We start from the raw sequence: 57,671 nt of genomic DNA on the forward strand, positions 1-57,671 counted from the left end.
TAAATTTTGATATTCAAAAAGAAAAAATGCTAGTTGAATTAATGGAGCTATATGACAAATAAAATTTATATAGTAGGTACTCCTATTGGAAATATGGAAGATATAACATTAAGAGCATTAAGAATTTTAAAAGAAGTTGATATTATTGCTTGTGAAGATGTTAGAGTAACAAAAAAACTTTTAGACAGATATGATATAACTAATAAAAAATTAGTTACTTATAATAATTTTAATGAAGAAACAACATCAAACTATTTATTGAAGCAATACGAAGAAGGTTTAAATATTGCTTTAGTTTCTGATGCAGGAATGCCTGTTATGTCCGACCCTGGTTTTGAATTAATTAAGAAATGTTACCAACATAATATTAATGTTGAAATTATTCCTGGAGTTAATGCTGCAGTTACAACTTTTGTTATGTCTAACTTAGATAATAATTTTACTTTTAAAGGCTTTATTAAAGATAAGTCACAGCAAAGAATAAATCAACTAAAGTCGTTAGAATTCGGAACTTATATTTTTTATGTTTCGCCTCATAAATTAATCGACACGTTAAAAGACATAAATCAAGTGTTTAATGGAGAAGAAAAATTATTTTTAGCTAAAGAGTTAACTAAAATGCATGAAGAGTTTTTTAGAGGTAATTCAATAGAAATTATTGATATACTAAATAAAAGAGAAGCGATTAAAGGTGAATATACACTTGTATTAAGTTTTAAGAAAAATAAAAAAGAAAAAGTTAACAAATATATTAATCTTAAACAAAAAATCATGCACTAAGCATGATTTTTTTGCATTATTTATTTTCTATAGTCAATTACAGCACGACCGATGAATTCACCTTTTTGTAATTTATCAAAGATGTCAGCAACTTCGTCAAGTTTTACAACTTTAGTAACTTCAGATTTAACCTTACCTTCAGCTGCATATTGTAAAGCTTCTTTTAAATCAAGTCTTGTACCCACAATTGATCCAACCAATTCTCTTTGGAATAACACTGTTCAGAATACAGAAACTTTAACATTGTCTTGACCTGAAGCATCTTTAGAAGGTAACCCAACAAGAACTTGACGTCCACCACGACGTAACATTTCCATACCTTGTTCAGCAGCTTGTGTAGCAACTGATGTATTAATTACAGCATGTGCTCCACCACCTGTCACTTCAATTAATTTCTTAATTCAATCTGGATCTTTTCTTGAGTTGAATGCATATTCAGCACCTGATTTAAGTGCTAATTCGCATTTTTCATCACTAAGATCAATTCCAATTGGACGGTATCCCATTGCTTTAGCATATTGAATTGCTAATTGACCTAATCCTCCAACTCCGATAACTGCCATTCAGTATCCTGGACGAGCTTTAGCTCTTTTGATTGCTTTATATGTTGTTACCCCAGCACAAACAATAGGTGCTCCAGTAATTAAATCTAATTCTTTAGGAACGATTGCAACGTAATCTTCATGTCCGATAGCATATTCACCATATGAACCGTCTTTAGTATATGCTGACATATTTTGGTTAGGACATAATGTTTCTTCACCTTGTAAACAAAATTCACATGCACCACATGCATCGTGTAATCAAGCTAAACATACACGATCACCAACTTTTAAGTGTGTACATCCTTCACCTAATTCTGTAACGATACCAATTCCTTCATGTCCAGGAATTAATGGGTATTTAGGTTCTACTAATCAATCGAAATTAGCAGCATGTAAATCTGTATGACAGATTCCTGATGTTTCCATTTTAATTAATACTTCTTTGTATTTTGGTTTTGGAATTTCTACTTCTTCCACCGCCCAATTTTTAGGTGAGCGAACCACAAAAGCTTTCATTTTTGCCATAATAAAAAACCTCCAAGTTAAGCTTTAATTCTATACATTTAAATTATACTAGTCATTTTTTTAAAATGCTTTTGTATCTAGAAAACAAGCATATAATATGAAAACAATCTCAATAAGAGGATGCTAATTTAGTTAGTTTTAAATTAAAAAATACAGACTCCTTTATAAGAATTTGTATTTTTAATTTTATTTAATTTCCTCAATTACTTTAGATTCTTCCAATCTTTGTTTTGGCGTTTTGGATATTTGATTAAAGTCATTTTTATCTCTATAACCCATCGCCAAACCTAAAACAGGCATATATCCATCAAGTTTAAGAATTTCCTTGTATTGTTTTGCATCAATTCCTTCCATTGGTGTAGAATCAATATTCATTGTTCCTAAAGCAGCTAATATAAATCCCATAGCAAGGTAAACTTGATTTTTATATCATGCTTTTGCAGCATCATCTGAAGTTTTAATCACATTTTCGTAGTAAGGAACCACACCTGGATGCAAGTTTGCATGCATATGATTTTCATAGATTGACAAATCATCTACCCTGCTTAAAACTATTAGATGACTTGCGTTTTTAACACGTTCTGCATTATTCATCGAAACTGTCGATAATTTTTCTTTAAGATCCTGATTAGAAATAATTGTGAATTTTCAAGGTTGTCCATTAATTGAAGATGGCGAAAGTCTTAAAATTTCCTTGATTTTTTTAATATCTTCTTCAGAAATTTTTTTACTTGGATCGTACATCTTAGTTGTATATCTATTTTGTGCAATTTTTAAAAAGTCAAAATCCATATTTAATATCCTTTCTTTAGTAAACTTAAAAACTTGTTATTCTATACATTTTTAAGTTATTTTTTAAACTTTTTGCATTATGTATGCTTTATTATTATATTATTTTTTTTAATTTCAGAAGATAATTAAATAAAAAAATAGCAGACCGTTATATAGAGTGCTACTATTTTGTTTTCATACCAAATGAGACTTGCTTGAATAGTTCTTCACCAAAATTGTGTCTAATTATCTCTAATCCTAAGTCAATTGCAGCTGCAGCACAGCGACCCGTGATTAAATGATTGTTTGAGTTTGTAACAAGATTTTCATTTCTGTTTTTACCTGTTTTTTCTTTCAATTCAATAGGATCACTAAACATAGGGAATGAACTATATGAAATCTCTGGATCAATAATGCCTGTATCATATAATGCATTTGGCCCATCACAGATTGCATAGATATCTTTATCTTGATTTTTAAATTCTCTAATGACATCCAAAGCTCTTTGGTTCGTTCTTAAAGATTTGGCTGCCGGACCACCAGGAACGAAAATAGCATCAAATTCATTGAAATCAACTTTAGTTTGAGCATTAATTTCATAGGTTCCATATTGACTTAATACATGATTTTTATCTGGATTATAGTAAGTAAAAGTTGCTTTCTTGCTTCGCGACAAACAAGATAAAACACCAGTTAATTCGACATCATTAAATCCATCTAATGTAATAACTAATAACTTCATTTAATAAACTAAGCCTTTCTTCTTATAACTTTTCTTCAAACCAATATTAATATAATTAAAAATGGCAATAAATATATTAAAAAGAATGATACTATAAATACTTTTATTCATAATTTATGTTCTTTTGATTTAGCTTCCATAACTGAACTTGTTATTTGGGAATAGTCATCTCCAAGTAAACCTGAAATCTCCAATAGTCTTTTTTTATCAAAAGTAAAGAAAATAAAGTAGATGGCAAGAACTAAACCTAAAAATATTAAACTGAGAATTAGAAATAGTTCAATATTATTGTTATATCAGTTATTTAACATATTTCTAATATTCCACTCGACAGTAATGTTTAGCATATTTATGTCTAAAATAAGATTGTTATTTTTCAAGACAAAATAGTTATACAACAAGAAAGTTATTAAAATAAATAAACCATAAAAAACTTCAATAAATATTACAGCTCATAAAATTCTAACTGAACGAATACTTATGTTTCTATAAGTTGTGTGAAACAATACTTTAGCTGATGAGTCGCCATTAGCATAGCTTTCCCGCATACGAGCTACAGCGGATTTTCAACCCATAAATTCTATTATAGCTTTTGTAGTATAGAAAAGAGAGAAAATTAAAGTTATCCCAAATAAAACGTAGTAACCAGTATAACTAGTAACAAAATTTTGTTGAATGATGTTTTGTTGAGATAATGATAAAAAAGTAATCACTAAAATAGATGTTAATAAAATAATTAATCAGAATGACATTGAAAAAAATTTAAATTTCTTTTCTCTTGTAATTATTCTGTAAGTTCGTGAATTTAATACACCTTCTGGATCTTTTTTAAGGTACGATGTAGATAAAACTTGATTGTTTATACTATTATTTTCAACTATTCTAATATCACTTGTATCTTCAAGAGGTTTTCTATCCATATATTCTCCTTTCTAACTAAATTATATTATTAAATAATTTCCAATATAAAGATTTGTTTCTTACCTTTATTAATAATTGCATATTTACCATCAAATAATTCTGATGAAATCTTGCTGTCTTCATCAACATAGTTAAAGTTTAATTTTAATGATTTGTTTTGAATAAATTCTCTAACTTCTCTTTTAGATTTGAACACTTCATTTTTCATTAATTCTTCAATTAGACTAGTATTATTTTTAACTTTTAATACTTTAAAATGATCAATCATATTTTCAAATTCATTCAAGCTTAATGAAGTTATGTCAAATTTGGGGTTAAAAATGAATTGAGATAAATTATATGATTTTTGCGCTTCATCATAACCATGAATATCTTTAACTACTTCAAAAGCTAAAATTCTTTGAGCATTTTGTAACACTGGATTTTCAAAATGTTTTTTAACAATATCTTTGATCTTGCTGATTTCTAAAGAAGTTAATCAAAGAAGTAATTTTTCAATTTGTGAATCTGGTTGGTTAAATAAGAATTGATATAAATTATATGGAGAGTTCATTTTCTTATCAAGTCATAAACTACCACCACCAGTTGATTTACCAAATTTATTACCATTTTCATCTGTTAATAAATTAAGTGTAATTCCAACAGCGTCCGGATTTTCACATTTTTTACTAATGATTTCTAATCCAGTTGTTATATTACCTCATTGATCAGATCCACCTACTTGAATTTTAGTGTTATGTAACTTATAAAGTTGATAAAAGTCTCATCCTTGAATTAATTGATATGAAAATTCTGTAAAACTAATACCATTTTCTAGTCTTGAAGAAACCACATCTTTAGACAACATATAGTTAATACTGATTAATTTTCCAACTTCTCTTAAGAAGTATAAGATATTCATGTCTTTATAAAAATCATAATTATCAACAACCTCAATATCGAATTTAGAGAGTTGTTTTCTTATTTTTGCTTTATTGTTTTCCAAGGTTTGAGAGTCTAATAAATTTCTTTCAGTGTTTCTACCAGAAGGATCGCCAATCATTCCTGTAGCACCACCGACAACCATAATTGGTGTGAAACCAGCTTGTTTAAATCTTTGAAGAGTTTTTATTTGAATGTAGTTACCTAAATGCAAACTTTGAGCAGTTGGGTCAAAACCAATATAAACTTTAGAACCTTTTTCAAGTGAATTGAACTTTTCTTCACTTGAGATATTTTTTAAAATTCCACGTTCCTTTAATTCTTTTAATATATCCATACTAAAACTTAAATTCCTCTCCTATTTTTAAATTTTTTTCTGTGACGATACCACTTCCATACTCATTTTCTAAACCAAGTGATTTATAACTCAATAACATTCCCGGACTATCAATACCCATAACTTGTCCATCAACAATTTCTGTGCCATCATAAATTATAGAACCTGGCATTATAAAGAATATTTCATCACCTACTTGAACTTCAGTTGAATTAGTTACAATTTTTCTTGTTTTTTCATCACCATGTTCAATTTCAATAACAAACAATTTGTTGCTTTTTGGATGAGATTGTTTGTCTAAAATTTTTGCTTTTACAAACTTTTTAAAATCACGATATTCAAGTTTATTTTCATCTAAAATATGCAATAAACTAGTTAAATGAACTAAATCTAAACCAAAAAAATTACGTTTAATTTTATAGTCTAGAATGTATTTTTCTGCATCTTTTAAAACAACTGAATGAACTCTATTTTTTGAGTCTAAATTTACACAAAAATCAGGTGTATTAAATGACTTTTCTACCTTTAATTCAGTGTCAAAAGTAATTATTGCTTTATTGTTAAAATTTTCACTTAATTTGTGTACTAAAACCATAATATAATTATTATAATTAAATTTAAAATTTATTATAATACTTTTATGGAAAAAATAGCTATTGTAGTAGATTCTTCGTCAGGATTAACAAAAAAACAAGCAGAAGAGAAGGGTTGATTTTTTATTCCATTGCATATTGAAATCAATGATAAATTGTATGATGATGGAATAAATATTAGCAATGAAACATTATTTAATGTTTTTAATGCTGATTCAAAAATGGCAAAAACTTCATCAACAAAACTTGGAGAAGTCGTTGAGTTAGTTGAAAAATTAAATCGAGATTATGACAAAATTTTGGTTTATCCAATTAGTAAGTATCTCTCAGGACAATATCAAAGTATTAAAATACTTGAAGCAGATTATCCTAAATTAAGAGTTGTTGAATCAAAAAATATTGCAGCACCAACAGTTCTTGATTTAATTGCTTTTGAACAAAACATCAAAAATGGAATGAGTTTCGAAGAAGCCTATAATCAATTTGGTATTAATAATAATTCAATTTCATTGATGCCTAAATATAACGATTTTTTAGTCAAAGGTGGAAGATTATCCCCTGCTGCTGCAACATTAGCAAGACTATTAAAAATAGTCCCAATTATTAGTTTCTCAGATGGTCAATTGCTTAAAGAAGGCAAAGGAAGAGTTTTCTCTAAAACTGTTTTTAATGTAATTGAGGATAAAGTTAAAAATTATAATGAAAATTGTGAATTGATTTTATTACACTCAAAAAATGAAGAAATTAATGAGTATATAGAATTTGCAAAAAATAAAATAAAAGGCAATATTTTTGTCGGTTCAATTCCTTCAGTTGTCGCTATTCATACAGGACCAGAAGCTGTTGTTGTAATTTTATATCCTAAAAAATTAAATAATGAAATCGTCGGATTAACAAAAATTTAATTAGAATGCAGTCTTATCTGCATTTTATATTTTAAAAAAACACACTATATTTAACAGTGTGTAAAGATTAGAATTTGTGCTTTAATTCTTCCATAATATCAAATAATTTTTGACTTGTTTCACCTTCAAAAAGTGAGTGACCAGCTAAATTGGTATAATGTAATTGTGAATTTTTTAATTTTTTATGTAAATCATATGCTGAAGAAGGACGACAAACCATATCATATCTACCATGAACAATATATGATGGAATATCTTCTATCTTATTTATGTTTTCTAAAATATAGTTATCTGATGGTAAAAATGAGTCATGCACAAAATAATGTGCTTCCAAAGTCGCTATTTCTAAAATGTGCTTATCATCTGAATCAGGTTTTACAGTTTTAATCGTTGAAGTAATTGATTCAAGGTTTGCAAATTTTGTTGCAGCTTGCAAAGCGACATTTTTGTCTGTAGAAGTCATTCTTTTGTAATATGAAGACAATGCATCTTTTCTTTCGTTTTCATTAAGGTGATTCATATAATCTTCAAAATATTCTGGGAAGAATTGTTCAACTCCACTTTGATAAAGTCAATCAATATCGGATTTTCTACATAAGAATATTCCGCGTAATACTAGTGATAAAACTTTTTCAGGATGTCTAATAGCATAAATTAAAGCCAATGTACTTCCTCAAGAACCTCCGAAGAGAATGAATTTTTCTACATTTAACATTCTTGTTAAGTTAGTAATATCATTAACTAGATGGTCTGTTGTATTATTTATCAATGAACGACTTGGTGTGCTCTTTCCACATCCTCTTTGATCAAAAATTATTATTTTATAGTACTTTGGGTCAAAAAATTCTCTATGTTTTTCTGAAGAAGAACCACCTGGACCTCCATGTAAAAATACTACAGGAATTCCATTTTGGTTACCAGAGATTTCATAGTAAATTTTATGCTCAGATTCAGTGTTCATGAATCCGGTTTTATAAGGTATTGTGTTTTTATACATTTTAGTTTTCTCAATCTACTCAAGTTAAGGTGTGATCTGAAATAGATCTAGCTTTTTTTATTATTGTGTCTTCGTTGTTTTTAAATTCAGTAATTATTTTAGCATTTATTGCAGCATAAATATCATATTTAAATTCAAGTTCGGGATTTTCTTGCTCAGTTATAAAGTTTGTAGATTGAGCTTCTTTAATAAAGATTTTATCATATGGTTGTGATCAATAATTTGATACTCCAAGACTTGTTTTGTGTTTTTCATCTGTATCACCATAAACTGATAAATAACCATTGTCAAACATAGGTTTAAAAACTTGCATATTGTTTAGTTTTATATTAGTGTCGCCGGCAAAAAGTAAACTAGAATCATCATCAATAGAGTCAAAATAATTCATAACATGAATTAAACCATATGCTTCAGTTAATTCAAAATTACCTTGTGCTTCACCCTTTATCAATTCTTTTGCATCCTTTGTCTTACTTATATTAACTTCACCACTTTTAGTTTTAGCGCCCGGGCTGTCAAGGTGATTAAATACGACTGTTATATTTTTATTTGTAGTTTTATTAGTAAATTTCATTCCGTAAGGAGTTCTAACATAATGGCGTTTTTCAGTTGGATCACTATAATTTTCAACCTCAGGGTTAAATGAGTCACCAATTTTTCCATTTGTAAATCTAGTAGGTTCAAAAATTGATGATTTATAAATAATACCTATTTGTTCAGATTGAGTAGGCTGACTATTTTCTGTTGCTTCAGAAACTGGTTGAACATAAAATTTATAAGCAGCACTTGGATTAATTTCATTGAGTTTATCTACAATAAAACTAATTGAATCACCTTTATTTAATTTTATTTCAGTTAAACCAACAATATCCATATTAGCATCATTTATAACTGTAGCAATTCCATTAGATTTGTAATTAGCTTCAGTATTTGCGTAATTTAAAACATTTCAGTGACCTATTCTAAATTTGGCATTACTTTTTTCTTTTGGCGATTCTGTGGAAGTTTTAGACTCATTTGTTATTTCATCAAAATTTGTATTAGTCTCAATCCCTGTATCTGAAGTTTTAGAATTTAATTTGAAAGTAAAATTAATTACTTCGCTTGTCTTAACAACTTGATTTTCTTTTATTAAACAGAATTTACCTGTAAAACTTATTGTTTGTTCATTCTCATTAACTTCAAAGTTAAAATATGTTCCACCTTGGTATGTACCTTTTGTTTCAATTTGGTCAATATTAGAAAAGGCAATATATTCACCTTGATCATTTAATAGATTTTTAGATATAAAATCTTTAATTTGATTATTGAATTTTATTGATGAAGTATTACCAATAGTTTTTGTAAATCCAAAGACATCTGTATCTTTATAATATATTCTTCTATATGTCGCGGTCGATCCCTTTTTAAATCTACCAAGTAATTGTTGATAATCTTCTTCACTTAAATTTTTATCAAAAACACTGAAATTACTTTCTTTCATTAATTCTAGTATTTTATTGAACTTATCATCTATACTTTCGTTTTGCTTTTCATCAGTTGCTTCATTAATTACTTCGACATTTTCTTCACTTTTTTCTGTTTGAATTACAAATTTAAATAAATCACTTTGTTTGGTTATTTGACCTGCATTAACTAAAGTGAATTTACCGATAATTTCAAGTGTTTTATTTTCTTTATCTACTTCAAAATTAAAGTATGACCCCCCCTTGTAGGTACCATTTTTTTCAAGTTGATCAACATTTGCAAATGTTATATAGTCATCTTCATCATTATTTCCTAGATTAAACTCAATAAATTCAGAAATTTCTGAGTTAAAACTTAAACTATTTATAGACCCAATAGTTTTAGTAAAACCAAAGGTACCAGTGTCCTTATAGATCATTTTTCTGTAAGTTTCTGTTGTGTTTGTGTCATATCTTTGAACTATTGACTCGAAATCTTCTTTTGTTAATTTTCCTTGAATAACTAAATTTGGTGAATTTTTAGCAAAATTTAATACTTTATCAAATTGCTCTTCTATGTATGAGATTTCGTTGACTTCTTCTTTATCATCTTCTGAATCAACTGTTTCATTAGTATTATTTGTTTCATCTGTTTTATTAACATTGTTTTCAGATTCATTTATTTTTAACACTTTAATTTCATTTACCTGACCAAATATTATTTCTATATTTTCGTCTTTTAATTCATAATTATCTGGAGTAAAAACTTTATAATCGAAAGTTTCTAAACCATATGTAACTTTTTCGATTATCTTAATTATTTGATTTTTTTCGTCAACAAAAACTAGTGAAGTTCTTTTTGTTATAGGATTAATTTTGATTACATTATTGCTTTCTTTTACTATTTCGAAATTTTTAGTACTTATTTTGTTTTCAAGCATAAAAATATGTAATTTTTCTTTGATTATTTCTTCTTTGTTTTCAACTTTATTAATTAAATAGTTTTTATCATTATAAATTATTGTCAAATCTACATAAGTTTTTTTCTTTACTTTAACTATGTTTTCCTTATTTAATTCTAAAGTAAAATCTTCAGAAGCTAATTCTCAGTTTTGTGGGATAAATTGAGAGATATCGTTAAAGTCTAATTCATTTTTAAATAATTTAATACTAAAAAGATCTTTATTTGTTTCAAAATCTCTTAAAGTTAAATATGTGTTTTGATCAACTTTTTTCTCAATAATATAAGTGTTTTCGGATCTTTTGTATACCAAAAAACTTGAATCAATGTTATGTTCAATCTTGAAAGATTCCAAGGTATTTTGGATTTTATCATATGTATTCTGGATGTTAAACTTATAAGAAACATTATTAAAGATAATTTCTAAATCTACTTTGTTAATCTTTTTAAAATATAAAGTAATTTCGTTTTCATTAAAAACGATTTTGTTTGTAGATTCGAAAGATGAATCATTAAAATAATCAGCTAAATTTTTATTATTAAGCTCACCTTTTTCAATTTTTTTGCTGAGGATTATTTCATCATTATCTACATTCTTAAAAATTAAATTAATAGTTGTATCAACTATCTCCTTCGTTTTATTTTCGCCCTCTTCATTTTTCATTTCATTCTCATTGTTAGCACTGAAATTACATGAAGCTGCTAATGAGAAAATACTTAAACTACTTGTTAAAATTACTAATTTACTAATCTTCTTCATAACATAATTAAAAAGGAAAAAATCAGTTATAAAAATAGAAACTTAATAAAGTTTTGTGTGATATTTAAAAGTGAAAAAAATTAAAAAATTCTAGATAAATTTTAGCTTTTTAAAAACATAATAGTGGAAAACGTCCCACATTAACATCTCTAATAAGTGGAACATAAATTTTAAATTTAATATAATAAATAATAACTATGGAGGTTTTATGATAGAAGTTCAAAATTTATCCAAAATTTTTAGTGATAAGAAGTTATTTGAAAATGTAAATATTAAATTTTTAGAAGGTAATACCTATGGAATAATTGGGGCAAATGGAGCTGGTAAAAGTACGTTTTTAAAAATTTTATCAGGAGAAATTGAAGCAAGTGCTGGACAAATCATTATTGAAAAAAACAGAAGAATTTCCGTTCTTTCTCAAAATCATAATGCTTATGATGAAATGGATGTTACTGAAGTTGTTATTACAGGAAATAATGAGCTTTATGAGATTAAAGAACGTAAGGATGCTATTTATAGCAATCCAGAAGCTACAATGGAAGATTATACTTTAGCAGGTGAATTAGAAGAAAAATTCGGAGAGCTTGGAGGATGAACTGCAGAAAATGATGCACAAGAATTGCTTGCAAATCTTTCTATCCCGTCTGAAAAATGACATGTAAAAATGAAGGAATTAACAGCTAACCAAAAAATTAAAGTTTTATTAGCTAAAGCGCTTTTTGGTAATCCTGATATTTTAATTATGGACGAACCAACTAACCACCTTGACCTTAAAAGTATTAAATGACTTGAAAACTTTTTAATTGATTATCCTAATGTTGTTATTGTTGTATCTCATGACTCCGATTTCCTTGATGCAATTTGTACACACATTGTTGATATTGACTATAATGAAGCTAAAATGTATACAGGTAACTATTCATTTTGAAAACAAAGTAGTGAATTAGCTAGAGAGATGTTAAAACAATCTAATGTTAAAAAAGAAGCTCAAATTGAAAAACTTAAAGAATTTATAGCTCGTTTTAGTGCCAATGCATCTAAATCTAAACAAGCTACAAGTAGAAAAAAACTTCTTGACAAAATTACTTTAGATGAAATTAAACCTTCAAATAGAAAATATCCATATATTAAATGAGATATGAATAGAGATCATGGAAAACAAATTCTCAGTGTTGAAAATTTAACATACATTAACGAAAAAGGAGAAACCCTCTTTGAAAATGTTTCGTTCTCATTAAATCCAGGTGAAAAGATGGTTGTTATTGGTGAAGACGACATTGCAAAAACAAGATTATTACAAATTCTTGTTGGTGAGTTGCAACCAACTTCTGGAACAGTAAGTTGAGGTCAAACAATTAAACATAGCTATTTCCCTAATGAAAACAGTAAGTACTTCGAAAATGATGAAACAATTTTAGAATGAATTAGTAAATGACCTATAGAAAATTCAACTCAAGAAACTAAAGATAATAGTGACTCAAGAATGAGAGGTTTCTTAGGAAGAATGCTTTTTTCTAATGATACTGTATTTAAAAAAGTTAAAGTTACTAGTGGAGGAGAAAAAGCAAGATTGATGTTCAGTAGAATGATGCTACTTGAAAGTAATTTTATTATTTTAGATCAACCACTTGATCACCTAGATGCTGAAAGTATTGACTCAGTTATTGAGGGTGTTCAAAGTTACCGTGGTGGTGCAATTTTCACCACTTATAACAGAGCATTCGTTAACCAATGTGCTAATGTAATTTTAGAATTACAAAGTCCACAAAAAAGTTTCTTATTCAGAGGAACTCTTGAAGAATATGATGAAGCTATGGGATATTAGTCATACATGAACATAAGTCACACAATAGTGTGATTTTTTGTTCCACATTTAATTCCATAAATTACGAAATATTTATCAATTATCTTTATTTGATTATTATGTAGAAATGTTTTCACTTAAAAGGTTAAAGATTAAGGTAAAATTTAAATATATCAACAATATTAAGGTGGTTAAATGAAGAAAAACATTTTGTTATATACTTTACTTAGTGAATCAGAAATTACAACTTGGTATGGAGTTGGTATTAACACAAAAATATTTGTAAATAAAAATAATTTAGCAATTATGGAAGTTATTGGATATAATGAAAAAATAAAACTAAATAACACAGATGATTATTATATTTGTAATTATGGTTGAAGTGGTTTTGAAAAAGTGTTCTTAATGTCTCCTATTTTTGGATCTGTTAACTTTTTAAAAATTGATAATTAATAATGAGAAAAGATATTATTGTAAGATTTTGAACGCTGTTTTTCATCCTATTAATTTTTGTTTTTCTTGTAATTCCTTATTTAAATTATTCAACAACCCAAAATAATTTAGGAGATAGAATTATTGAATATAATTTTGCTTTTAATTTTAGCAATAAATCATTTGGACAATTCCTATTAAATATATTCTCAATATTGGAAATTAAGTACATATTTTATGTATGTTTATTATTAATATTCAACGTTAAAAAATTAAAAACAAAATTAAAAATAAGTCTTTTGATTATATTTATTTTCATCTTTTTAGGTACTTTGACTATAGGTATTTTACAAGTATTGTTCAGTAGTTATGCTTTAAATACTATTTTGATGATTGTTTTTTCAGCGATAATATTTATATCAGTTTGTTTATATGCTTTAATAAAAACAACTATGGTCTAAAGATAAATCAAATCTTATTTTGAAAGTAATTGAATTTTATTATGTTTAAGCACAATTCGTAGTCCTGTGTGATTTTTTGTTTCATATTTAATTCCACAAATAATGCTTATTTATAGCTATTTACTCATTTTTCTTTAGTTGAAGATTGGATTTTTATAAAAAACAATATATTAATTTAAAATTTAAATAGTTGTATTAAGCAAGAGTTAAAGTAAGGCAGTTTTCTTTTTTAACGTTTTTTTAATTAGGAGGCTAAAATGAAAGAATTAATAGTTAAAATCAAAAGCATGCAATCTCAAAAAATATATTGAACTATGTCAATTCTTATGATTGAAATTGTTCTGGTTGTTTTTACATTAAATTTAGGTGAAAAAATTATTATTAATTTAGGAATTTCTAAGATTTACATCTTTGTGTTTCTTCTAGTATTTTTCATAGTATTAGGAGCACTTTTATACATTTTATTGTTTAATTATTTTGATAATAAAATAATAAAAATGGTTGATTCCGTAGGTTGAGATGAATTTAATTCATATTTAGCAGATTGTAAACCACATCAATTGCACTATAACAGATACCTAGAGATATTTAATATATTAAAATACAAGAAAAAATACTTAAGTTATCAAAGTTGAATATGGTTTGCGATTGTTGAATTAGTTGCAAGTTTTGCACTAGGAATTCGTTCAATTACACTAGCATTAAGTTATCTAAATAATAATTTAACATATTTTTTTATTATATTAATCGTATCAATTGCTTTAATTTGTTGGTTGTGATTTTTGGTGTTAAAAGTATTTTCATCTAATAAAAAATTAAGAAATATTGGTTCAGTCGCTTTTGATAAATATATTTTGGAATTAAGTGATAAAAATAAAACTGAACTATAATGAACAGAAATTTATTTTTCTGTTTTATTATCAACAAATATGAGTCTCTTAAAGAATTCTGTTGATGAAATTTTATAAAATTAAATAAAGAGGAAAATTATGGGGATTTTTAATGAAATAGTTAAGAAACGAAAGAAAATAATAGATATAACTTTTATACCTTATATAATTGCAGTTCTTTCAATGATACTTTTATCCATACTAAAAAGTAACTCATTTTCTAATTTAGATAGGAATATAAAATGTTTGGTTTATGTTATTACATTTAGTGTTTCTTTAATTCTTTATCTTATTTATTTTTTTCAATATAGAAAAATTAATAACGAGATTTTAGTATTAATTTCTCAAACTAACTTTGCAGAATTTAAAAAATATATGAAGAGTTTGAAATATTCAAAAGAGTTACTAAATCAAAATCTTCAATTATTATCAATTCTTAGAAATGGCAATAAATTCTTAAAAGAAGAATTTTGAACTAGAAGCATGTTAACCATAGTATTACCATGCATTTTATATTCATTTTTATTTATTATGCAATTTGTTATTTTGGAAATGTGGTTAGATTTAGTTTATAGAATAATTTTATTAATAGTAGGTATAATTTCTGGGTTGTATGGACTAATAGTTATTATCAAATTTATATTGTCACACAAAAGAATTAATCGTTTTAATAATCAAAACTTAAAAGACATTGAAATAATTGCTGAAGAAATGGTTCATGAATATAAAGAAGAAAGCAGTGATGAATTAAATGAAGAAGACGCTAGAAAAGAAAAATAGAAATTAGAATAAGAAAGAAAGAGTAAGTAAATTTTTGATGAAGTTAACTAATAAAAGTAAGCTTTTTATTTAACTTATTCAAGTATCTTAATGTAGTAGTCCAATTCTTGCAATAAATATTTTTCAATCATTCTATACACAAAACTTAAGTTTTTTTCAGTATGATATTTATCGAAAGCTTGATAATATTTCATTCTATCTTTATACTTAATATTTATAGGCGGTAGTCCTAATTTCATTAGTTCTAAGTTCATAATCAATCTACCCGTTCTTCCGTTTCCATCTATAAAAGGGCGTATTTCTTCAAATTGAATGTGGAATTTTGATATTTTACCCAAGAAGCTATAGGCACTATTTTTGTAACTTTCAATTAATTTGATCATACTATCTTGAATTAAAATGGGCTCATATGTTTTATTTTTTGCACCTAATATTTGAACAGGATTTTTTTACAAATTCCTCTATCTTCACTACTGTGAGCAAGAACTAAAAAATAAATTTCTTTAATGATTTTTTATTAATTATTAAACCGCTCATAACTAAATCTGCTTCCCTAAGAGTTAACGTGTTTCCTTCAATTGCATTAGAGTTATAAAAAAATTCAACTAAAAATTTCTCATTTAATCTTTGTAGTTAACCTTTTGTTAAAGCTCTTTTCTGTCTTAAAATGTCAAGTTTTTGATTAATTAAGTAAGCTAAATTTAGACCATTATTTTCTCTATTATCCTTTGGTTTATCAGATTCAACTGGTATTTGTTAAGAATTATTTTTCTTAAATGTGCCAAAAATTTTATTTTCTGAACACAATTCTCTGACCCTTCTCTCAGAGATATTTTATTTTTTGCTACTTCTTTTACCCTTATATACTTAATTTTCATAAATAAATTAAATAATCTGCGGAAGTTTATATCATTCGGAATGATATTTTTTAGCTAAAAGGAAGGAATTAAAATAAATATTATGTCCTTGATTTTACTAATTATTATTAACTTTATTTTTTACTTGAATTTCTTATATGTTATAATAAAAATGTTATTTTCAATACTATATTCATATTAAATAATTAAAAAATTATGTAAAGGAAGATTATGAATCATTTAAATATTTTTGCATTAGGTGGTTTAGACGAAAATGGAAAAAACTGCTATATTTTAGAATTCAATGATGAAATTTATATTATTAATTCAGGAGCTAAAATACCAATTAATTCATCAAATGGTGTGGATACATTAATCCCAGATTTTACTTATTTGGAAAAAAACAAGGATAGGATTAAAGGAATCTTTATTTCGGATGTTAAAAACGATAGTTTTAGTGCTTTACCTTGATTAGCAATGAAATTGCCTAAAATTAAAATTTATTCAAGTCCATTCAACAAAATTATGATTTTAGAAAGACTAAGTAAATATTCTATAAATCCTGAAAATGTCGAAGTTATTTCATTTAATAAAGAAGAAAAAGTAGGTAGTTTAACAGTTAAACCAATTATTGTTGCTGGTAGTTTACCAGGTTCAATTGGTTTTGATTTTATCACTCCTGATGGAGATATAATTTTCTTATTTAACTATGTTAAAGGTGATTTGGGAATTTATGGAAATACTAATTTTGATGAAATTAAAACTAATATAAATAATAGAAATGTTATTGCAATAGTTACTGACGCTGGTCGTTCAAATCACAAAGGTTATGCAATTGAAAAAATTAAATTGCCATTAAATTTAATTGAAGATTTCGAAAAAGCACTTCCAAATCAAAGAATAATTGTAGGTGCCTATGATGAAGAAATGGTTTCACTACACCAAATCCTTGATTTAGCTAAAAAACACAATCGTCCAGTAATACCTTACGGAAAAACTTATGGGCAATTACTTTATTTAATCAAACAAGTTAAACCGGATTTAGAATTACCAACAATTCTTGATTATCGTTCATTAAACAAACATGAAAATGCGGTTATTTTAATTACTGGTGCGGTTGAAAGACTTTACAATCGTTTTTTAAGAATTACTGATAATAAAGATGTTTTATTGAAACTCAAAGCAACTGATAAGGTGATTATGATGGCTCCGCCAGTTAATGGACTTGAGTCCTTGCAAGCAGTTTGTTTAGATGAAGTAGCAAGAATTACTCCACAAATTACTGATGCATCTGATAAAGATTATTTTTTCCATAGACCAATTCAAAACGATATTATCGATTTAGTTGAAAAGTTAAATCCAAAATATATAATTCCAGTTCAAGGACTTTACAGACATCTTGTAGATATTTCAAATGCATTAGGTGAATACAAAGGAACTAAAAAAACTAAATCTTTAATATTACAAAATGGAAAGATAGCTCATTTTATTGATGGAGTTTTATTTAGTCAAAATGGAAAAATTAAGAATGTTGGTGATACTATAATCGATGGTTTCGATGTAGGAAATATCTCTAGTGAAGTAATCAATGAAAGAGAATTACTTGGGCGCGATGGATTAATTTTAGTAGTTTTACATTTTAATTCAAAAACTAAAGAAATTAGCAATGATATGAAAATTGAATTTGTTGGTGTTATAGGTAAAGACGAAAAAGTTGAAACAACAAATTATGTAAAAGAAATTATCTATGATGTTGTTGAAAATGAAGTATTTAAAGGTATTAAAGATTTACAAGAGAGACTTAGAAAGGTAATTCGTAAAAAAATATTTAAGTTAACTGATAAGGAACCTTTAATTGCTGTTTCTTTCACTATTTTATAGATTAGAGTAGCTGAGCTACTTTTTTTATTATCAAATAATCTATATTAAATTAAATTTGTTTATAATTTAGACATGATTAAAAATAGACGAAAATTTGAAAACTATTCATATTTAGAAGAAAAAAGAAGAACCAAAATTTCATCCCTTTTTAGGTTATTTAAAAACAGAAAAGTTTTTAATGAACTAGACATCCCTTATGTAGAACAATTAAATGAAAACAATAGAATTCTAACTAAAAAATTAAACCTAAAATGACATATTTTAAGTTTGGTAATCATTTTTTTACTATTTGCCTATGCATTAATAGCTTCGATTGTTGAAGGATGATTTTTCTTGGATATTTATAAATATTCTATAGGTATGTACTTTGGAAATTCTTTTATTATTTTACTAATTTTAAGTGCTACTTGAGTGATAACAAAGTTAGTGTTAAATAGGAAAAGCGAACGCGCTTTTACATTATTTTCACGAATTAGAAAAGTGAATGTCATTACACTTTTAGGAGTTATTAGAAAAATTTTAATTTTATTATTTTTCATCTTAACCCTTGGTGAGCATATAATTATGCATTTTGTTTATAACTGATCTTTTGACTTTAATATTGGTTCAGTTAATTTATTCAAGCATGGATGATACTATATTTCAGGTTCAAATGTAAATTATCCAAATTCATTAAATAATATCGGAATGTTACTTGACTCCATTTACAACGTTTTTTATTACATTTCTGTTTCAAGTATACTCCCAATTTTTATTTGATTATTTTTGGTTTTATTTTTATTCATTCAAGCTATTCTAGTAGAACCTAAAAAAATATGAAAAGTTTACATGAGTAAAGGTAATTCACTTGAAAGTGTTAAAGAATATATGAATAGTCGTCAAAGTGTTTTTGTTGTTACTAAAGGTGTTCAATTGTATTTTTACACTATGATGATTATTAAAGGATTAATCACTGATAAATTAGATGTAATTAATTTTGCTGAATTAAAAATTAGAGTTATTGAAAAAACTATTGATAGTAAAAAAACTAAAGCAACAATTGATCTTAAAAGTGTAAGAAATAAATTTGTTAACTTGGAAAATGAGAAAAAAACTGACTTAGATCAAATTATCATAAAAGAAAATGAGTTTATTGTTAATCAAACAATTAATGACAAACTTTCTAAACAAACTAAAGAAACTGGCGAAGAACAACAAGTGAATGTTTCAATTAATAAAAAAAATGATCAAGAACGTGTTGCTAATCCTAATCCATTAAATGCCTATGAAACAACTTCTAATGGCACTCAAGAAAATATGTTTGAAGATATTTATGAAGAACCAATAAGTTATAATTCAACTTATGAAGATGCTTATGTTATAAGAGAAAATCAACCTAAAATTAATAATAATGCAAGTAATTCACCTTCTCAAAGTGTTAAAGAAGTTAAATTTGAGAAAGCAATTAAAAATAACACAAATCAAAAACCTAATTTAACTATTGAAGATGAAGATGAATTAGAAAGAGAAAAATTATTTAAAGAACTTGATGAATTTCTTGAATCAGTTGCTCCTAAAGATAAGAGGTAATTATGTTTAAAGAACTAATGTGGAATGAAGCTGAAAGTAAAATTGCAAGTACAAAAGACATTGTGTTTTTTGTTGAATTCACTACAAAATGATGCAATGATTGCAAGGTGATGAAACCTATTGTCGACTCACTTGCCGAACAATATGGTGAAGATACAAATATTCAATTTATTAAAATTGATGCTGAGGATTCTGAACTTTTTAGAAACTACACAAACAAGTTACAAATTCTCAAAGTTCCAACACATATGATTTTCTTAAATAATGAAATTATCAATAAAGGTTATGAATATTGACCAAAAGAGATACTTAATTCTTGAATAGAAAAAGCACTCTCACTCATTGAAAAAGAAAAAATTGATTATTAAAATCTCATCCACAAACTTTTATCACCTGTTTTACGGTGATTTTTTTATTGTCTAATATTCCAATTCATAAATATTTACCTTATTGAAGAAAGTAAACAGATACTTGACCACTCAAAATTGAAAATTAATTTCATATAGATGTTTATCTAAAAAATAAAATATAATATATAAGTATAAATTTAGGAGGAATTATTTTATGAAAAATAAATTAATATTAGGAGTTTCTGGAGCTTTAACAATGACTTCATTCATTGCTTTATCAGCTTCATGTGGTAGCTCTAGTCAAACAGAAAAACCAAAGGAAGACCCAAGCAAAGATCCTAGTAAAGATCCAAGCACAACTCCATCAAATCCAAATGTAGGTGGAAATGGTTCAGTTTTTGATGTGGATTATAATATTAACGATGAGTTTGTTCCTATTGCTAATAAAAACAACTCAGCAGTTGCCGGATATTATGATCAAGATAGTGAAAAAATAAAAATTGGTGTAACTTGATCAAAAGGTAATAACCAATTCAAAATTTTAAAAGCATTAATTGAATATTATAATGCTCATGTAAAATCTGCAAGCGACAAAGAAATTCAACTTGACAATATTGGTTCTGCTTATGGTGAAGGTGGAAAAAAAGTTGACAACTTTTTAACCAGTCATGACGCAACAGGATCATATAACTTAATTTTTAACTATTCACCTAATGCAGCTAAATTAGCTGAAAAAGGTATGTTACTTAACTTTAGAGATAAAGAGGAAGAATTTGATTTAAAGAAAACTTACTTTGATAAAAACTTCACTAAGGTTAGTGATAACGTTGAACACATTCAATATCCTAATGGATTCTGAGTTGTTCCAGGTTTCAAGAGTACAAATACTTTATCAATTAATCAACCTGTTTTAGCTTATATTCTTAAAAATATGGTTGAAAATGGTGCTACAGTGGATAAAGATTTTGAAGAGCTATATAACAAAATTCTTAAAGCTGGTTCTGCTGATGAAAAAGGTGTTGAACAAATATGAGGAACAACTGTATCAAATGTTAAGGACCTTGTTAAAGGTTATGTAATTAAAAGTACAATTTTGACACAATATCAACAAATGTTACATTTCTCAGAAATTGCACAAAAAATGTTCACAAATTCTTCTAAAGCAAACACAGGTCTTCATGTAATGGGGATTGATGATGCAGCGGGAGTTTTCAATCAATCGATGTATTCACATGGTCTAATTACTGATATGAATGAAGATGGACTTCACAAACTTGGTAAAGATAAAGGTGTTACAAAAGTTTTATTTGACAATATTAATAAAAACGATACTACAAAAAGAGCAGCTGAAGAAATTTTCAACTCAATTAAGAGTGCCCTTGAAGCAAATGGTTTAAAACTTTATGGTGATGGTGCTTATGCTTCGAATGACCAAGTTTACCACAAAATGGCTTTCTCAATTGGTTCAAGTGCAGGATACTCACACAACTACAACAATGCTGAAAAACAAATCAACTTCCAAGCTAGCTTAAGTGCAGGAGACATTGAATTAGCTCTTACAAAAAATAATGTTTATAAACTTAATACTAGTGTTTCTGAAGAACATCAAAATAAAGGTGTAAAAACATACATTTCAAAATACAACAATTTAATTTTCAGTTATTCAGCAAGTGTAAATGAAAATGAAGTTGGTGGATATGATTATAAATTTGCATCGCAAGAAGATGAAGAATTATTTGTAAAAAATCAAAAATTAATCGATGCAAACAGAATTCTTTTAATTAGTGATGATAATGCATCAAAAACAGCTGAATTAGAAAAAGTACTTAGAGCTTTAGAAGTTAATGCAAGTAATCAAGTAGCTTATTTAGGAAAAGTTGAAAGTATTAAAACAAAAGGAAGATTCGTTTACTTTATTGGATTTAAGGGTGAATCTACAAATGATGGTGATTTAAAAGCTTCTGAAATTGGAACACTTAATTTATTGGATTCTAAAAATAAATTACTTCAAGTAATTGAAACATCAGGAGAAAAAATCTTAAGTCAATCAGAATTATTAGTTATGTCTACTCCATTGAAATGAAATGATGCTTCATCAAGATCAATTGTTTACACACAAGGTCCATCAATTATCGGAATTCATGGAACTACCGAAGATGACAAACAAACCAAAAAATTCGTTAAATGACTTTTAACTTCAATCGATAAATTCATTTTAGATAATACTAGTGATTTTAGTAAGAGTCTTAAAGATTTCTTTGCTAAAGAACATACAGCGGTTGAATATATTCAATATGTTGCTAACTACTTTATTCCTACAGCTAACTTCACAGAATTACCAGATAATCAATTTGGTACAAACGCCGCTTTAAATGTTTCATTACAAATGTTCAAAAACGCTGCTTTAAATGATGATGTGTTTATTTTTGAAGAACCAGGAGCAACATTATCAGATAAATTTAGATCTCAAATTGTTTCGCAATTCAAAACTGTTCAAAATAAAATTGAACAAGGTAAATCGAATGAAATTGACTTTGTTAACGATTTCGTAAATCAATTAAATCCTGAAAAATAACATTTTAATAAAAATATAATTTCTTATGTATAGGAAATTGTATTTTTATAAAGAAAGAAAACAAATGTTTAAGAAAAAATACAAACTATTGTCTTCATTTATTAGTGTACCATTGGTAGTTTCTACAATTACATTATCTGCTTCATGCGATGGTTCAAAAAAAGATGAGAATCCTATTGATACTAAACCAAGCAATCCTGAAACAAACGATAATTTAATAAAACCATTTAAACTTGTTTTAAATACAGATGAAAGTGGAACGCTTGGGATGTTTAAAGATGAGAACAATAGAACAATTTCAAGAATAGATATACAAAATTTAATTGAGAAAAAACTAAAAGACATTGTTAACAATCATGTTGCAAATGTTAAAAGCAACAAAATATTTAATTCATGAAGTGAATTTGACTTTGAAAATAAATTAGGTTATTCGCTAAAAGAAATGTGGCCAGATTTAAAAATTGAGTTTGTTGGTGATGAACTTAAATTAGATGAACCTGGGCAATTATATTTGAATATTGTTAGTGAAATAAGTTACCCCGATACTGATACTGTAATTAAATCATTCGACAAAAACACTTCTTCCTTAAAAGACATTAAACAAACATTAAGATTTCAAATTGTTTTTAGAAGTGGTTCTAAAATAGTAGTTATTAGAAACACAGACTTTCTTATTGATCTAGTGCAAGAGAAGTCGTTTAAGTCTATTGCTGAAGTTGAGAATTCAGCTTTAGGACAAGAAAAATTCAGACCAGTTAATATTGATTGAAATAGTGAAATTTATAAACCATTAGTTATGAGAGGAAAAATTGTTTCTATTTCTGATGGTGATACAGCAACAATTAAACTTACTGAAGTGCCAACTAAATTCGAAGAAACTTATTCTGTAGGTTCGGAATATAAAGTTAGAATAGCATCAATAGATACACCTGAAAAAGCTGTTGGTTCTGGTTCAAGTTCAGTGAAATCAAAACCATTTGAATATACTTTTGCCGAATGATCAACAAAGTTTGCTGAAGAGAATTTAATGGGTCAAGATGTAGTGTTTTGATCTAATGGTGAAGAAGATGCTTATAAAAGACTAGTTGGAGACTTCTTTATAAACAAAAAAGATGACCCAAATGGTAATTATCAATATTCTTATTCAGCTGAAATTGTAAGAGCAGGATTGACATTACCTTATGATACAAAATCAGAGAATTTTCGTTCAACATATCAAAGTGATAAAACAGCATATAAAACCAAAATTTATCCAATAATAGCCGAAGCTGCTGAAGAGGCATTTATAAACCAAAATGGTTTCTATAAGTTTGTAAGTAATCCATTTGGAATACAAAAAACTATATACAGAAATAAAGAAAATTCAGGTTGAGATTTATTTTTCCGTCGTTCAGTGTTCACTAACCGTGGAGATTTATTTGAAATCCAACCCAAAATGCCATTTAGTATCTTAGATTGAATTAAAGAATTAGAAAATAACAAGGAAAAATAGTAATGGAAAAACAAAAAAATATTAAAAATAAGTACTCAATGTCTTTATTAACTGAAGAACAAATTAAAATTATTGAAAAACTTTCTGAAGATTCTGATAATAGAGATCAAGGGGAAATTCCTGCAATCGAACTTAAAAACTTATACATAGATTTTGGTGAAACATTGGCCGTTGATGATGTTAGTTTTAAGATTCCAGAAGGAAAATTAGTTACACTTCTTGGGCCATCAGGTTCTGGTAAGTCTACTACATTAAATGCTATAGCTGGACTTCTTACACCAACATCAGGTAAAATTTTATTCAGAGGAAAAGATGTTACTAGCTTTTCACCACAAAAAAGAAAACTTGGTTTTGTGTTCCAAAACTACGCACTTTATCCACATATGTCTGTTTATGCAAATATAGCATTCCCTCTTAAAAATGACTCTGCTTGAAAAAGCAATGTAGTTTTCAAAAAGAATTTAGCAAAAAATAAAATATTAGAAATCTATCTTAGAAAATTAGGGGCAACTAGCGAAGAAATTCAAGAACTTCACACAGCACATAAATGAACAAAAACTATTTCTGAAGAACTTACTTTTAGATTAAATAATATTAATGCTAAATTATCAAGCGAATTAGAAGTAGCACAAAGTAGATATAAATTAGTTTCTGTTCACGAAAATTCAGAATTATCAAAACTTGCAAAAGATATTCTTAAAAATCAATCATTAACTAAAAAAGAGACAAAACAAAAAATTAAGTTAGTTAAAGAAAAATTCAAGGAAAATAAAAACTCAGGATTAGTTCAATCTAATTTAACACATTCTGAAGTATTACAAAATCTTGATAAAAAATTATTAAAATTTAATCCATCAAAAAATATTGATGAAATCAAAAAACAAATCGAAGATGTTCAATCAGCTATTTTATCTTTAACATCGGTTGAATTTGATAATTTATTACTTTCTGAAAGAATTAAAGTAATTAAAGCAGAAGGTAAACTTATTTCACTTGTAATGAAATATAAATACCAAATTAATTCTTTAAAAATTAGAGAAAAATACAAAGAAGAAAAAATAGTTGAGAAAAACAATTATGAAAAAGCAAGAGTTGATTATAAATTGGCTTATGCTGAAAATGAAGAGTTAAAAACATTAAAATCTTACGATAAAACATTAGCAAAATTAGTAAGAAATAACTATAATCACGTTAAGAAAACTTTATTAGCTAAGTATCCAACATTGGATAAAGTTATGAAAGAAGATGCTTCTCAAGGTCGCCAAATGTTAGACACAAATGAAAAAGAAGCTATCAAGGAATATACAAAAGACATTGTGTCTATTCGCCAAGCAATTCATAATGAAGTTATGGAAGTTGCAAAACGTGTTGAAATAATTCCTATCCTTCAAAAGAAACCTACCCGTTTATCAGGTGGTCAACAACAACGTGTATCAATTGCACGTGCTATTGTTAAAAAACCTCAAATATTATTAATGGATGAGCCTCTTTCAAACTTAGATGCCAAATTACGTATTTCTACCCGCCAATGAATTCGTGAAATTCAGCAATCTCTTGGAATTACAACTGTTTTTGTTACACATGACCAAGAAGAAGCTATGAGTATTAGCGATATAGTTATCTGTATGTCTATGGCTAGAGTTCAACAAATGGGTTCACCAATGGAACTTTATAATAGACCTAAAAACCAGTTCGTCGCTAGATTTTTAGGGATGCCTGAAATGGGTCTATTCCCTGCTAAATATGAAAAAGGTGAAATTTATATCGATAAAACAGTTATATCAAATATCGATATTAAAGATAAAGAAAGTGCACAACTTAACATAGGTGTACGTTCAGAAGATTTTGAAATAGTTAAAACAAAATCTAGAGCTGACTTTACAGGTATAGTAAAAGTTGTTGAAAACTTTGGAAAAGAAAGTAAATTAATTGTTGACGTTCCAAATATCGGTAAAATTAATTTCTTACTTGATAATAGAATGCACTATGAATTAGGACAAGATATTTACTTTAATCTTCCAAAAGATAGACTTCACATTTTTGATGCAATAACTGAAGAGAGATTACAATATGAAGTTAAAAAGTAATTCTTCTTATGCAAAAATTGGTGAAAAATTTAAACCCTTATTTAACTGATCACTCAGAAAACAATCAGTTTCAAAATCAAATGTATCAACAACAGTTTTAGACAAAAGAACTCCATTTTACGTTCCTTTTGTTCTATTATTACCTGCTTTAATATTAATTTTCATGTTCACTATTGTTCCAATGATTTATAACATCATAAACTCATTTTCTGATAGTGTTACATTAAAATTCACACTTAAAAACTATATTCAAACTTTTTCATCATTAGAATATGCTATAGGTTTTAGAAACTCATTTATTTATGGAATTTTAGTTTTACCATTTGTTTTGATGATTTCATTAGTCATTTCGTCAGTTATAGCTAAACTTTATAGAAAATGAGCAAGAGGATTCTGACAAACAGTATTCTTTATGCCATATATTACTAATGGTGTTGCCATCTCACTTACATTTATTCAAGTTTTTGAACAAAAAGGTGTTTTAAACCAAATTATAGGTACTGACATCGCTTGATTAAAAGAAGGTTCACCAGATGGTTTTCATGCAGTTATTGCATTAATAATTAACGGAGTATGAAGTGGATTAGCATTTAATATTCTTATTTTTACTACAGCTATGCTTTCAGTAGATAAAAATTTATACCACTCAGCTTCAATTGATGGTACTGGAGGAGTGAAACAATTCTTCTCAATTACTTTACCATCGATCAAATCTACGATTAACTTTTTAATAACACTGGGAATAATTGGTGGAATTAAAGTTTTCCCACTTGCATTATTTGAGAATAAACCTACTGATGCTACAGCTAATGGTGCGTCAACATTGATGTTATACATCTATCAAAAAACCCAAGAAGGAAACCTATATATTTCTGGAGCATCAAGTATAGCATTATTTATTATTGGAGTTACATTCTCATCAATCATACGTGGTGGATTCTTTGCGGCACAAACTACATTAAATTACTTAGGAGAAAGAAATGTTTGAGTTAAAGTTGAAATGACAAAACATACTAATAAAGAGACGCTTAAGAAGAAATAAAGAAAAAGTAAGCGGTCAAGTTAGAGAAAGCTCGTTATTTAATGTCGCATCTATTTCACTCCTTAAATTATTACTTTTATGTTTATTCGGTGTAATAATTTTATTCCCATTCTTCTTAATGATTTCATTTTCATTTTTCTCATGAAATGAAGCATTAAATCTAAAAAATGACTTTAGAATTTTACCTTCATTTAATGATTCATACTTCATGATAGATGGGAAAGACGTACCATTAACTTGAAGTGAAGGTATTAGATTTAACTATATGACTGCTATAAAAAATGAAGGTTATTGAACAGCAGTCTCAATAACAGGGTTAAATGTTTTACTTTCAGTTGTACTTAAAGTATTTATCACAATTCTAATGGGATATGCTTTTTCTCTTAGAAACTGAAGAGGTAAAGAATTTGTTTGATTCTGTGCTTTAGCACTTCTAGTTTTACCTGAAGTAGCTCTTCTTTCTGGTCAATACAAGGTTGTTCGTGACACTCGTATGAACGAAACCACAGTAGGATTTTTATTCACAATCGCCTTACCATTCGTAGCTTCAATATTCAATGCAACTATGTACAAAAATGCTTTTGAATCAATTCCAGGTAGAATTAAAGAAGTTGCTTTGGTTGATGGAGCTGTTGGTGCTAAATATTTATTTAAGATTGCCATCCCTATGGTAACACCTACAACTTGAACTATTGTTATTCTTACAGCTATTGCTTCATGAAATACATATTTATGAGCTTCTATTGTAGTGTTTGGAGATAGTGATAATCTTAAAGTTGTTTCAGTTTGATTATTCAAAGCTGGTCTTGTTTATAATGGCGATGAACCAATGACACTTCAATCTATTAAAATGGCAGGAGCAATTCTCGTTAACATTCCTATGTTTATTGCATACTTTGTATTTAGAAAAAGAATTATGAATGCCGTTTCTAGACAAGGTTCAACAATTAAAGGATAATTTATGAAAAATTATAAAGTTAAAATCGTTATCTGAAGTGTTGTATTATTAGTTTCTATCATCGCTATTATTCTTTTATCAATTAATATTCATCAATTAAAGGAAACAATGGATTTATTCAACGTTGTTGAATTAGATTCTCAAATTCAAAGTACATATAAACTTATTAGAGCATATAGTATAGGAGGGTTAGCATTTGCATTGATTCTATTTGTATTATCGAGTGTAATTACATACGCTGGTTTCAAATCGTGAAGATATGTTGAAATGTTTGGATAAAATGAAAAGAAAAATTAACAAACTTTGACTTTTATTGGGTGCAGTATCAGTTGCGTCAACACCAATTATAGCTAGCTCTTGTATATATGAAAATCACCCTTCAGTAGTTTTTGCTAAGAACTTTATCAAATCAAATTACTGAAAAGATAATGCTAAGAATATTGAAAATAAAATTTCTGAAGAACTTTCAAACACTGAAATTAGAAAGTTCTATGATGAAATAATGGCAAACATTAAGTTGCAATCTACTTTTTCAAGTTACGATATTTTTACACCAAATAGCATTATTACTATTAATGTTACCGGAAGAGATGAACAAGAAATTAATGCTTTATTAAAATCTATGGATTCGGTAGTACGAGCTGTACTTGAAGAAACACCATTTTATGCATTATATTTGATGAATAAAAACTCAATATTAAAAAGAGAAAATAACAAAATAACCTTTGATTATAAATCGAGTGAAGCAGTATTCAATTATATTCAAGCTTCTGATTTTGTTCACTTACTAGATCTATATAAATCACAATCAGACAAAAGTATTGAAAATGTATATAAAAATGTAGTTTTTGATTACATTAAAAATAAACCATTCAATTTCGATAAGTATAGTCCATACTATAATGAATACAAGAATAATATGTCGATAACTCACTCAATAGTTGCAGGATTAGGACCAGTATATGTTCTTAATAATACTGACAAAGTTGGAAGAGAATCTGATGAAACTAAAGTTTTTGCCGAAAAACTTTCTAATGATGATGAATTATCAGAAGAATTTATGAATTCGCCAGTTGAATTTGTTGAGGATCATCCAGATTTACTTTACTACGATTCATATCATGGTGAAATCGAAAGAACAAGTGAAGGTATATATCTTCATGGTGTTGCTGCATCTGAACGTATGATCAAAGAAACACTAATTGAAATAGAAGAATTAACTGATCTTGCACTTAAGTATAGAGAATTAAAATCCGAAAATAGGTTAGAAGAAGCAAACAAAGCTAAAGAGGAAATGTTAAATTATATTAATAACAGTCAATATTTAAAACAATCTTACGAAAAACAAGTTGAATATGTTAAAGATAAAAAATCAAAAACAATTTCTAATATTTATCATTATGTTGAATTTTATGCACTTTCATTGTTCTTATTAGGTTATAAAAATATAGAACTTATTTCATTAGAATGACCCGAAGGAACTGAATATAGTGAATTTAATAAAACAAATTTAAGATATTTTGTTATCAAAATCAAAGATTCTAAAGGTCAAATAAAATACCTTGATCCATATAGAGATTATATGAATTACTCTCAAAACAAAGAATATAATTTTGGACAAGTGTATGATAATATTCCTCAAGGATTCACGATTTCAAGTGAGTTTAAATAAAAAATAAAAATACAAGTACTTTATATTGCTTGTATTTTTATTTTCTTTAAAAAGATACCTAATGTGGTAGAATTAATAAGCACAAAAAAGTTTTTATGGTATAATTGCATAGCAATGGCACCATAGCCAAACGGCCAAGGCATGAGTCTGCAAAACTTTGATTACGGGTTCGAATCCCGTTGGTGCCTCCAGTGCGCTCGTAGCTCAACTGGACAGAGTGTTAGGTTACGGCCCTAAAGGTTGCGGGTTCGACTCCTGCCGGGCGCGCCATATAATTTTTATTACCGATCTCTCCGTTTTTGGAGATTTTTTTTTATTTAAAAATGCCATATTAGGCATTTCTAACTGCAAAGTTAATAAACTTAGTTTTTTTATTATAAGTTTTTTTCTTGTTATTTTTTTGATACATCTTATTATTAAGATTTATAGTCTTATTTTTAATAATAGGCGTTAAATAATTTTTAATATTTAGCATTACTTTGTCGTTTTCAGCTATTTTAAGGTAATATTTGATAATATCATCACTAAAGAAATATTGAAAATTATTGTACATCTTAATAACATTAGATAACTCATCTAAAATTTTATTTTTTAATACGTCTGGGTATTTCATAATTTTACCATTAGTATTAAATTCATCTCTATCAACAATTTTTAATTCTTTTTGTGGATAACATTTAACATCTAAATCATAATCTATGAATTTGATTGTATCATCTTCAAAAATAGGTGTTGATGCCAAATTAATATATCTATAAAATCCATTCTTTTTAATTAGAACTAAACAATTGAAATTTTGTTTTTTAGGCATAAATCATATAACAGGCTCTTTATAAACTCAACCCGCCCCATTTAATTCTGTAACTTTAGTTTTATATAATATTAAAACTATGTGTTTTTCGTTGTTATAAATGATCTTAGCTTGATTCCATTGTCTATACAAAAGGCCGTTAAACTTATATGCTTGTACTTTAAGAATAGTTCCTATTCTTAAATCATTTATTTTTACATGCATTTTAACATCCTTTAATAATTAAAGATTCTTACTCTCTCAGCTGAATCTTTATCATCTAAATTAGTTTTATTTTTTACTATTATATAACTATTTTTTTCATTTAAATCATAAACTTCACTAACAACATCTCTATTTTTAGGTAAGGTTATTATATCTTCAACAATTTCATCTTGTTGAAATTCTCCATCATTATTTTTATCTAATCAGTAACGTATTACTGAAGAATCCTTAATTTTAGTGCTATCAATAAATTCTTTAGTAATGTATGATTTGAATTCTTCTATATAACCAACGTCACTAGGATTTAGGTTAAAGTTTTTAACTTTATTTTTTCTATTAAATATTGAACCAGTATACCCTTGAAATCTAAATATTTCGTGTGTATCAAATTCAGCTAAAATATATGGATTAGATAAATCATTTGATTCAAAAACAAAACCTTTATATTCTGAATTAGCAGGTAAATAGCCAATCAATTTTATTTTCATTGTGTCAATAGGTTCAATTGCTACCGTTTCATCATTTGGACTAATTTTACTTGCATTATTTTTTTGAATATTAACTATTTGAGAAATTGTTTTACCATATCCCATTGTTTCTAAAAGTAGTTTATAAAATTCTTTAGCTTTATTTGTGTCAGTTTGTAGATAGTTTTCATAAATTAATGAGATGTTTTTATTTGTGTTAAATAAATTATTTGCTGCTAATTTAACAACTGGATTTAATAGTGTTTTAGAATAATCTACATATAGTGAATTTGGAATAAAATCATTATAATAAGCTCTATTTTGATATGTTAGTGATTCTAACCCATATCAACTACTTCTATAAACTAAGTTTTTATATGTGGTAGAATCTTTGACTGGGCTTTCTTCATATGGTAAATAATAAGGGATAAAGAAAGCTTTAGTTAACTCTCTAGGAATTAACTCGTCAATAGAATAATAATATTTAATTGATTCAGTTTTAATGTCAAAAATATACGAATCATCATTTTTACCAATTTGTGAAATAAAATAATTTTTATTTGGATAATTTTCATTGGAGTTTTCATTAGCAATTTTTCAAAGATCATTTAAACTTAAGTTCGCAAATAAACTGTAATTGTTATTAACTTCGGGGTATTTTTTTGTTGAGTTATAACCTAGTTGTTCTTTAAAATTATCTACAAAATAACTATTTCAAGTTGAAGTTAAACTGCCTTCATCACTTTTTGTGGTGATTAGTGTTGTGTTTTTATTTAGATCAATATTGCTAGAATTTATACCAACTTCAGCATAAGTTTTAGCTCAGTAATGAAGGTATTCGTGAAAAATTGTTGGAATGATATTTTGTACTTTAGTCTCAATATCATAACCATTTTCAGCTAAAAAATCAGCATTAATATAAATAGTATTTACATTTGAAATAAATAGTCCTCTAACAGAATCATCGACAATATCATAGTCATTAATATGAATTGCATTTAAATTGAATACCTCGGGACCAAAAGGTATTTTATTTTTAAATTCTCTTGCTAGATATTTTAATCCTTCATCACCAAGTAAAAATCTTGGACCTTTATCATCTTCATAGTAACAAAAATCAATAAATTTAATTTTTGTATATGGGTCAATATATTCAATTACTTTCTTACCTTTGATTTGTTTATCATATTTAAATTCAGTATGATTTACTTTTTCATCACTTTTATTAAAAAGTAAATATTCATTATTATAGTTAGCATTTTCTTTAGAATTATTATCAAAAATTGGCTCAGTTATTAATTTTGAGTCAATGCTATAATCATCAGATTTATTTTTGTTTATTGCTATATATGACTTTTTTTTATTTGTTATTTGTTCAGTGAATTCTTTAGCTATTCCAAAACTTATCAATATTCCAGAAATACCTAATAAGGTACCTATTAAAGTTCATAAAATAATTTTTTTACTTTTTTTCATGAAAATATTATAAACTCATTTTTATATTTAGTCCATCTAATAAAAGGTATATTTTTTAATTAAATGAAAAAGTTATATAAAATATGGAAAAACATGAAAATATTGAATTTTTGCTCTAATTGATTTAAAATTTAAATGTAAAGATATTTATTCGGAGGTTTTATGTATAAATACAAAGCAGTTTTAGTTTCATCAAGAGAAAAAGTAGCGGAAGCCAATACATTAATGGAACTTGAAGGTCAAATAAAATCTTTTAGAAGAGGACAAAAGAGAGGTGAACACACTAGAGCAAACGAAAAAATTGAAATAATTCACACTGAAAGAAATAATTTAGAAGGTAAAAGAAATTCTAAGGAAGAATTACTAAAAGTTGTTTAAAATATATTAAGTAGCCTTTGCTACTTTTATTGTACAATTAATTCTATGAGAATTAGAAATAATCCTAAAGCACCAAGCACTTTGGAAAATAGTGATTTTGTAGTTAAAAGTTTTCCATTTATACTAAAAGAAAATGACGTCTTAGAAATTGGAGCAGGTAAAGGTGAAATGATTTGCAAACTTGCATCATTAAATCCAGAAATTCGCTATATTGCATTTGAAAAATTTGAAACAATAGCTGCAATTATTGTTAAAAGAATAAATGAACTTCAACTTAAGAATCTTTTTGTTATTTGCAAAGATGCAGCTACAATTAATGAATTAATTAAAGGTAAAACAAATAATATTTGATTAACTTTTAGTGATCCATGACCTAAAAAAAGACACGCTAAGAGAAGATTAACTAATAGGGAATTTTTAAAACAATATCAAGAATTGTTGACCGACGAAGGAATATTAAAGTTCAAAACAGATAATGATAAATTATTTGAATATTCGATTGAAGAATTAAATGAACAAAAATGAAATATCATTAACATTACTAATGATTTACACAATTCTAAATTTAATAGTAATAACATAAGAACCGGATATGAACAAAAATTTGCTTTACTAGGTAAAAATATAAATTATTTAGAAGCTAAAAAACCTCAATAATCAAACTGTTAAAAGCAGTTTTTTATTTTAAATTTTACTTTTGTGTCTTATTTACCTAGTTGGAAAAAACAAGTAAAATGATAAAATTTAATATATTATATATATTAAATAATTTAAGGCGGTTTTATGGCTGAAAAAGAAAAAAATAATTTATTAGAAAAAGAACAAGAAGTTAAAGAAAAAGAACTTGAATTCATCACTGATGATGATTTTGAAGATGAAGAACAATCTATTGTTTTTAAGAAAAAACCAAAAATTATTAAAGAAGAAGAGGAAGAAGAAATTCCTCAAAATGACGAGAATTATGTTATCCAATCTCAAATAATAGATGAAAGTGTTGAAGGACTTCAACCAAGAGAACTTGATACCGAAATCAAAACATCTTTCTTAGAATATGCGATGAGTGTTATTGTTTCTAGAGCCCTTCCTGATGCTAGAGATGGATTAAAACCGGTTCATAGACGTATTTTATATGATATGTCTGAATTAGGTATCACACATAGTACACAACACCGTAAAAGTGCCAGAATTGTTGGGGATGTACTTGGAAAATACCACCCCCATGGCGATACATCAGTTTATGAAGCTATGGTAAGATTAGCTCAGGACTTTAGTATGAGATACCCACTTGTTGATGGACATGGTAACTTTGGTTCTATTGATGGTGACGGTGCGGCTGCAATGCGTTATACTGAAGCTAGATTAAGTAAAGTTGCTTCGTTAATGTTGGATGGAATAAAAAAAGATACTGTAGATTTCATGGATAACTATGATGCTACAGAAAAAGAACCAACAGTTTTACCATCTAAGTTTCCTAACCTTTTAGTTAGTGGAGTTTCAGGTATTGCAGTTGGTTTAGCTACAGAAATTCCACCACACAACTTAACTGAAACAATTAACGCAACTATTGCTCTTGCTAAAAACCCAGAATTAAACACTCTTGAATTAATGGAATATATTAAAGGACCAGATTTTCCTACTGGAGCAACTATTTTGGATATTGATGCAATCTATACAGCATATGACACTGGCCGTGGTTCAATTCCTATGAGAAGTAATTGCGAAATTGAAGAGTTCGCCAGCGGTAAGTCAAGAATTGTTGTTACAGAAATTCCTTACGGAATTAGAAAAACCACAATTATTGAAAAAATCGCTAAACTTCATAAAGAAAATGTAATTCAAGGTATTAGTGAAATTAGAGATGAATCTAATAGAGAAGGTATTAGATTAATTATTGAAATTAAAAAAGGATTTAATCCTAATATTATTCTTAATATGCTTTACACTAAATCGGTTTTACAATCTAATTTCAATGTTAACATGGTTGCATTAGTTGATGGAGAACCTAGAACAATTACTCTTAAGGAAGCTTTAGAAATTTATTTAAAACACCAAAAAGATGTAACTACTAGAGGACTTAGATTTGACTTAAATAAAGCCGAGGATAAATTACACATCCTTCTAGGTTTAAAAATTGCAATTCAATTTATTGACGAAGTAATTGAAATTATTAAAAAATCAAAAACTGACACTGAAGCTCAAGAAAAATTATCAGCTAAATTCGAGTTAAGCGAAAGACAAACAAAAGCAATTCTTGATATGTCTCTTAGAAAGCTTACTGGTTTAAATGTTGAGAAAAATGATGAGGAAATCAGCGAACTTGAAGCTGAAGTTGCTAGAATTAAAGAGATTCTTTCAGATGAAAATAAATTAGTTGACTTAATCATTAATGAACTTGAAGAAGTTAAGAAACAATATGGTGATGCACGTAGAACTAAAGTGGATCCAACAAGTTCAAGAAAAATTTCAAATGAATCATTAATTCCTGAAAATGACATTGTAATTACATTAAGTGTTAAAGGTTATGTAAAAAGAATGAATCTTGATGAATACCGTGAACAAAAAAGAGGTGGAAAAGGTTCATATTCAGCAAAAACATATGATGACGATGATATTTCATTAATTTTACAAACCAAAACTCATACAGATTTATTACTTTTTAGTAATTTTGGAAAAGTTTACAAAAAAAGAGGTCATGAAATACAAGAAGGTAATAAACAATCTAAAGGAATTCCTTTCATTAACTTAATTCCAACCTTAAGAGTTAATGAAGGTGAAAAAATTATTTCAATTCTTCCTGTAGATTCGTATGATGAAGATAAATTCTTAACAACAATAACAAAAAATGGAATTATCAAAAAAACTGATTTAACTTTATTTAGCAATATTAATCGTGCCGGATTAAATGCCTTCAAACTTAAAGATGAAAATGATGAACTTTTAACTGCATTTATAGTTGATGAAGAATCAACAATTCTTGTTGCAAATAACACTAATAATGCAATCAGATTTAAATCTTTAGATGTTAGAGCAATGGGTCGTAATGCTGTCGGAGTTAAAGCTATGAACTTAGATGAAAACACCATAGTTTCGGCTTCATCTGAAAACGATGGTGATTATATTCTTTCAATTGGAAGTGAAGGATATGGAAAATTAACTCATAAAGACGACTTTAGAATAACTAGAAGAGGTGGAAAAGGTGTTACTGCTATAAATGGTGAAAAAGCAGGAAACTTAATTTTTGCTAAATTCGTTTCTAAAGAAGATCAAGCATTAATTATTACAAAACTTGGATTAACAATTAGATTGAATTTAGGAAATGTAAGTGTAACTTCAAGAAATACTAAAGGTGTTAAAATTATCGACATTAAGAATAATGATGAAATTGTTAGTGTAGAAATTATTAAATCAGATCAAATTTCTGAAAATGAATTAAACTAGAATTAATTTCTAGTTCCTTGATTATACTTTCAAGTGCAAACATATTTGTGTTTGTGCTTTTTAGTTTAAATTAGTTTAAAATAAAAAAAGAGAAACCAACTAAAACCAAACAATGTTTCTCTTTTAACCCTTAAATTTGAAATGAGGTCATATGAATTATACACAATTAAAACCAGAAGAAAGATTAATTATTGAAATCAACTACAGTTCCAAAACATTAAAAGAAATTGCAGAAATGTTAAAAAGATCTGTAAGTACAATCTCTAGAGAAGTTAAACGAAATTCGAATATCTATGGAGAATATGATGCTGCATACGCTAATAAAAAAACTAAAATTCGAAAATGCTATTCAAGGAATCATAATGCTTTTGCAGACAAAGAATTTAATGATTTCTTTGCAGCACACTATGAAAAAAATTACCATGGAGTTGAAGCTACTCTTAAACTTTATCAGGAAAAAACAGGTAAAAAAGGTTATTCTATCAGAACTATTTACAAGTGAATTAAATTAAATATTTGAGTCCTGAAAATGAAAAATCGTTTAAGAAAAGGTTATGTTAAGAATGGTAAAAGAAAGACTGATTATAAGATTAGATTAACTCATGGTAACAAGTTTGTTTTCCCTATACCTATGCGGCCTAAAAGTATAGAAACTAGAAAAAAATGGGGTCATTGAGAAATTGACTTAGTTATTGGAAGAAAGGGAAAGGGATATCACAACTTACTAACTTTAACAGAAAGAAAAACACGTTTTACCATTATAAAAAAGGTCACTAGCAAATTTTGATTTGAGATAAACAAGGTGCTGAATGAAATAATTAAGGATTATCCATTCCCATTTTTATCAATAACTTCTGATAATGGATTTGAATTCCAAGCCTTGGGATTAGTAGCCTATAAAAATGACTTATTAATTTATAAAGCACAACCATATTGTTCATTTCAAAGAGGTTCGAATGAACATTTAAATGGACTAATTCGTAGAAAATTCAAAAAAGGATTTGATTTTACAGAACTGAATGACGAAGAAGTTCAAGAACTTCAAGATGAAATAAACAATATGCCAAGAAAAATTTTTGGTTTTAAATCTTCTAGAGAAATGGCTGAACAAGAGTTAAATATAGAAATGATTTTGCTAGATCTATTACCTAATCTTGAATAATAAAATGTGGTCTTTGACCACATATATCCCAATTTCAACCACAATACGTTTTACATAATATTTTGTTGATAAACTTTCCACTCAAACGCCGTGGAGAGGCTTTTGATTTTTTCCGTTATTAAACCACACTTCTAATGTGGTTCTTTTTCTCTACGCTCAGTCGCCACTCTGGCTTTTCTTTTTAAAAATTTATAGGGAAGCGTCCTAACGGACTGATCTGCTCAAGCGCCGCGAGGCTTGTTTTCTCAAAAAATCTACCAATTTTAATGTAAAATATTGTTAAGAGAAGCGTTTGCACTTCAAGGTTTAAAAAAGGAACTAGAATTAATTTCTAGTTTTTCTTTTTGAATTTAATAAACTTTTTGTTTTAATATTTTAAAATATTGATATGACTAAAGAATATTACCAAAGAAAATGACTTAATTTTTATGAATCTAATGAATACATGCAAAATAAAGTTAACATTATATTTAATAACTGAGAATTAAATAAAGAGAGTTTTTTAAGAAGTCCAGAAGTTGGAAACAAAGGAATTAAATTTAGCGATGATTTTGGATATTCGTATTTCTGCGAGTTTTCAGTTGAAACAATTTTAATGATTTTTTGTACTATGCTCCGACCAAATATGAAAATAGGATTAGGTTTTGACTTAAATACGCCAGGTCAAATAAGAAAAAATGTATTAAATCTATTTGCTCAACAAGGTGTTCAAGTTTATATTTTTGAAAAAAATAGCCCAACTTCTGAAACAAATTTAAGAGATTTATTAAAAATTGATAGAAAACTTAATGGTGGAATTTATTTTGATTTTGACCAAAATGAAAAAGCGTGATACATCAAATTTTTTGATGTTGAAGGTGTATTAGTACCAATTAAAATTCAACAAAAACTTGTCGATTCACTTAGTGAATTTAATTTAAGTTTAGGGAATTATTCAAATATTGAAAATTCAATTAATGTAAGTTATGATAAAGTTTTCGAAAGTACCTTTTCTAAAAATAAATTATTTAACTTCTTACAAGCTGATGATTTCCTTTCAAACTTAAAAATAGAATATTCAATCCAAAATGAATTCTTTGAAAAGAAATTTAATACAGTTGCTAGATTATTAAATTTAAATACTATTAACTCAAAAATTATGATGTTAAATCATAATGTTTCGCTATTTAAAAGTAAATTTAAATCAAATGATGAAAGAAGTGATCTTCTTGTTTTAGTTAATAAAACAAATCAATTAAAAATTTATAATAAAGTAAGCGGAAAATTAACTGAGATTGAAAACGATTTGATTGCTTTTCTTTATATTGATTTTATGATTAGTTATTGAAGAAGTGCAAAAATGGATAATAAGCTAGTGATTTTACCTTTGAATGCTAAAAAATATGTCATTAATTTACTTGAAAGTTATTCAATAAATTACGCTTATGAAAATCAAATTTATAATGAAAAAGATGTTCTGTTTTCATATAATCAAGGAATTTTTAGTACAGGATTAAATGATGGTTTTAACTATGATAACCTTAAATTTCTCTTTTATTATATTTTTATGACCAATGAATACAAAATTAAAGGTGATTTTATAAATTATAAAACTAATCAATTATTAAATGTTTACAACTTACATCTATATGATCAAATAAGAATTAGCTTTGACAAAATATTCCTTAAAAAGATGGACTTAATTTTTAGTGTAGGTCAAAAATTTACTAAAACACATGAAATTGTTAAAATAATCAAACATAATTATGAAAGTTATGGCAATTTTTATCTTTATACAATAATTTTAAGTGATGATTCAAGAATTATTTATCAATATGATATTGATGATTCAAAAATGATTGTTCATGTTGAATTTATGAATAATATGAACAAAATGAAAGTTCAAAATAAGATTAGATTTGAAGAATTGAAAAATAAAGCTGCTGATGCTGTGAAATTCGCCAAAAAATTCTAATGAAGTTAGGAGAAAAAAGTGAAAGAAAAAAAGGAAAATAATAAAGTTGAACTTAATTTTAGTTGATTTACTACTATTATAATCGTATTGTTTTTTATTTTTGTAACAATAATCATGACTTATCTATACTTAAAATATGATATAAATTTACTTGATATATTTTTTTAAATTAAGTTAAAGGAATCAAGGTAATATGAATTTTATTAAAAAGTACGCAACAAAAATTTGAGTTGCATCAATTTTTGCACTTATAACTGTACCAACTTCAATTTTTTTATTTCTCAACTGACCATTAAATCCTACAAATAGATATATGCCAAATTCTATTGAATATAGACAAAATTTTAAAAAGGCAGCTGCAAAAGCAAAGGAATTTGAGAATACTGATGTTCAAGAAATAATTTTGGATAAAAATTATGGTGAATATTTAAGGAAAATAGGTATCGAAATTGATAATTCAAAAATTGTTGGTAAAAATATTTCTGATAAAGACTTAAAGCTTGATGAAATTATCAATTTCAAATATAAAAAAGAAAATTTTAAAATAACTAGATGGTATAGAATTAGAGAAATGGGTCGTGTTATAGTATATATCAGAGCTTCTGAACATATAATTTCTAATCCGGAACACAATGAAATTTTTGTTATTTTGGACGGATTTGATCATGAAATAAAATTGCCAGACAACAATACCGAAACAAGAGAAATAGTTAATAATATAGGTATAAAAATTATTAATAATGAAGCAGGAACTATAACTAATTCAAATGGTTTTTTCATTGATTATGAAATAAACGAAAAAGAAAATTATCCTACAACTTGATATTTAATGCTTCCATTACATTCATTAGAATATTTTAGTAACCTAAATAACTATGATCTAACTTCAAAATATTTAAGCAAGAAGTATAAGGAAAATTCAATATTTAGTATTTATAATTCAAATTCATCACTTGAACTTAAAAATGTAAATTTAGTTTTTACAGGATTTGATATTTTTAAATCTAATTTAAATTATCTTAAAAATTATTCGAATAAATTTAATGAAGACGAAAATATTGAAGAATATATTGATTTTGCAGTATTAGAAATTAAATTTAATACCGAAGAAGAAGCTAAAAGATATACATCCATTTCTGAAATAGATTATTTTTCAAACATTTTCCTAAAAGAAGATGTAAATTTCACTCCATTTGATAAATTCAATTTTCAATTTAGAAATGCTAAAGACAATTCTATAGTTAAAAGTAATAACTATTATGTTGATGATGACCCATATTTACACTATAATCCGTATATTTTATTTGATAACAAATCATTTAAAACTTCATTTTTAATCAACAACAATTTTATTAGTAAGTTTAATTACAATCAGATAGATGGTGAGAATTACGTTGATATTACAACAGGAATAGGTTTTAGTGAAACTGGGTTTGATAATGGTTCATCAGGTTCTATAATCTATAACCAAGACTTTTTCGGTTATAAAGTGTCAAATTACAGAAACATTAATGTTGGCGTTTATGTCCCTCTGATTTGAAATAATATATCATCTTTTAAGAGTAATATCGTTGATCAAATAAACAATCCTAATGTCTTTAATGATTTAGTATTAGAATCATATAATTTAATTTATGGAAATGAAAAAACTCAGAAGAATTGATATTTGAAATCATTAAGAGAAATACACCCTAAAATTAAAACTTATTTATCAAGTTTAAATAAATGAGGAAATCATGAAAAAGAAGAATAATAGCCAAATTTGAAAATCTGTTGTTATTACACTTGCAGGAGTATTTTGTATTTTGACATTTCATTTTATAACTAATTCAACTTATAATGAAAATCATTATTATATTAATAAGCCAAAAGAAAAATATTACGATTTTGATGAACAAAAAGTCAATTTAAAATTAATTGATTCAGAAAAAGAAAATAGATTCTCAATTAAATACGGTTTTAATGTGAAAGACAATTCTATTTATGATAAATTACCATCTGAAGTAACTATGGAAGAGATAAATTCTGGTGTTCAATTTTCAATTCCTATAAATATTGAATTAAAAAATCTCAAACCATTTGATGAATCTGGACAATTAAATTTAATTTATGAATTAGATGGTAAAGAAATCAATCTTCAGATTAATGGTTTAAAAAAGTCAAAAAATGAATTAAATAATATATCGCAAATGGTCAACAGCACTTTTATAGAAGTGAGAAACCAAAATGAATCAATTAATTTCAATGGTTATTTCATTGATTATGAAATTAATGGTGAAAATTATCCCTTAAAATGATTTTTAGTAATTCCCGATGATAAATTCAATTATATTGACGAAACATCAGAATTTTATTTATTAAAAAGAAATGAAAAAATATTGGTGAATAATATTAAGAAAATATTATCTGGAGTAGATGTTTTAGATGATTATTATGTTAATTTAGCAGTAATGGAAATTAATTTTAATGATGAACAAGAAGCGAAAAGATTTACAAATAATAATTTTAATTTAATAGAAAATAATACTACCCCATTTTTTAGTAAGCTGAATTCCGAATTTGTTAGTTCATATTCATACTATAGCAAAAATGACAATAAATCCCTTATTTATACTGATCGAAGAGATATGGATATACATTTGTGAAATTTTGGAGGATCTGAGATATTAAATAAGTATTCCAATGAATATAAATGAATGGTTAAGATATTGATTAGAAATTCATATTTTAATACCGAAGTTGCTAGTGGTAGCCCATTATTGAAAGATGGTTATTTATTTTTATATGATAATATAAATCTTGTAAGAAATGATTTGTCTGAAAATTATGTAGGTTTATATACTCCTATATCAACAGTTTTTGAAAATAATTGAAGCCATATTAAAAAATATTGTTATGACTTTATTTATGGAAGTGATAATTCACTTCAAAAAAACTGATATTTAAGTTCACTAGTAAATAAATATCCAAAAATTCAAACAAAATTGCTAAATGATTTTAGATTTAATAATAAAAAATGATTTGTTGGTGATACAAATGCACAATTGAAATAACCTTAAAACAATTCTTAAAAGATATTGAACTCTCCAATAAATATGCTGATTTGATATAATTTCAAAAATGAGAGAAAAAATCAGAGAAAGAAAAGAACAATTAAAATATCTTAAGAAAATAATAATTAAATATGAATCATATTTATGTGATGCTATTTTTAAGGACTTATCAAAACCGAAAGAAGAATTTATATTAACCGAATTATTCGGTGTTTATGATGAGTTTAATTTCTTTATAAAAAAGTTAAATAAGTTAACTAAACTAAAGAAATTTAAAAATGGCTTTTATGATTTATTTTCTGAAACTGGTTATGTATACCAACCTGTTGGAAAAGTTCTTATATTAAATACTTGAAATTATCCAATAAATCTTTTGTTTATTCCACTAGCTGGTTCACTTGGTAGTGGAAATGAAACAGTTTTAAGACTTCATCCATTTACACCAGAAACTAATAGAGTAATAAAATTAATTGTGGATGATTATAATCAAGTTTATTCAAACATTCAATTAGCAGACAATAGAGATGATTTAATAGAGTTTATTAATAACAATGAATGGAATTTTATTTTTTACACTGGTTCAACAAATATAGGTTACCAAATTAAAAAAATTGCTGACAATAAAAATATTTCTTGCTGTCTTGAACTAGGTGGAAAGTCACCGTCTATTATTTTTAGTGATTGTAAAATAAACAAAACAATTAAAGAAATTATTTTTGGGAAAAGTTTGAATATGGGTCAGACATGCATAGCGCCCGATTATTTATTAGTTGAATCAAGTATTTATAATAAATTTATTTTAAATTTTGAAAAAAACTTAAACAAGTTTAATAAAACACTTAAAACAAGCAAAATAATAAATGAAAATTCTGAAGAAAGAATTAAGTCATATCATAAAGATATTTCTCTAGACAAAATACAATTATTAGAAATAAGCAATATTGATTGTTCGATTATGAAACAAGAAATTTTTGGTCCTATTCTTCCTATTATTAAATTTGATAGTCACGAAGATATTAAAAAAATCATTAACAAAAATAAGAATCCTTTATCTATTTATGCTTTTACTGAAAATAAGAAAAACATCGAATTTATCAAAACAATTCCTACAGGTAATATTATGATAAATTCAACAATGTCAGTACTAAATAATAATAAATTGTCTTTTGGTGGAATAGGTAATAGTGGTATTAATAGATATCGTGGGAAGGCATCATTTGAACTTTTTTCAAACAAAATTTCTTTTAATAAAAACATTTTTGATCCGTACTTATTTATCAAAAAGAATCTTTATACTAAAATAAATAAACATATTATAAAATTTATCCATAAAATTAAATCAAGATAAATTTAAGTTTTTAGAATTCATTCTCCAAATAATTTTTTAACTCAGAAAATTTATAAAAAAATATTTGGATTTATTTAAAAACATGTTATCATATTATCAGTGGTTATAGCAAGAGGGATCACCTGATACCATTCCGAACTCAGTAGTTAAGCCTCTTAGTGCCGAAGATAGCCGAAAGGTGAAAATAGGGCGCCGCTGTTTTTTATTTTAAATTTTTTATATATAATTAAAAAATGAAAAATAAAAACAGTCTATTTTATATACAAATAATTACATTAGTTACAAGTTTAATTGTAATTTTTATATTATCTACAGCTTTAATTCTTTTTAAAACAGTATTAAATAACATTGATATTTACAATAAATCATTAAGTTTGTTTATCACTACTTTTATACTAGTTTTGATTATTTTTTTAATTTCAATTATTTCAAGTGTTTTCGCAGCAAAAACCATTGAAAAGTTAAAAAACAACTTTAACTTAAATAATTTAATTAATTTTTATGCTAACTCTAAATATGATATTTCAATTTCAAAAGATGTTTATAACGTTTTAATTTGGAAGAAAAACAAATGAATTATCATCCTAAAAACACTTTTATTTGTATTAACGATAAATTGAACAGTACTATTTATTATTTCACTAATTTATTCTAACTTAATAATAAATGAATCAAGTTTTAGTTCAGATCCGTTGTATTATATTTTTGGATGAAATGTTGATTTATTAATCAATAAATTCAATCTTTCAACATTAATTTTTATAATTTTCGAAATTACGTGACTTACAATTTTCAATTTTATAAATAACAAATATAAAAAATGTCTTGATACAGTTTTTGATGAAATAAATAAAAAAGTTGTTCAATATAGAGAAAATTCAAGCATTAGATTTGAATAATTGTTGTAAACTATGAACATGTGGAGTATATGTACTTCACATTTTTTATTCTAGTTTCCAAGCAAAAGTAAAAAAGTGCAAATAGAGTGATTATTTTGATCTTTTTTAGTTCTTTTATAGAATTTACATTGTAAATTGCGATGTTGAAAAAATGTGTTGTGAATCTGTTCTCTACATTTTTAACACACACATTTAAAATGAAAAACACAAAAATTGTGTTTTACTATTTTTCTTTAAGTATGGATTCAACCTCTTTTTCAGTTGTTTTATCTTCAAAATCTTTTGAAACTTCTATCAATTTTTTAAGTTCGCTGCGCTTAATATCTGGCATATCTAAAATAAATTTAACATAATATGTTCCGCTATATGTTGAACTTTGAACTCCATAACCTTTGAATGGAATATAAGTATTTAATTTAAGATTGTGTTTTAATTTGTATTTAAATGCTCCATGAACTGAAGGAATATCAATTTCTTTTTCTTGTAGTAAATCGATAAAACCGATCTTTAAGTCTAAGTAAATGTCCATTCCTTCTCTTGTGTAATTTTTGCTTGGGTTTACATTTAAAACAATATATAAATCGCCTGGCTCACCGCCATTTAAACCTGGACCACCATAACCCTTAACAGTTATAACTTTACCAGTTGCAGTTCCTTTTGGAGTTTTAATTGTAACTTTTTTCTCAGATTTAATATAAGCATTACCATGACAATTTGAACATTTTTTCTTAATAATTTTTCCGGTTGACTTACATGATTTACATGGTTCATTATTGATTATTTCGCCAATAATTGTTCTCATTTTTACTTTTTGAACACCAGAACCTGAACAAGTTGAACACGTTTCTATGTCATTGCTTGATTCAGCGCCTGAACCATTACAGTGCAGACAAAGTTCATATTTATCTAATTTTTCAGTAAACTCAGTACCATGAATTGATTCCATGAAAGTTATTGTTTTATTTATTTGGTAATCTTCACCTTTAATTTGTCTATTTCTGCTTTTTCTTGAGCCACCAAAACCCATACCACCAAAGATATTTTCAAAAATATCACCAAAATCCGAAGCAAAACCACGTCCACCAAAACCAGAGAAACCACCAAAACCTGCTTGACCGCTTACTCCTTCATGTCCATAATTGTCATAATTAGTTCTTTTTTGAGGATCGGAAAGAACCTCGTATGCCTCATTAATTTCTTTCATTTTTTCTTCAGCACCAGATTCTTTGTTTTTATCTGGGTGATATTGCATAGCTAATTTACGATATGCACTTTTTATTTCTTTTTCTGTAGCATTTTTTTTAATACCTAATACTTCATAATAGTCTCTTTTATTACTCATGTAATATATTTTAGCACAAAAACAATTTAATTGCTAATTTTTAAGGACTATTGGTATATTCTTAAATATAAATAAAAATTTTAATATAATTAAACTATGAAATTTAATAACAAAAATTTTATTAAAGATAGACTAATTCCAGGAATAATTTTTTTAGTTGTTACTTTAATAGTTTTAATCTTGGTTATTTTATTTAATAATCCAAATCTTTTAACTGTCGATAACACTTTCAAAACAGTGATAAAAATAATTTGTTTTGCTATTTTCGCCGCTTTTGGTGGATTTATTTTTTATGAATTTATTTCTAGTTTTCATATAGGAAAAATTCAAAGTATTTTTTTAGCTGTCATAATGTTAATTACATTTATTTTTCCGTTCCATTATTTTAAAATAATAATAGTTCAAAATATTTCAAGCACTGAAGCTGAATTTGTTCGACCATTTGAAATGCAAAATGTTGCATTAGCTGTTGTTTCTGACTATTATTCTGTTTTAATTTGACTTTTTACAACAATTTGTTTTTTTGTAATAAAAATCTCTTCGGTCGATAATCCTGATTATAGACTAATTGGATTTAAGACATTAATCTTTTTTGCAGTTAGTTATTTATTAATGATTGCTTCCAAGATATTGATTTATTCAGTTTATTCAAATTATCAGTATTTTATTTTATTTGTTGTTGTTTCCTTTGTTACAGACACAGGTGGGTATATTGGTGGTTCCCTTTTTGGTGGAAAAATAATTAAGAAAAAATTAGCTCCAAGAATTTCGCCTAAAAAAACTTGAGAAGGAGCTATCGTTGGTTTTGTCTTATCTGCTATTGTGATAACTATCTTAATTTACACATTAGGTTTATTTGAAATTGAAGATACTTCCAAAATAAGTGCAAAAATAATGCAGAATTTCTTTAGAGTTTTACTAATTATACTTTTACCAATAGCGGCTATTTTTGGTGATTTAATTTTTTCGAGTATTAAGAGATTAAATAACATAAAAGATTTTTCAAAAATTTTAAGAGGACATGGTGGATTTTTAGATAGATTTGATTCACTTTCATTAATTACTTTTGTAGGATTTGCTATTCTACTATTGATTTAAATTACTCTCACAAATGTGAGATTATTTTATTTAATTAATCATTTTCATTTATTTTATAGTCAGAAGAGGTAAATATGAATTTTTATAGAGATAATCATTTAGCAAGTTTTTTTAAGATGCTTAATCTAGAAGAAATGAAGAGCTTTAAAGAATCATTTATTGTAGATGACCAGATTATTTTTAGAGAAAATAGTCATGGAATACCTGTTTATAAGTTTACTATCGGTTCATTCAGCATGCCTTCTGTTGAAGATTTTTTCACATTATTACTCACTATTTCTGAAATTAAAAATCAAATTTTCAAAATAAAATTTAATATCACAAGTAAGTTTTTCGAACCAAGAGAAATTAAAAAATATATTATTAGAATCCATGAAGTATATGGTGGATTAAATAATCTTTATGCTTTTTTGACTAAAACAGGCGAAATTAGAGCAGATGTAAATAATCAAAATTACTTAATCGAAGTTAAAGAGACACTTAATAAAGAAGAAACAAGCAAACTTTATGAACCTGAAATTTCTAAAGTTAATGAATTTTTACACAAAATTGGATTAAATTGATTTAATCTAGTTTTACATGTTGATCAAATAGTTAATATTGAAGAATACAACAAAAAATTAAATGAAAAGAAAGATGAAGAACTTAAACTATTTATTAAGAAAATAGAAGAAAAAGAAAAAAATAATAATTTAATAAGTTTCAACGCACCTAAAGCTAAATTTCATAGACCAAGCAAAAATTACATAAAAATGAAAATTGATGAAATAAATTCAAATCAATCTCTCTATGCAAAAACCGATGTTAACACAGTGGGAGAAGTTTTTAAAACTGATTATTCTGTTTCTAAAAATGGTTATCATATCTATACTTTTGTTGTTACTGACTATAATGATGCAATTGAAATTAAAAAAATCTCAAAAGCAATTATTGAAGAATTACCTAAATTAGGTGATACTATTGAAATTTTCGGAACTATTGAAAATGATTTTAGAAATAGACGATTCATTATGCTTGACAATTTTGTTAAAACTGCAAAACTTTTTGAAGATAAAAAGGATATTTATGAAAGAAAAAGAGTTGAATTAAATACTAGAAGTAAGATGAATACAATGGATGGTATTTTAGAAGCAAAAGAAATTTTAGATATTGCTTCTAAATATGGGCACAAAGCGGTTGCTTTAGTAGATAATACGAGTGTTCAAAACTTTCCTAAGTTTTTCTCTGAATCCAAGAAATCTGGTGTAAAACCAATTTATGGGGTAACATTCAATGTTATACACAAAAATAATATGGCTGTAATTGGTGAAGTACCAAATTCACAATTAAGGGATGTTGAGTATGTTTCGTTTGATATTGAAACAACTCATTTAAGCCCATATGTAGGTGATATTATTGAATTTGGTGCTTCAATTGTTAAGGATGGTAAAATTAGTGAAAAATTTCAATTTTTCTTAAAATCCAAAGAAAAACTTTCAGATTTTACCAAGGAACTCACAAAAATAAGTGATGAGATGCTCGAAAAAAGAGGTCTTGAACAAATTGATGGGTTAATTAAAATAAGAAATATTTTACACAATAAAGTAGCAGTGGCACATAATGCTCAATTCGACTACAACTTTATTTTTGAAAAATTAAAGCAATACAACATTGAACTTCCACATACTACTTTTATTGACTCGTTGGTTGTTTCAAGGTTACTTTTCCCTGACAAATCTAAACACAGACTTGAAAATTACTGTTCATATTTAGAAGTTGAATATTCAAGAGATATAGCTCACCGTGCTGATTATGATGCAGAAGTTTTAGCTAACGCTTGAAGAGGATCGTTTCAAAAACTTCAAGACTTAAAAATAACAAATTTTAGAGAATTATATGAGTATAAAGATAATTCCTTATATGATAAAACTAGGGCAGCTAATATTACTGTTTTGGCACTAAATCAACAAGGATTAAAAGAGTTGTTTGAATTAGTTACTTTTGCTTTAACTGATAATTTTTATAAAGAACCAAAATTATTTTATGAAGATTTGCCTAAGAGTAAAAATTTATTAATTGGTTCATCTGGAATTCAAGGTGATCTAATTGATTCATTGCTTTATTCTTCAAAAGACAAAATCGATTATTACATAGATTATTTTGATTACATTGAAATTCCTGCACCGCAAAATTTTAGACATAAAGTAAAATATGGTGAATTTAGCGAAAAAGAGATAGAAGACTTACTAAAATATCTTGTTTTAAGGTCGAAAGAAAAAAATAAAATTCCAGTTGCGATTGGAGATGTTAGATATGAATCTAAGAAAGATTTATCAGTTTATTCAATTTTAGTTAACTCCAAAGGTATTGGAGGGGTGTCACATTATTTATATAATTATGACAAAGAAGTCAAACTTCAGTTACCTTATAATGATTTTTTGACAACCGATGAAATGATTAAAGAATTTAGATTCCTTAATGATATTAAATTAATTGAAGAAATTGTTATAGATAACACAAATAAAATAGCTGATTTAGTCGAGGAAATCGAAGTTATTAAAAAAGATCTATATACACCTAAGTTTGACGATTCTACTACAAAATTACCTGAATTAGTTTATAAAACTGCTCATGAAATTTATGGTGAAAAATTACCTGAAATAGTCGAAGAAAGAATTAAGAAAGAAATTGAACCTATTTTAAAATATGGTTTTGACGTTGTTTACTGAATTTCTCATATTTTGGTTAAAAAATCACTTGATAATGGATATTTAGTAGGTTCACGTGGTTCTGTTGGTTCTTCATTAGTCGCTACTTTAAGTGGAATCACTGAAATAAATCCATTAGAACCACACTATATTTGTGAAATTTGTAAACATTTTGAACTAGCAAAAGTACCGGGGATAACTTCTGGTTTTGACTTAGAAGAGAAAAATTGTCCAAATTGTCATAAGTTAATGAAGAGGGATGGTCAATCAATTCCATTTGAAACTTTCTTAGGATTTAACGCAGATAAAGTTCCGGATATTGACCTTAACTTCTCTGGTGATTATCAACCGGTAATTCATGATGAAGTTAAACGACTTTTTGGGGATGGTCATACTTTTAGAGCTGGAACAATATCAACAATTGCTGAAAAAACCGCATATGGTTATATTAAAGCAGTTAACGAAGAACAAGGATTAAATTATTCACCGCTATTTATAGAGTTTCTTTCAAAAAAACTTGAAGGGGTAAAAAAGACTACTGGTCAACACCCTGGTGGAATCATCATTATTCCTAAAGAATTTTCTGTTGAAGATTTTACTCCAGTAAACTATCCCGCTAATGATATGAGCAGTACTTGAAAAACAACTCACTTTGAATATCGTGCTATTCATGACAATGTTTTAAAATTAGATATTCTCGGTCACGTTGACCCAATGGCTATCAAAATGTTAGAAAAATTGACAGGATTAAATGTTAAAAAAGACATTCCGGTTAAAGATGAAAATGTAATTGGTATTTTTTCAAACACAAATTCTTTAGGTATAAAACCTGAAGATATTGGTGGAGAAACTACTGGAGCTTTAGGAATTCCTGAATTTGGTACAGGTTTTGTTAGACAGATGTTAAGTAAAGCTAATCCAAATAGTTTTGCTGATTTAGTATCGCTTTCAGGACTAAGTCACGGAACTAACGTGTGATTAAATAATGCTCACGACTTAATTGTTAATGATGGTCTAACTCTTAAAGATGTCATTTGTTGTAGAGATGACATTATGATTTACCTAATGAGAAAAGGTGTAGAACCATCATTATCATTCAAAGTAATGGAACAAGTTCGTAAAGGTAAAAGCATAACAGCTGAACAAGAAAAAGAATTGCTAGCTAAAAATGTGGAAACTTGATACATCGAAAGTATGAAAAAAATTGAATATATGTTCCCTAAAGCTCATGCTACTGCGTATGTCTTAATGGCTTGAAGAATTGCTTGGTTTAAGGTTTATTATCCATTAGAATTTTACGCAACTTTCTTTACCACTCGCTGTGAAGCATTTGATTTAGTAACAATGATGAATGACTATAATGCTAATAAAATTAACAATAAAATAACCGAAATTAACTCTAAAGACAAAAAAGATAGAAGTACAAAAGAACAAAATTTAATTCCTACTCTTGAGTTAGCAAGAGAAATGTATTGTAGGGGTTATAAAATAAGCAATATTAATATTTATAAATCACTTGAAGTTGAATGAGTCGTCGATAAAGCAAATAAAGCATTAATACCACCTTTTAGTGTTATTGATGGTCTTGGATATAATGCTGCTCATACAATAATTACTGCTAGAGAAGAACGTCCATTCCTTTCGATAGAAGACTTTAAAAAACGTACATCAATTAATCAAACTCAATTTAAAGATATGCATGAATTAGGTGTTTTTGAAGAATTGGATGAAACTGATCAAATGAGATTATTCTAAAAGTTATTTATGTTTTAAGAGAAGATACAAAATATAATTAGCAAATATTTTTAGTATAATATTTGAGCAAATTGAAGGAGAAACAATGTTAAATAAAAGCGAACTTAAAAGTACAAGAAATATAGCTATTTGTGTATTAGTGTTAGCATCTATTTCGTTTTTAATGTTGATTTTAGGGTGAATTTTACCAATTTTATGAGTTACTAGATATATTTTTTCTCTTGTTAACTTCATTTTAATGATTATTATTGCTGTTAAATCAAGTAAAATTGATAGAACATCTATGATTTTAATTATTATCGGTATTTTTATTCCACCTGTCGGAATCATTGGATTGATTATTTTACTTGTTAAAATTACATCATTATTAAAAGAAGAAGATGTAAATGAACAAGCACAAATCACTGAATAAAATTATTTTTAATAAGTTGGATTAAATCCAACTTTTATTTTTTAAAACAAAAAACCGACAAATAAATGTCGGTATTGAATTAATAAGCTATTTTTCCTAAAATAACCTCTTTATCAGCTCCTGTTGAACTTTTTAGATTACCATTTCTTCTTGTATAAGTTAAATAACCTAAGAGTGCAAATTGAGCAGCCTCTTTAGAATCACTGGTAATACCCAGTTTTCCAAAGTCATATACTTTTATTGGTTTTAATAGTTTTTGTAAACTTTGAACTATAAATGGATTATTAGCTCCACCACCACAAACGTAAACTTCATATTTTTTATTTTCTTCAATAATAAATTTCTTATACGATTCAGCAATTATATATGCTGTGAAAAAAGTTATTGTTGTAGTAATGTCATTAGGAGAAATATAATTAAATTTGTTTATTAAAGTTTTAAAATATGAATCACTATATTTTTCTCTACCAGTTGATTTCGGTGGTTTTTGTTCATAATAAGGATCGTTTTTAAGGTATTCAAGTAGTTCATTATTAACTTTACCACTAAGGGCAACTTTTGCATCTTTATCATAGTCTAAATTGTAAAAATGTTTCATACATTTGTCTATCAAAACATTACCTGGACCGTTATCAAAAGCTAGTTCTTTTTCACCGATTACTGAAACATTGCTCATTCCACCGATATTTTGAAATAATCTAACTTTATTTTTGTCTTTATATAAGATTTGATCTAGTTTAGGTACTAGAGGAGCACCTTGACCACCAACCGCCATATCGGCTGGACGAAAATCTCCAATTGTAGTAATTTGAGTTTTCTTAGCAATTACACTTATGTCACCAAGTTGTAAAGTTGATTTAGCTTCAGAATTACTTGGATCAATTAAATGATAAATTGTTTGTCCATGACTTGCAATAAATTTAATATCATCTTTATTTAAATTATTTTCAGCAATAAATTTATTGACTTGCTCTGCATAAAAGTTTGCAATTTCAAAGTTTAACGAACAAATAAATCTACTAGTGATATTTTCTTCGAATGATTTCATAATTTTTGCTTTTAATTCAGCAGGAATTGGAACCATTTTAAAATTAAGTAGATTCATTTTTATTTTTGTATTTTCCTTAATTTGAACATGAGCAATATCAAGTGCATCAACACTTGTACCGCACATTAAACCAATTGCTTGAATATTATTTTTCAAAAGTAAACCTTTCAAGTGGTTTAAGATAATCCAAAAGAATTATTTCTTCTTCTACTATTCTACCAACTACACTTTTACCGTAGTCAATATTTTTTTGTTCTTGCAAAATGATTTGTAATTCACCTTTATATTGACCATAATTATTATTACAGATGACAACGTCACCTTTTCTAAGAATCTCAGGAGTGCTGTGAGCAATAAAATCTTCAGATTTATATTTTACTCTTGATTGAGTTGATCTAACACTGTAATCATTAGTGTCACCACGTCTAAAGTGTGGATTATTAAATAAAATAGTATTTTCTATTTCAGTGTTATTTTTAATTGAATCTTTTTCTAATCTAAAACTAATAATTGGATTTTGATCTACTTTTGATAAAAGTTTTAATTCTTCTTCAGAAGCAAAAGAGTTTCCAATGATCGTATCATCAATTAAACCTGTAGCTCTATAGAACTTATATTGAGAATCAATTCTCATATTTCTTAATATTTCAAGTGAAACTAACCCATGTGATAATACTCATGGCCCAACTTTGGCTGAATGTGAAGTTATAAATGCTGCAGTTTTTATATTATTATCTTTGAATTTTTGAGTTATTCTTTTGAAAAAATCAAGAGAAAGTCCCGTGTAGGCTTGTGGATAGAAATTATGTGATGCAATTAACTTTTCTTTATTTGGATTGTATGAAAGGATGTTATCAAAGTATTTATTGTCATTGGAAATATTAATTTCTATCATTAAGTTTTGTGGATTAAAGGTCATATCAGCTTCTTTTTTACCATCAAAACCCATGTCTAAACGAATTCCATCGGCTTTAAGTTCACTAAAGAAGGTTAGATCATCATATGAAGCACCAAATTGATCGAATACTCTTGGATTTACGTCTAAGATTATTGTAAAACCAAGTTTGTGTGCATATTCATTTATTTCACTGAAGATTTTGATTGTTTGATCTTTATTAGTTGTAGCAGAAAGAAGACAAGAGAAAATTCTCTTAAAACCATATTTGTGAGCTAATTCAAGGTAATTGAATATCTCATTTTTGTCTTGTTTTTCAGGGTAAATTGAAATTCCAAGCATTATTTTTTACCTTTCTTTTCTTTTGTGTCGTACTTAGTTCAACCAGCTGCTTTTTTAGCTTTTTCAATACGTAATTTTCTTCAAATATCTCAACGATTTAGAAAAATACATACACTAAAACCCATAAGTAAGCATGTTGGATAACCAGCACTGTATAAAATTATTTCACCATTAATGTTTTCGATCACCATAGGTGTTGCAATTAGTAGTAGAACAATAAATGGAAGTGGAACTATAATTCAAGAAGATATTTTTTTAATTCATTTTAATTCTCAAGTGTAAAAACCTATAAAGTAACCAATAACAGCAGTTAGCATTAAGGTTATAGTTAGTCAAAATTCGCTCATTATGCAAATTTTACTTTATTTTTTTCTTAAATATACTTCTTGAATTAATTTCTTTTCTTACTTGTTCACGAATTAATTCTTCATTATATTCAACTTTATCTTTTTTAGCTTGTTCGATTCTTTCTTGAGTTTCTTGTTCAATTTCTTCTCTAACCATTTTTCTGTCATATGCTTTAGCGAATGGGAATCAAACTAAAGCACTAATAAACATTAATACAAATGTAAATAAACAAGCTTGTCAACTAAGACCTGTTGAAAGAAGAGCTCCAACTGGTGTAGGAAGTGTTCAACCAGCAGTTTGGGTAGCAACTGGAATGATATTAAGTGACATACAGATAAATGTAATTGTTCCAAGTGCAATTGGAGAAAGAATAGCTGGAAGAGCTAAGTATGGGTTAAGAACTAATGGGTAACCAAAGATAATTGGTTCGTTAATATTACATAAACCTGGAATAATTGATGGATATGTAATAGCTCTAATGTATTTAGATTTTGCAAAAAGAAGCATTACTAAAACTAATCCGAATGTAGCTCCAGCTCCACCGATTCATACGAATCATTGGAAGAATGGTTCAGTAATTATAGTTCCACCATCTTTAGCAAATAATTGTGTAACTTTTAAACTTTCAAGTAATTGAGTGTTTTCTGCAATCGCAACTAATCAGAATGGTCTAGCAAGTGCACCAACAACTGATACACCATGAATTCCTGCGATTCAAAGGATCATAATTAATAATACAACTAATACAAATCCTAAATAGTTATTTCCTGCAAATAATCCTTGTAAAGGAGCAAGAATATAGTTAGCATATGAGTGAATGTTAAATTCCAAGTAGTTAAATACAAATAAACAAGGAATCATAACAAGTAACATAGGAATTAAAGCGTTGAATGGTTTTGCAACAACTGCTGGAACGCTTTTTGGAAGTCTAATCATAATATTGTACTTTGTACAAATTCTGAAGATTTCAACTGAAAAGATTGAAACTAAAATTCCACCAAAAACAGTTGCACTACCGAATGAGGCTGTGGTAAAACTTGGGTTTCCGATACTTTTGTATGTTGGACCTGTTATACTGATAAGATATGCAATTAAAGTCATTAAAATTGCTTGATGTTCATCTAGTTTATAGGTTTTAGCTAGCGAACGTGAAATACCTATAACTGCAAAAAGTCCTAGCATTGGGTATGTTAGACGGTATGGAAGCATAAGTAAGTAGGCTCATTTACCTCCATTTGCTTGCATTAAGACATTTTGTCCTAAAGTTTCGCTTGCACCGATAGGGAAGAAAAAGATAATCATAAATGTTGAACCAATTAATAGAATAGGAATGATTGAGATCATACCATTTCTGATGGCATTTATATATCTGTTTTCACCAATTTTAGCCATAATTGGCATAAAAATACGTTCGATAGATTTAAGAAGATTTGTGACTTTTGAGTTTTTTGTTTTCTCTTTTTTCATTATTCCTCCATTAATCTTTTAATATTGACTAGTAATTTACCTGCTCCAAGTGGAGTATATTCAGACATTTGAATTTGGTAAATTAACTTATTTTTATTTTTAGCAAATTCCTCAATTTGTTCAAATCTATATTTAACTTGAGGAGCTACTAAAACGATGTCAAAATCATTTTGATATTCATCCATTTCTGGAATTCCAATAGCATTTGCGCTGAAATTATCAATGTTTAGATTTTTGGCTTCTTTTTCTAGTGAATTAATTAGCATTTGTGTACTCATTCCACCAGAACAAATTAATAAAACTTTCATTATTTTACTTCCTCTTTTTTAGATTTTTTAAGTACTATTGATACTACTAAAAATGCTGCAACAAGAATGAAGTAAACAAATACAACTGATAAAATGATATATTTGATTTTTTCGTTATTTGCTGTTAAGACATTTAGCTTACTTTCAATAAGTGGGTTTCCACCTTCAAGTAGTTCATATGCTAAACTTGGTTCAAATGCTTTGTAGGCAATAGCACTATAAATTGCTGTAATTACTGCAATAGTTGTTATAGAAATAACTAAGATTGATAAAATATTGTCTTTTTTTGTTCCAACAATTCCATCTTTTTTATTCTTAATTAATCCTCTTACGACATAATAAAGTGCTAAAGCGGCAAATAGAACCATAATAATTACGGTAACATTCATGTTAATATCACCATATTTGTGTGCTTCAATTGCATAATTGCTCTTTCCTGATTGAATAATCTTAGGAATGAATGACAATGTAGCAATAATAGAAAATATTACACTTAATAATGAAAGTACAAATGGGCGAATTATTTTCCCTTTTAACATGTCTTTCCTTTCTATTTAATATTTAGTTTTTTAAATATTTTTATTGTTTTTTCAGCAAGTATTAATGCACTTTCAGCTTGCATGAATTGATCTTCAGCATGAATAAGTAATAAGGGTATATTATTAACTTGTTTATTAGCTTCAGCTGTAAGTAATTCAGCATGAGAACTGTGAACATTTTGTAATA

At 26.7% G+C, this 57,671-nt stretch carries 49 protein-coding genes, 2 tRNA genes and 1 rRNA gene (2 of these 52 running past the window's edge); 33 read left to right on the forward strand and 19 right to left on the reverse strand.

The genetic code is table 4. From position 1 onward, the window contains the following. Together FOY43_RS03125 and rsmI are read left to right on the forward strand one after the other, a co-directional pair. Positions 1-62: the 3' end of a hypothetical protein gene (locus tag FOY43_RS03125; RefSeq protein WP_146309083.1), read on the forward strand. 874 nt of this gene lie to the left of the window's left edge; only the last 62 of its 936 coding nucleotides appear in the window; its start codon lies beyond the left edge, outside the window; the stop codon is at positions 60-62. Next, the gene (gene rsmI, locus FOY43_RS03130) at positions 52-780 is read left to right on the forward strand and encodes a 16S rRNA (cytidine(1402)-2'-O)-methyltransferase (protein ID WP_146309084.1); all 729 of its coding nucleotides are present in this window, start codon (positions 52-54) and stop codon (positions 778-780) included. Before FOY43_RS03125 ends, rsmI begins: the two co-directional genes overlap by 11 nt. A 20-nt stretch (positions 781-800) precedes the next feature. On the opposite strand, the gene adhP is transcribed toward rsmI, so the two are convergent. From adhP to tapR, 6 genes are all read right to left on the reverse strand, one after another. Beyond that, positions 801-1,850 carry an alcohol dehydrogenase AdhP gene (gene adhP, locus FOY43_RS03135; protein WP_319000234.1) on the reverse strand — a complete coding sequence of 350 codons (1,050 nt, stop codon included), beginning with the start codon at positions 1,848-1,850 and terminating at the stop codon, positions 801-803. A 186-nt stretch (positions 1,851-2,036) separates the two neighbouring features. Continuing rightward, positions 2,037-2,642, reverse strand: coding sequence for an NAD(P)H-dependent oxidoreductase (locus tag FOY43_RS03140; protein ID WP_146309085.1), 606 nt, complete (start codon positions 2,640-2,642; stop codon positions 2,037-2,039). A 163-nt stretch (positions 2,643-2,805) separates the two neighbouring features. After that, entirely contained in the window at positions 2,806-3,363 is a 558-nt protein-coding gene (locus FOY43_RS03145; RefSeq protein WP_146309086.1) for a DJ-1/PfpI family protein, read from the reverse strand. Between the two features lie 8 nt (positions 3,364-3,371). After that, on the reverse strand, positions 3,372-4,283 hold the full coding sequence (locus FOY43_RS03150; RefSeq protein WP_146309087.1) for an MSC_0882 family membrane protein: 912 nt from the start codon (positions 4,281-4,283) through the stop codon (positions 3,372-3,374). Positions 4,284-4,312: 29 nt separating this feature from the next. After that, positions 4,313-5,542 carry a tyrosine--tRNA ligase gene (gene tyrS, locus FOY43_RS03155; protein ID WP_146309088.1) on the reverse strand — a complete coding sequence of 410 codons (1,230 nt, stop codon included), beginning with the start codon at positions 5,540-5,542 and terminating at the stop codon, positions 4,313-4,315. 1 nt (position 5,543) lies between these two features. Then, on the reverse strand, positions 5,544-6,137 hold the full coding sequence (tapR, locus tag FOY43_RS03160; RefSeq protein ID WP_146309089.1) for a TyrS-associated PheT N-terminal domain-related protein TapR: 594 nt from the start codon (positions 6,135-6,137) through the stop codon (positions 5,544-5,546). Between the two features lie 45 nt (positions 6,138-6,182). Between tapR and FOY43_RS03165 the strand changes: the two genes are divergently transcribed. Continuing rightward, the gene (locus FOY43_RS03165; protein WP_146309090.1) at positions 6,183-7,040 is read left to right on the forward strand and encodes a DegV family protein; all 858 of its coding nucleotides are present in this window, start codon (positions 6,183-6,185) and stop codon (positions 7,038-7,040) included. Positions 7,041-7,107: 67 nt separating this feature from the next. On the opposite strand, the gene pip is transcribed toward FOY43_RS03165, so the two are convergent. Continuing rightward, positions 7,108-8,037 (reverse strand): prolyl aminopeptidase, encoded by a 930-nt coding sequence (pip, locus tag FOY43_RS03170; protein WP_146309091.1) that lies wholly within the window; start codon positions 8,035-8,037, stop codon positions 7,108-7,110. 1 nt (position 8,038) lies between these two features. Then, entirely contained in the window at positions 8,039-11,203 is a 3,165-nt protein-coding gene (locus FOY43_RS03175; RefSeq protein ID WP_146309092.1) for an MnuA family membrane nuclease, read from the reverse strand. 208 nt (positions 11,204-11,411) lie between these two features. Here FOY43_RS03175 and FOY43_RS03180 point away from each other — a divergent pair, with 208 nt between their 5' ends. The 5 genes from FOY43_RS03180 (at position 11,412) to FOY43_RS03200 (ending at position 15,570) form a co-directional block, all read left to right on the forward strand. Further along, positions 11,412-13,028, forward strand: coding sequence for an ABC-F family ATP-binding cassette domain-containing protein (locus FOY43_RS03180; protein WP_146309093.1), 1,617 nt, complete (start codon positions 11,412-11,414; stop codon positions 13,026-13,028). A gap of 174 nt (positions 13,029-13,202) precedes the next feature. After that, complete coding sequence (locus tag FOY43_RS03185) at positions 13,203-13,460, forward strand: hypothetical protein (protein ID WP_146309094.1); 258 nt, start codon at positions 13,203-13,205, stop codon at positions 13,458-13,460. A gap of 2 nt (positions 13,461-13,462) precedes the next feature. Beyond that, positions 13,463-13,900, forward strand: a complete 438-nt coding sequence (locus tag FOY43_RS03190) for a hypothetical protein (protein WP_146309095.1) — start codon at positions 13,463-13,465, stop codon at positions 13,898-13,900. Between the two features lie 257 nt (positions 13,901-14,157). After that, a complete protein-coding gene (locus FOY43_RS03195) occupies positions 14,158-14,790 on the forward strand; it encodes a hypothetical protein (protein WP_146309096.1) in 633 nt (210 codons plus the stop codon). A gap of 99 nt (positions 14,791-14,889) precedes the next feature. After that, positions 14,890-15,570: a hypothetical protein gene (locus tag FOY43_RS03200; protein ID WP_146309097.1), complete on the forward strand. Its 681-nt coding sequence runs from the start codon at positions 14,890-14,892 to the stop codon at positions 15,568-15,570. 74 nt (positions 15,571-15,644) lie between these two features. Here the strand turns inward: FOY43_RS03200 and FOY43_RS03885 are convergent, their stop codons facing one another. Then, positions 15,645-16,004, reverse strand: a complete 360-nt coding sequence (locus FOY43_RS03885; RefSeq protein ID WP_328592699.1) for a Fic family protein — start codon at positions 16,002-16,004, stop codon at positions 15,645-15,647. Between the two features lie 654 nt (positions 16,005-16,658). Here FOY43_RS03885 and FOY43_RS03210 point away from each other — a divergent pair. The 12 genes from FOY43_RS03210 to FOY43_RS03265 all read left to right on the forward strand — a co-directional run bounded on the left by FOY43_RS03210 (position 16,659) and on the right by FOY43_RS03265 (position 30,323). Continuing rightward, positions 16,659-18,308 (forward strand): MBL fold metallo-hydrolase RNA specificity domain-containing protein, encoded by a 1,650-nt coding sequence (locus tag FOY43_RS03210; RefSeq protein ID WP_146309098.1) that lies wholly within the window; start codon positions 16,659-16,661, stop codon positions 18,306-18,308. Positions 18,309-18,380: 72 nt separating this feature from the next. Continuing rightward, on the forward strand, positions 18,381-19,877 hold the full coding sequence (locus tag FOY43_RS03215; protein WP_146309099.1) for a hypothetical protein: 1,497 nt from the start codon (positions 18,381-18,383) through the stop codon (positions 19,875-19,877). A 2-nt stretch (positions 19,878-19,879) separates the two neighbouring features. Beyond that, positions 19,880-20,245 carry a thioredoxin family protein gene (locus FOY43_RS03220; protein WP_146309100.1) on the forward strand — a complete coding sequence of 122 codons (366 nt, stop codon included), beginning with the start codon at positions 19,880-19,882 and terminating at the stop codon, positions 20,243-20,245. 196 nt (positions 20,246-20,441) lie between these two features. After that, on the forward strand, positions 20,442-22,802 hold the full coding sequence (locus tag FOY43_RS03225; RefSeq protein WP_146309101.1) for a P68 family surface lipoprotein: 2,361 nt from the start codon (positions 20,442-20,444) through the stop codon (positions 22,800-22,802). 25 nt (positions 22,803-22,827) lie between these two features. Continuing rightward, positions 22,828-24,294, forward strand: a complete 1,467-nt coding sequence (locus FOY43_RS03230) for a thermonuclease family protein (RefSeq protein WP_146309102.1) — start codon at positions 22,828-22,830, stop codon at positions 24,292-24,294. A gap of 2 nt (positions 24,295-24,296) precedes the next feature. After that, positions 24,297-26,381 carry an ATP-binding cassette domain-containing protein gene (locus FOY43_RS03235; RefSeq protein ID WP_146309103.1) on the forward strand — a complete coding sequence of 695 codons (2,085 nt, stop codon included), beginning with the start codon at positions 24,297-24,299 and terminating at the stop codon, positions 26,379-26,381. After that, on the forward strand, positions 26,365-27,423 hold the full coding sequence (locus FOY43_RS03240; protein ID WP_146309104.1) for a carbohydrate ABC transporter permease: 1,059 nt from the start codon (positions 26,365-26,367) through the stop codon (positions 27,421-27,423). The genes FOY43_RS03235 and FOY43_RS03240 overlap by 17 nt, the downstream gene beginning before the upstream one ends. After that, entirely contained in the window at positions 27,362-28,381 is a 1,020-nt protein-coding gene (locus tag FOY43_RS03245; protein WP_146309105.1) for a carbohydrate ABC transporter permease, read from the forward strand. The genes FOY43_RS03240 and FOY43_RS03245 overlap by 62 nt, the downstream gene beginning before the upstream one ends. A 3-nt stretch (positions 28,382-28,384) precedes the next feature. Further along, a complete protein-coding gene (locus FOY43_RS03250) occupies positions 28,385-28,660 on the forward strand; it encodes a hypothetical protein (RefSeq protein WP_146309106.1) in 276 nt (91 codons plus the stop codon). A 1-nt stretch (position 28,661) separates the two neighbouring features. Further along, a complete protein-coding gene (locus FOY43_RS03255; protein ID WP_146309107.1) occupies positions 28,662-30,053 on the forward strand; it encodes a hypothetical protein in 1,392 nt (463 codons plus the stop codon). Positions 30,054-30,169: 116 nt separating this feature from the next. Beyond that, positions 30,170-30,244, forward strand: a tRNA-Cys gene (locus FOY43_RS03260). Positions 30,245-30,246: 2 nt separating this feature from the next. Next, positions 30,247-30,323 (forward strand) — tRNA-Arg (locus FOY43_RS03265). A gap of 61 nt (positions 30,324-30,384) precedes the next feature. Here FOY43_RS03265 and FOY43_RS03270 read toward each other — a convergent pair. Both FOY43_RS03270 and FOY43_RS03275 read right to left on the reverse strand, forming a co-directional pair. Next, positions 30,385-31,068, reverse strand: a complete 684-nt coding sequence (locus tag FOY43_RS03270) for a DUF402 domain-containing protein (RefSeq protein ID WP_146309108.1) — start codon at positions 31,066-31,068, stop codon at positions 30,385-30,387. Positions 31,069-31,079: 11 nt separating this feature from the next. Further along, on the reverse strand, positions 31,080-33,011 hold the full coding sequence (locus FOY43_RS03275; protein WP_146309109.1) for an MYPU_1760 family metalloprotease: 1,932 nt from the start codon (positions 33,009-33,011) through the stop codon (positions 31,080-31,082). Positions 33,012-33,173: 162 nt separating this feature from the next. Here FOY43_RS03275 and FOY43_RS03280 point away from each other — a divergent pair, with 162 nt between their 5' ends. The 10 genes from FOY43_RS03280 (at position 33,174) to FOY43_RS03325 (ending at position 45,243) form a co-directional block, all read left to right on the forward strand. Beyond that, on the forward strand, positions 33,174-33,389 hold the full coding sequence (locus tag FOY43_RS03280; protein ID WP_146309110.1) for an MAG6790 family protein: 216 nt from the start codon (positions 33,174-33,176) through the stop codon (positions 33,387-33,389). Between the two features lie 45 nt (positions 33,390-33,434). Then, complete coding sequence (gene trmB, locus FOY43_RS03285) at positions 33,435-34,046, forward strand: tRNA (guanosine(46)-N7)-methyltransferase TrmB (protein WP_146309111.1); 612 nt, start codon at positions 33,435-33,437, stop codon at positions 34,044-34,046. 126 nt (positions 34,047-34,172) lie between these two features. Further along, entirely contained in the window at positions 34,173-36,827 is a 2,655-nt protein-coding gene (gene gyrA / locus FOY43_RS03290; RefSeq protein ID WP_146309112.1) for a DNA gyrase subunit A, read from the forward strand. 151 nt (positions 36,828-36,978) lie between these two features. Next, on the forward strand, positions 36,979-37,989 hold the full coding sequence (locus tag FOY43_RS03295; protein ID WP_146308860.1) for an IS30 family transposase: 1,011 nt from the start codon (positions 36,979-36,981) through the stop codon (positions 37,987-37,989). A gap of 388 nt (positions 37,990-38,377) precedes the next feature. Further along, on the forward strand, positions 38,378-39,943 hold the full coding sequence (locus tag FOY43_RS03300; protein WP_146309113.1) for an MAG5620 family putative phospho-sugar mutase: 1,566 nt from the start codon (positions 38,378-38,380) through the stop codon (positions 39,941-39,943). Positions 39,944-40,136: 193 nt separating this feature from the next. Continuing rightward, entirely contained in the window at positions 40,137-41,696 is a 1,560-nt protein-coding gene (locus FOY43_RS03305) for a hypothetical protein (protein WP_146309114.1), read from the forward strand. Further along, positions 41,680-42,996, forward strand: a complete 1,317-nt coding sequence (locus FOY43_RS03310; protein ID WP_146309115.1) for a hypothetical protein — start codon at positions 41,680-41,682, stop codon at positions 42,994-42,996. The genes FOY43_RS03305 and FOY43_RS03310 overlap by 17 nt, the downstream gene beginning before the upstream one ends. Before the next feature lie 67 nt (positions 42,997-43,063). Then, a complete protein-coding gene (locus tag FOY43_RS03315) occupies positions 43,064-44,344 on the forward strand; it encodes an aldehyde dehydrogenase family protein (protein WP_146309116.1) in 1,281 nt (426 codons plus the stop codon). 95 nt (positions 44,345-44,439) lie between these two features. Further along, positions 44,440-44,545: ribosomal RNA gene (rrf, locus tag FOY43_RS03320) — 5S ribosomal RNA — on the forward strand. A gap of 32 nt (positions 44,546-44,577) precedes the next feature. Further along, positions 44,578-45,243: a hypothetical protein gene (locus tag FOY43_RS03325; RefSeq protein ID WP_146309117.1), complete on the forward strand. Its 666-nt coding sequence runs from the start codon at positions 44,578-44,580 to the stop codon at positions 45,241-45,243. A gap of 223 nt (positions 45,244-45,466) precedes the next feature. On the opposite strand, the gene FOY43_RS03330 is transcribed toward FOY43_RS03325, so the two are convergent. After that, positions 45,467-46,585, reverse strand: a complete 1,119-nt coding sequence (locus FOY43_RS03330; protein WP_146309118.1) for a DnaJ domain-containing protein — start codon at positions 46,583-46,585, stop codon at positions 45,467-45,469. Positions 46,586-46,681: 96 nt separating this feature from the next. Between FOY43_RS03330 and FOY43_RS03335 the strand changes: the two genes are divergently transcribed. The 3 genes from FOY43_RS03335 to FOY43_RS03345 all read left to right on the forward strand — a co-directional run bounded on the left by FOY43_RS03335 (position 46,682) and on the right by FOY43_RS03345 (position 52,537). Next, complete coding sequence (locus FOY43_RS03335) at positions 46,682-47,683, forward strand: phosphatidate cytidylyltransferase (protein ID WP_146309119.1); 1,002 nt, start codon at positions 46,682-46,684, stop codon at positions 47,681-47,683. Between the two features lie 74 nt (positions 47,684-47,757). After that, positions 47,758-52,125: a PolC-type DNA polymerase III gene (locus tag FOY43_RS03340; RefSeq protein ID WP_146309120.1), complete on the forward strand. Its 4,368-nt coding sequence runs from the start codon at positions 47,758-47,760 to the stop codon at positions 52,123-52,125. Between the two features lie 85 nt (positions 52,126-52,210). After that, positions 52,211-52,537 carry a hypothetical protein gene (locus FOY43_RS03345; RefSeq protein WP_146309121.1) on the forward strand — a complete coding sequence of 109 codons (327 nt, stop codon included), beginning with the start codon at positions 52,211-52,213 and terminating at the stop codon, positions 52,535-52,537. A gap of 79 nt (positions 52,538-52,616) precedes the next feature. Here the strand turns inward: FOY43_RS03345 and FOY43_RS03350 are convergent, their stop codons facing one another. The 7 genes in view from FOY43_RS03350 to FOY43_RS03380 are tightly spaced (at most 11 nt apart) and all read right to left on the reverse strand, a layout consistent with a single transcriptional unit that may run on beyond the window. After that, entirely contained in the window at positions 52,617-53,741 is a 1,125-nt protein-coding gene (locus tag FOY43_RS03350; RefSeq protein WP_146309122.1) for an anhydro-N-acetylmuramic acid kinase, read from the reverse strand. Further along, positions 53,731-54,822, reverse strand: a complete 1,092-nt coding sequence (locus FOY43_RS03355; protein WP_146309123.1) for a DUF871 domain-containing protein — start codon at positions 54,820-54,822, stop codon at positions 53,731-53,733. Before FOY43_RS03355 ends, FOY43_RS03350 begins: the two co-directional genes overlap by 11 nt. Continuing rightward, entirely contained in the window at positions 54,822-55,169 is a 348-nt protein-coding gene (locus FOY43_RS03360) for a hypothetical protein (protein ID WP_146309124.1), read from the reverse strand. The genes FOY43_RS03355 and FOY43_RS03360 overlap by 1 nt, the downstream gene beginning before the upstream one ends. 10 nt (positions 55,170-55,179) lie before the next feature. Continuing rightward, a complete protein-coding gene (locus FOY43_RS03365; RefSeq protein WP_146309125.1) occupies positions 55,180-56,637 on the reverse strand; it encodes a PTS transporter subunit EIIC in 1,458 nt (485 codons plus the stop codon). Further along, complete coding sequence (locus tag FOY43_RS03370) at positions 56,637-56,945, reverse strand: PTS sugar transporter subunit IIB (protein WP_146309126.1); 309 nt, start codon at positions 56,943-56,945, stop codon at positions 56,637-56,639. Before FOY43_RS03370 ends, FOY43_RS03365 begins: the two co-directional genes overlap by 1 nt. Then, entirely contained in the window at positions 56,945-57,484 is a 540-nt protein-coding gene (locus tag FOY43_RS03375; protein WP_146309127.1) for a hypothetical protein, read from the reverse strand. The genes FOY43_RS03370 and FOY43_RS03375 overlap by 1 nt, the downstream gene beginning before the upstream one ends. A gap of 11 nt (positions 57,485-57,495) precedes the next feature. Next, a protein-coding gene (locus FOY43_RS03380; protein WP_162847765.1) for a PTS lactose/cellobiose transporter subunit IIA crosses the window boundary here: on the reverse strand, positions 57,496-57,671 show its 3' portion. Its footprint extends 148 nt past the window's final position; 176 of the gene's 324 nt are visible here — the last part of the coding sequence; the start codon falls outside the window, past its right edge — the gene reads right to left on this strand; it ends in the stop codon at positions 57,496-57,498.

The sequence above is a fragment of the Mycoplasma anserisalpingitidis genome (genome assembly GCF_007858495.1).
Taxonomy (GTDB): Bacteria; Bacillota_I; Bacilli_A; order Mycoplasmatales; family Metamycoplasmataceae; genus Mycoplasmopsis; species Mycoplasmopsis anserisalpingitidis_A.